This window comes from Bacillus sp. CCNWLW194, from assembly GCF_037120585.1.
GTDB classification, from domain to species: Bacteria; Bacillota; Bacilli; order Bacillales; family Bacillaceae_G; genus Bacillus_A; species Bacillus_A basilensis.
The window spans coordinates 57,672-107,731 of sequence record NZ_JBBBBL010000018.1 but is presented as its reverse complement, the minus strand read 5'-3'; the positions used below and the strand labels follow the sequence as shown (position 1 = coordinate 107,731).

The following is a 50,060-nucleotide window of genomic DNA, read 5'->3' as shown; positions in this document are numbered from 1 at the left end:
ATCTATAAAAGATAATAAAAAACTATATGGAAAGACCGCATTTTGTATAAAAATATACCTTAAGTTGATGGATGTGTGGTAGTACCCTATGCCTATCAAGTTAATAGAACTGAGTTTTCTTAAAATAAAAACCACCGAATTATAGAAGTGGTTTTGAGCGTAAGGAATTTGTAAGAAAGGAGTAAGAAAAAAGAGATTTTCATTGTGTATGATCAAAATGTAGAGAAGAACGAGAGGGTGAATAGATACTATATATTTATATAAAAACAAATTCATTAACAAAACTCTATGGAAGAAAAGAAGAAATTACAGAGTTTAACATACATCTGAAAAAGAGGGATTAATCATTTATTAGGTCAGAAAGTTGTTTGTAGAAATAATTGGTGCATAGATGATTGCAAATTCAGTGTTGACTTTTATCATTGGGAGAGTTGATAGCCGTGTGGTTAGCATATGACATAGCTATCAACATCAATACAATTTAAATAGAGGAGAGGAATGCTTTATGAAAACAAGCAGTAAAATTACATGTGCAAGTCTAACACTTTTAATAGCTGGAAGTTCCCTGTTATACATAACACCAACATCAATTGTAAAAGCAGAACCTACGCAAAATGTATCTAGTTCGTTACAAACAAGCACCCAAAGAGAACGTAATTCCGTCAAAGAGGCAATGCGGGATACATTGCAACTTGGATATCCTGGAATACTTGCTAAAACTTCTCAGGGTGGAAAAACATGGAGTTATGCCGCTGGGTTAGCGGACCTGAGCACCAAGAAACCAATGAAAACAGATTATCGCTTTCGCATTGGTAGTATAACGAAGACGTTCATTGCAACAGTTCTACTTCAATTATCTGGAGAAAACCGTTTGAATCTAGACGACTCCATTGAAAAATGGTTGCCTGGTGTCATTCAAGGAAACGGATATGATGGTAACCAGATTACGATCCGGCAGATATTGAATCATACAAGTGGTATCGCTGACTATGTAAATTCAAAAGACTTTGATATTACGGATATAAAAAAATCGTATACGGCTGAAGAATTCGTAAAGATGGGGATTTCACTTCCCCCAGACTTTGCACCAGGAAAGGGTTGGTCTTATTCAAACACAGGATACGTAATACTAGGAATCCTTATTGAAAAAGTAACTGGCAACAGTTATGCCGAAGAGGTTGAAAATCGGATTATTGAACCGCTTGATTTGTCAAATACATTTCTACCTGGCAATTCAAGCGTGATTCCAGGCACCAAGCATGCACGTGGCTATTTGCAACTAGACGGAGCAAGTGAGCTAAAAGACGTTACTTATATTAACCCAGGTAGCTCGGATGGAGATATGATTTCTACTGCTGACGACTTAAACAAATTCTTCTCTTACTTACTAGGTGGCAAATTACTGAAGGAACAGCAATTAAAACAAATGCTTACTACAGTTCCTACAAATAGAGAGGGAACCGGATATGGTCTTGGAATCTATGAAACTAAGCTTCCGAACGGTGTCTCGGTATGGGGACACAGGGGGGGCGTTCCAGGGTTTACCACTTTTGCTGGTGGCACACTTGGAAGTAAGCATACATTGGCCGTCAATTTGAACAGTTTTAAAGCTGATAGTCCTGATCCATTTAAAAGTATTTTACTTGCTGAATTTAAATAGGACGTTATGTTAACCTTGCATGAATATGATATTCATAACATATTGTTTCTTTTTGTGAGTTACAGGACGACTCGTATGTTAAATGTATCCGGAAAAAGAACGAATGTTTGTATTTACTTGAAGATATTTGTAAACTTAATTTATAAGACTAAGTGGAGGGGAGAAATATAGTTGAACACTATTAATTTATTATTATTAAATCTAAAAGAAGTGAGAAGACGGAGTATAAAGGTATGGGAAGCAATTCCGAGTGATAAATTAGATTGGAAACCAGATGAAAAAGCTATGACTTGTTTAGAGATGATTCGACATGTACTGGAATCAGAGCATTATTATCATCTGGCTATTGAAAATAGGGGAAGTCTGAAAGAATATAATTCTCCATTTGAAAACAGACCTTTTTTATCTGTTGAAGATGAACTGGATTTTGCTGAGATATATCACAAACAATTTTTAGATACTGTTCGTTCTTTTTCTAATGAAGATCTAAATACAATTAAAATTGATCGTTCAAATGTAGGGTATATCCGTTCTTTAGGGGATATGTTAATGCGTATAGCATATCATGAGGGTGTCCATACAGGACAAATGTTAGATTATATGAGAACAATGAAAATTGAACGCCCAAATATATGGGATTAATAATTTCACTATCAATATCGAATTTTACGTCAACTAGCCTCTTTTGTAGAGGCTAGTTTTTTGCATAACGTGGTTTTTATCCGTTTTGCGGTCTGTATCCATGACATTCTAATTCTTTAATTCTCTAATCTTTAAAAGGAGCATTCATCACCCAATCTGAAAACCCCATACGAAGCATAGAAGAACTCAAATTATTTGGCTGTTGCTGTGTATTTTTTAGATTGGAATCATATTTAATAAGTTCAATCATAGATTTTTTGAAACCTAATCGAGGATAAACCTCAATTATAAAATTAAATGATTCCTCCGGAATATCTTCTATACATAAACCAACTACATCCATTCCCGCCCCGAAATGAACTAAAGCAATCTCTGGTTGTTTTTCTTTAGCAATTTCTGAGGTGTGTAGAATAATAGCTTCACGTACCACATCTATTTTATCTTGTGAAAAACCATGGGAATGAAGGAATTTTTCTGCATGATCAGCACCTTCATATTCAAATGAATGTTTACAACATACATGCTCTGTAAGACCAACATCATGTAAAATAGAAGCAAGATAAAATAACTCCTGATCATATTTAAATCCATATTTTTTTCCCAATGCATCACCAAAAGCATATGTCCGTAAACAATGATTATAAAGAAATTCTGGAGAAATCTCGTAAACCAATTGAGTAGCTTCTTTTGCTACTTTACTATCTGGAATAATAATGTTACGCATAATTTCCTCCTTAATTTTAATTATCTTCAATAAATTCATGTCAGATACCAATAGCATGATTAGAATGTTACACGCTAACCAAATACTAACTCTCTCACCATCTCCTTTTAGAAATTCTACTCTCACCCTAAAAGAGACTGAACGGTCTCTTTTAAGATAACTTATTATATGTTAATGTACAACTAAAACATGTTACAATTTTTCAACAATAATGGAGGATATTATGCAAAAAGGTGAACAAACACGAAGAAACATTGTATTAAAATCGGCAGAACTGTTTAATCAAAAAGGCTATGCTGGCTGTTCGATGAATGACATTATGGAGGCTACAGGGCTACAAAAAGGGGGGATTTATCGTAATTTTAAAAGTAAAGATGAGATTGCTTTAGAGGCATTTGAATATGCGATTGATACTGTCTCTCAACATTTTTCTGAGGCGATACGCAATGCTAGCACAACATTAGAAAAGGTTGGTGCTTTTTTTAATGTATATGAAGATGTAATAAATAATCCACCAATAAAAGGGGGATGTCCTTTGCTGAATACTGCTGTAGACAGTGATGATACGAATCTACTGTTAAGGGAAAAGGCACTTGAAGTTTTCTATACATTTCTCAATATGATTGAAGGGATTATAGTAGAAGGGATTCAGAACAAGGAGTTAAAACCGGATATCGATACAAAGGCGGTAGCTTCCTTTATTATCGCAACCCTAGAGGGAAGTATTATGGCCAGCAAGCTAGAAAGGGATACTAAACATGTTACTTATAGTAAGCAACACGTGCTGCGTTATTTGTTTATGCTAAAAATTTAGCTCACTTTATATTTTAAGAAACAACGGGCTTTTCACTTAATGGCGATGAAACTGTATTTGAAATAGAAAGATAATCTAATGAGAATAAAATCTATGCTAAAATCCATTTTTTATATGTATCTCACCTAAATTCCTTAAAAAGCTGATTATCCCTTAGCGTATAGTTTCGTTAAATTTTAGGCGATACCTCATTAGTAAATAAGAAGGATTTTTTAGATAATTTATAGTAAGTATCTATTATAAAATGAGCCATCTAAATAAGATTTCTGTTCAACATATGAATGAAAAAATGACTCGTTTAAACAGTACAAGAAGTAATATGTATGGCATATAAAAAGGAGCGTGCATATGAAACAAGGAAATGATATAGACCAAATGAGAACACTACAAAAAAACATCCCTGGTCCAAAGTCTATATTTGGTTGGCGAATGAATATGATTCGTTTTTATCGTAATCCATTTATATATTCACGTTGGTTGCACAATACATACGGTAAGGTCGTTGCATTGGGACAAGGAGAGAAACCTTCCTATGTATTTGCCTTTGGACCTGAATTAAACGAACGGATTCTCACTAATCCAGATCTTTTTAAAGTCAGTTCTTCACTTGTAAAAATCCCCAAGGACTCACTATTAGGACGAATGTTTTTTAATAACCTAATAATGATGAGTGGTGAGAAACACAAGCAGCATCGTCGGCTAATGCAACCCGCTTTTCATAGGGAGCAAATAAAAACGTATTGTACCGACATGGTTCAACTTACACAACGTTTAAGTAATAGTTGGCAGGAAAACTCTATAATTGAGTTGAATCATGAGATGAAGACATTAACGCAACGGATTGCTGTCAAAACACTTTTTGGGTTATATGATGAAGCAGAATTAGATCAGATGGGTAGATTGATTCATCAAATGACGAAATCGCTATTATTTGTTACACTTGCCCCTATTAATCTTCCAGGAACACCTTATAATCGGGCTTTGCGTAGTGCCGAACAACTCAACAATCACGTTCGGGCAATGATTGCAGAAAAACGCTTAGAGACAAATGCAACGGATGTGCTTGCTTCACTAATTCAAGCACGTGATGAAGATGGTACTCAGCTAAATGATGATGAATTAGTTGGTCACACCTTTACTTTATATGTTGCAGGGCATGAGACAACAGCAAATGCTCTAACATGGGCTATTTTTCTACTTAGTCAACATCCTGATATTCTGTATAGACTCTTAGAAGAATTAGATGGAACTCTGAGAGGCTGTGATCCAACAATTGAAAAGCTAGGTTCTTTGTCATTACTTGATGGTGTCATAAAAGAAACCTTACGTTTATTACCACCTGCAGGTATTGGCGTACGAATCACATCTGATTCTTGTAAACTGGGAGAGTTTACGATTCCCAAAGATACGAATGTTTTTTTTAATCAAATGATTACACATCGATTACCTGAACTTTATGATGAACCAGATTGCTTTAAACCAGAAAGGTGGCACATCATTAAGCGCTCACCTTATGAATACTTACCATTTAGTGCGGGCCAACATATGTGTATTGGATGGAACTTTGCTCTACAAGAAATGAAAGTCATACTTGCTGTACTCCTCCAACGTTTTCAGTTCTCTGTTGTTCATAATGCTAAGATTTCCCCTAATATGATGATGCGACCTAAATATGGAATGCCTATGTATATTCTGAAACCAAACAGACAGTTAAAACAAACTTCCGTTCGTGGAACAATTAATCAATTAATCACTTTTTGATTTTATTAATAAAGAACAGTAATGAATAAACTGAATAAAGAAAGCTTATATATAAGTGTTTTTTGTCATTTCTGATAGCACGGATTATGTTAGTGAAAAATTTACCCCCATTTACAAAAAGGTCGGTAATTCCGTTGTTAAATAAGGAATTACCGACCTTTTTGTAAACTAATATTTTCTTTTTAACCTTTATCGTAAATCTATCCAATCAAGATTTTCTCTTCTGCATAACGTACCTTACTGTTCTTATTTCCAGACATAGCAAGAGCAAATGCCATGGTTAAAGGACCTAATCTACCTATAAACATCATCAATGTAATCAAAATACGTCCTGTAGGAGTAAGATCACCTGTAAATCCTGCACTCAGTCCTACTGTACCAAACGCAGAAACAGTTTCAAACAGAATTTTTGAGAGTTCAGCACCTTTTTCCGTAATCGTCAGTAAAAAGGATATGATGAAGATAAAAAGAATGGCTGCAGTAGCGATTGACAATGCTCTATTAACTTGGCCTTGAGGAATTCTTTTCTTAAATACGTTAATGTCTTCCTTATTTTTTATTACTGCCCAAAGTGAAAGGAGAAGAAGTATAGCTGTAGTAACTTTAATCCCCCCACCAGTTGAGCCTGGAGATGCTCCTATGAACATTAAACCTATGATATAGACTTGAGAACTTATCGTCATTTGACCAATGTCAATTGTATTAAACCCAGCAGTTCTAGGTACGGTTCCTTGAAAATACGCTGCCCATAGCTTATCCCCTAATGGTAAAGAACCTAGTGTAGAAGGATTATGATATTCTAAACCTAAAATCACGAATAGACTAATCGTATTAAGAAAAAGTGTACCACCTAAAACGAGTTTGGTATGTAGTGAAAGCTTCCTCAAGTTTTTTTTCTCAAATATATCTAGAATAACCGTAAACCCTATACCACCTGTCATGAATAAAACCGTAATCATGATGTTGACGATAGGATCACCTACCCACTTACTGAGGCTATCAGGCTCTAATCCAAACCCGGCATTATTAAATGCGGAAATGGAGTGAAATATACCATAATATGTTGCTTTTTGCCAAGGCATCTCATATGACCAGCGAATGGCTAAAACTAGGGCTCCTAGCAACTCAGTAGCAAGTGTAATGACAATGATTCTCTGAACTAATTTTATAATTCCTTGCAAAGACAAGGAATTAATGGATTCTTGAAGCAAAAGTCTCTTTCTCAATCCAATTTTTTTCCCTAATATAAGAAACATCAAAATCCCACTAGTCATAAACCCCCAACCACCAAGTTGGATAAGTATAAGTAAAACAATTTGTCCAAATAAAGTAAATGTGGTCCCAGTGTCAACTACTGCGAGCCCTGTTACACATACAGCAGATGTTGATTCAAAAAGGGCATCTATAAATGATAAATGATGACGATCTTGGGTTGATATAGGTAACATGAGTAAAAAAGTTCCAATTAAAATTAAGCCTAAAAAACCTAATACTAAAATATGTGCTGGATTTAGTTTGAAGAATAGGTTTTGTCTTTTGAAAATTTTATGAACCAAAATAATAACTCCCCTCAAATGGTAAATGTATATGGATGATTAGTTATTCAATAAAAACAATATCATATAAAGAGAAACAGTGTGATATAAATTAAAAATCTCTTTTCGCTTGCCAGCCAAAAAGCAGACTTTTCAAAGATAGGAATCCTGCCAACCAAGTGACATAAAACCCACCCTAAGATATTTTATGGAAGTTAAAAAACTAAACTTTCCCTCGCTAAGCAAATTTCAAACATAAAAAAGTCAATTTCCAGTACGTTAAGGAAATTGACTTTTTTGTTATTGTAAAACTATTAAGAATAATAAGGATAAACGTTTAAATGATACGAAATCGTTTCTTTGTAAAGCTTTTGTAAATTATTTTATAAGCAATTGAAAAGGGTATACATCAATGGTACATTAATAACGAATTTCGATATTGTCTTTCGATATTGTCTTTCGATATTAATGATAAAGGAGGAGGGAAACTTGGAGGATAAATTATTAAGAAAGTTGTTTTTAGGATTTATCCAAATCCACATTTTACATCATGCTAAGGAACATCCTATTTTTGGCGCATGGATGTTAGAAGAATTGAGGGAACACGGCTATACTATAAGCCCAGGTACCTTATACCCTATTCTTCATTCAATGGAAAACGATGGGCTCTTGAATAAAGAGGATCGTAATGTAGCTGGGAAAATTAGAAAATATTATATAGCTACTGAAAAAGGGCAAGATGTTCTAGTGGAGGCACGAAATAAAGCATATGAACTTTTTAAAGAAATTAAAGATTAATAAGAAAGGACGTGTAGAATGAATCATACAACACAACAAAGCAAGTTTAAGATTTTATTAGAAATACTGCTTGTTTCTACTCGACTTGGACTTACATCTTTCGGGGGACCGATAGCACATCTCGGTTACTTTCACGAAGAGTATGTTCGCAAAAGAAAATGGATGGATGAAAAAAGTTATGCTGATTTAGTTGCATTATGTCAGTTCTTGCCTGGCCCTGCGAGTAGTCAAGTTGGTATTGGCATTGGTTTAATGCGTGCAGGTGTACTCGGAGGAATTCTTGCTTTTATAGGCTTCACTTTTCCTTCTGTTATAGCATTAATCATATTCGCATTAGTTTTACAAGTTTTAAACATTGGAGATGCTAGCTGGATTCATGGACTAAAAATCGTAGCGGTAGTAGTAGTAGCGCATGCGATTTTAGGAATGGCTCAAAAATTGACACCAGATTTACAACGTAAATCAATCGCATTATTTGCTTTAGTTGGAACATTATTATGGCAAACGGCTTTCACACAAGTTGGTGTCATTTTATTAGCAGGTCTAGTTGGCTATCTTATCTACAAAAACCATGCAGATAATGATGAAGCAAAACTAAGTTTCCCAATCTCCCGAAAGTTAGGAGTAATTTGTTTATCACTATTTTTGGGATTACTTGTTTTCCTTCCAGTTCTAAGAGAGGTTACATCGTTAAATTGGATTGCAATGTTTGATAGTTTTTATCGCTCAGGTTCTTTAGTTTTTGGTGGAGGTCATGTTGTTTTACCGTTACTGGAACGTGAATTTGTACCTACAGGCTGGATGGATGAAGCATCATTTTTAGCCGGTTACGGTGCTACTCAAGCTGTGCCTGGACCGTTATTTACATTTGCAGCGTATATTGGTGCTGTTATTGGTGGATGGCAAGGAGGATTATTGGCAACTGTAGCTATTTTCTTACCAGCATTTCTTCTGATTTTAGGGACATTACCATTTTGGGATCAACTAAGACGAAATCCTAAAATCAAAGGTGCTTTAATGGGAGTAAATGCGGCTGTAGTCGGGATTTTAATCTCAGCTTTCTATCATCCGATTTGGACGAGCGCAATCTTACAACCTGTCGATTTTGCTTTCGCTGCCATATTATTTAGTATGTTAGTGTATTGGGAATTACCACCTTGGGTCATTGTAGTGGCTGGTGCTGTTGGAGGTACACTAATATCACTATTATAAAATAAATAATTGTGTTTTAAACTACCATTTTATTTGGTGGTTTTTGTTTTTCAAGAATAAAAGAAAGTCCCACTGTAACAAAATACTATTAGTAAAATGCCTTATTGTTACACTTAAATTTGATTATAGTAATAAATTACAGTGATAGATCTAAAATTGCATGTATCTCGGCTAAACCCCATTATTAGGAAATGTTATTGTGGACTAGAGCAGGAACCCTGTCACTAGGCCTTCATGTGTATATCTGTGATGATCTATAAAAAAAACTTCATTTAATTACAGAATATTACATATATTCTTGAAAAACATTGACAGTATACGTAACATTTTCTAGTTTGATATATATTTAGATTGCACCAACTAATAACAATTAGGAGGATTAATATGAAATTATTGTCAAAGATAGTGATAGCTGCGTTGACTGTATTAAGTACTTTTGCATTCAACTTAGGTGGACAATTTGATAAGGGTTTTCTTTCTACCTCAAAAGTATATGGGGATGTAATCCAGGCACTTCCACAAAACGCGTCAAATATAGAGTTAGAATATGCTCCTGTATATGACTACGACAAAGACGGGTGTTATGCGACTGCAGCAATTTCTCCAGATGGCACGACTAACCCTGGCTTACCATTGGGCGGGGACGTGAACGGTCACTGTAGAGATCTTCGCCAACTGGAAAATTCAAACACTTATTCTCGGGCCAAATCAAATAATGGTTGGACTGCAATTATGTATGCGAGTTACTTTGAGAAAGATCAAGCATCTTTGGGCCCTGGTTCGGCTGGACATCGACATGACTGGGAACACACAATAGTTTGGGTTAAAGATAGTCAGGTTCAATATGTAACTTATTCAGCACATGGTAATTGGTACACTAAACCTCGCTCAGATGTTAGATTCAGTGGAAACCACCCGAAAATTGTATACCATAAGGACGGCGGCTTGACACATGCTTTTCGCCTGGCTAATAGCAATGACGAGCCACCAGAAAACCATTATCATCAGTGGCTCCAACTACCAATGGTTGGTTGGAATGGCTATCCAAGTCAAGCTATTCGAGAAAAACTAATGACTACGAACTTTGGATCTGCAACAATTGAGATCAAAGATGGAAATTTTGAAAAATCCCTTGCTAGTGCAAAGCCACCCATTAGTTTTGACCCTTACGCAGTGGAACTGGAAAATGGCAATACTTATCAAATAGTTTCCGCATTAAATGATCGTAGTGTGATAGATATGAATCAAGCAGATAACAAGATTATCTTATGGCAAAATAACAACGGTAATAATCAAAAATGGAAACTAGTATACGACTCAAATAAAAATGCATATCAATTTAAAAGTGTAACAAATGAAAATTTAGTATTAGCTTGGAATGATCTTAATGGTTCAAATAATGTAGTTGCTACATCTAATCAAAATAAGGAAGATCAATATTGGCTACTAACAGAAGCAGGGAATGGATACTATTATGTAAGGAATAAGAAGGACCCAAACAAAGTGTTAGATGTAAGTGGTAATGGTACTGCAAATGGAACGAATGTTTTAGTATATAATTACCATGGTAGTAATAATCAAAAGTTTAGATTTTCTAATGTAACAGGAATTTTAACAAGAGAAGTGGAGTCACTCTATAAGGCACAACCTGGTCAAAGCAGTAGATCAAGTAATAATTTTTCACTTGAACATCTTGCGGCAGGTACCAAGGTACGAGTTGTTTTAGAAGGAGAAGGTGCCACATCTTTGTCATTTGGCGTTGCAAAAGATATACGTAACGGTTCAGACCGTGGGATTTGGTCAAATGTTAGGGATGGTTCTATTCTAACAATTCCTTCCGGAGATGATAGAAATAATTTGTATATCGCAGGCCCTCCTAGTGGATATACTTCTAACGGTACATTTAAAGTGAAATTCTACGCTCTTCCAAACTAAAAAATATTATAGCGTTTCTATTCCTTTTATATAATCTAATTAGAAAATGAGTATGCATACTTCAAAAGTTTTTTTCGGCTTGCTCGATTGGATTAACTACTTTAATAGGAAATATAGTGTTCTGTTGCAAAGTTTTGTTAAGAGATAAAAAGGTGAGGTTAAGTACAGCTGAAAAACCGAAGTCTGAACCATGACTTCGGTTTTTTTTATATAGGCCTAGTGATGGGGTAGCTGTTCTGGCCCGCAGCAACATTTCCTAATAATGGGGTTCAGCCGAGTTACGTGTAAAAATGGGTCATAAGCTGTATTTTACTTCCATTATCAGATTTCTGTATAACAAAAAGGTGTTTTACTAGTAATGTTACATGTGTATGGATGAGCCAAAATGTAGCTATGACTTCTTTAACTCAGTTATCTAGCTGTTTAGAAGCATCAACAGAAGTACTCATCAGTCCTGAGGGACTGAATCAACGGTTTAATAAGGCGGCCGTCCAACTTTTACAACACCTACTAGCCGAACTACTAAGCAAAAAATTGGTCACATCTATGCCGATTTCTTCTCCATACACTTCTGTTTTCAAGCGTATTCGTATTTTAGATTCAACTGTATTTCAACTCCCGGATGTATTTTCATCGGTTTATCCAGGTGCAGGAGGATGCAGCCATACAGCTGGGATAAAAATTCAACTTGAGTATGATTTGTTAAGTGGACAGTTCCTACATATTCATACAGGTCCAGGTAAACAACATGATCGCACTTACGGCTCTCTGTGTGCCCCAACTGTGACAGCGAAGGATTTATGTATTCGAGATTTAGGTTATTTTCATTTAAAAGACCTTCAATATATACAAGATAAAGAGGACTACTATATCTCTCGTATCAAATCGAATACACGTATTTATCAAAAAAATCCTAACCCTGATTATTTTCAAGACGGAAGAATTAAGAAAGGTACAGAGTATATACAGATAGATATGGAGACGTTAATGAACTCCCTTCAACCAAGACAAACATGTGAAATAGCTGATGCTTATGTAGGAATGATTGATAAAGTACCAGCTCGTGTAATTGTTCACCGATTAACAAAACAACAGCAACAAGAACGATTACAAGATCAAGCCGTAAGAGAAAAAAAGAAAGGAATGAAGTATTCCCCTCGTAGTAAACGACTCAGTGGTATCAATGTATATATGACAAACACCCCTACAGATATTGTCCCGATGGGACAGGTACATGACTGGTATTCTTTGCGTTGGCAAATCGAAATTTTATTTAGAACGTGGAAGTCACTCTTTCAAATTCATCATTGTAAAAAGATAAAACCAGAACGATTGGAGTGCCATTTATATGGTCAATTGATTACTATTCTACTCTGTTCTTCTATCATGTTTCAAATGCGCCAATTGCTCCTCATGAAGAAAAAAAGAGAGCTTAGTGAGTATAAAGCCATATATATGATTAAAGACTATTTTCTTCTTCTATTCCAAACTATACAAAAAAACACCCAAGAGCTATCAAAGGTTTTACTTCGCCTGTTCAATCACCTACAGCAAAACGGGTGGAAATCTCATCGATATGAGAAAAAAACGGTCTTTGATATATTAGGTGTCGTTTACAATTGTACCATGTCTGATAAGCAAGCAGCTTAATTCAAAAAAGTGAAACCCGTTAGGGTTTATTTCGTATGTAAATCTTTAAAGCATCTACGTATAGACTTTCGAAAAAAGAAACAATCTTGCTTATCATTGACGTTACACGGGCTTAGCTTGATAACGATGTGACAGGCAAAAAAATACTAAAAACTAATACCATTTTTTTAATAAGTGTATAAAAAAGATAAATCGTAATGATTATTATTTATTGCGAATTTCAAAAAGATGTATTATACTAGGTTCGCAAACTAAAACGTAATCATTCCGTTTTACATCAGAACGATATTTTCTTCATAGAATTGGAGGAAATAAACTTGTAAAAAAGAAAAGAGGAGAATTTCATGCAAAAAAAATTAACTATGTTTTCATTCCTACTTATTTTCACTTTAATTTTTGCTGGATGTTCTAATAAAAAAGAAAGTGCAGTAAAAAAAGATGAGAAACTTTCTATTTATACAACTATTTTCCCACTTGCTGATTTCGCAAAAAAAATTGGTGGAGACTATGTAAATGTTGAAGTAATTTACCCTCCTGGTGCAGATTCTCATACATTTGAACCAAGCCAAAAACAAACAGTGAAAGTTGCAAAAGCTGATTTATTCATTTATAACGGTGCAGAATTAGAACCGTTTGCTGAAAAAATGGAAAAAACCTTACAAAAAGAAAATGTTAAAATTGTAAATGCATCAAAAGGAATCGAACTGCGTGCCGCAACCGAAGATGAACATCATGATCATGGAGATGGACATAAAGAAGATGAACATCATCACGATAAAGACCCACACGTGTGGTTAGATCCTATACTAGCGATGAAACAAGCTGAAAAAATCAAAAATGCTCTTGTAGAATTACAGCCTGATCATAAACAAGAATTCGAAAAGAATTTTGCAGCACTTCAAAATAAATTTACAGATTTAGACGATCGATTTAAAGCTGCTGTAGCAAATGCAAAAACGAAAGAAATTTTAGTTTCTCATGCTGCCTATGGCTATTGGGAACAACGCTATGGTTTAAAACAAATTCCTATTTATGGGATTTCAACTTCTGATGAACCATCTCAAAAAAAGCTTGCTGAAATTACAAAAACAGTTAAAGAATACGGTCTAAAATACATTTTATTCGAAACGTTTTCTACTCCAAAAGTAGCATCAGTTATTCAGAAAGAAACTGGTACAAAAATTTTACGCTTAAATCACCTTGCTACTATTTCTGAAGATGATGCGAAGAATAATAAAGATTACTTCACTTTAATGGAAGAAAACGTGAATACTTTAAAAGAAGCAACACAATTCGCATCAGTTGCAGAAAAGCCTTCTGAAAAGCAAGAGCAAACAACTGAAATTCATACACATGAAAATGAACACGATCACAGTCATAATCATAGTCATGCTCATGACAAAGCAACAGAAAGAATTTATGAAGGATATTTTGAAGACAACCAAGTGAAGGATCGACCACTCTCCGATTGGAAAGGAGACTGGCAATCGGTATATCCATATTTACAAGGTGGAACGCTTGATGAGGTATTTGCATACAAAGCGAAACATAAAGGTAAAATGTCAGCCAAAGAATATAAGGAGTATTATAATGAAGGATATCAAACAGATGTGAACCGTATCGTGATTCAAGGTGATACTGTAACATTCTACAAAAACAAAGAAGAATATTCTGGTAAGTATATCTATGATGGATACAAAATTTTGACATATGATGCAGGGAATAGAGGTGTAAGATATATATTTAAACTAGCAGAAAAAACAGAAGGAGTTCCTCAGTATATTCAATTTAGTGATCATGGTATTTATCCGAATAAAGCTGATCACTACCACTTGTATTGGGGTGACAATCGTGAAGCTTTATTGGATGAAGTCAAACACTGGCCTACCTACTACCCATCGGATATGAATGGACATGATATTGCGCACGAGATGATGGCGCATTAAATTAGAAGTCACGATAATTATTTCTTTAAACAATATATAAAATTCAAAGGTTATCAATCTAGAATTATATTGTTTAATACTTAAAAAGTTTATTATAAATAATATTTTTTATAGTAACAAATGATTTAATGAGATTAGGAGTACAAAATAACTAAATATTTAACGATAGTAAGAGCGTGTTTTAATAAAAATTTTTAAAACACGCTTTTTTATTTACTCTGTTATTAAGTTTATTCCAGACGTATCATTTACGCTTGAAATGCTGCAAATTCTTTTTTTATATTCAATCGCTTTAGCAATTGTAGAGTAATTTGAATCTAACTAATAGCATATATCGTAAATGATATAACAGAACATTTTTTTATTTCGAATTCCTATAGAAAGTAACTTTTTGTTTTTCAACAAAAAATTACCTATTAAGAGAGTGATATTTCACGAGGTAATTTTTATCAAATTTTATTACGCAGCTATATATGGCATAAAGCGATACGAAAGATATTTGGAGTTCTTTATTAGGTCTAGATCTTCATGTTTAATTGTAATTATTTCCTGTTGTTAGATTATTCTTAATTTTGATTGACAGGAAGTATCTTAATAACTATTATTAGTTAATGATAATTGTTTTCAATTATATTATTTGTTTTATTAACATTAAGGGGGAAGTATTTACTAGTGCTTAGAGAGAAAAGGAAAATCGGTATATTACTATCAGCAATGATTCTGCTACTGTCTATTGTTTTTGTGGGTTGTACACTACAAAATAATGAGCAGAAAGCTAAAAAAGAAACGAGTAATAAAGAAAAAACCCTAACGTTGCCTTGGCCAAGGGATATAGGAGAGATGAATCCACATGTCTATAATCCTTCCCAATTAATTGCACAAGCAATGATTTACGAACCGCTAGTTAGCTATAAAGAAGGCGGTAAGCTGGAGCCAGCTCTGGCTGAATCATGGACAATATCTGAAGACGGAAAAGAGTATACTTTTAAACTTCGTCAAAATGTGAAATTTTCTGACGGAACCGATTTCAATGCGAATATCGTGAAAAAGAATATTGATACGATTATGAAAAATGTAAAAATGCATAACTGGCTAGGATTAATTAATATGATCGATAAGACTGAGGTAGTAAATGACTCTACCTTTAAAATCATATTAAAGCAGGCTTATTATCCAACATTGCAGGAGTTAGCGGTAGTCCGTCCAGTACGCTTTTTAGGTGATTCAGGATTCCCAGATGATGGAGATACTTCAAAAGGAGTAAAGAAACCCATTGGAACGGGTCCATGGATGCTAGAGGAATATAAGAAGGATAACTATGCGGTGTTTACTCGCAATCCGAATTATTGGGGGGAAATTCCCAAAGTTGAGAAAATCGTAATTAAAATAATTCCTGATGCAGAGACGAGAGTGCTTGCTTTCGAAAAAGGGGAACTTGATTTAATTTATGGAGAGGGTTCTATCAGTTTAGATGCTTTTAAACAATTAGAGGAAGCAGGAAAATATAAAACAAGTATTTCTGAATCTGTTGCAACAAGACAATTGGTTATGAACACGACAAAAGAGCAACTTTCCGACATCAAGGTACGTTTAGCGCTTCAATATGGTTTTAACAAGCAAGCAATGGTAGAAGGAGTGACTTCTGGACTAGAAGAGAAGGCAGATAATATTTTGGCTCCCAATCTCTTATATACCAATATTAAAATAAAACCTATTAAGTATGACGTAGAAAAAGCGAAGAAGTATTTAGAAGAAGCAGGATGGAAGCTCCCATCCGGAAAAAGTGTTCGAGAGAAAGATGATAAAGCATTGGAACTTGAGTTGATGTATGATAAATCAAACCAAATCCAAAAGGCAATGGCAGAAGCTCTTCAAGCTGAGTGGGCGATGATAGGTGTTAAGTTGAATATCGCTGGCGTTGAGCTACCTGTTCAAGTAAAACGCTTTGGCGAAAATGATTTTGATTTGAATTTCTACAGTAACTATGGAGCCCCATATGATCCACATACCTTCCTTAACATTGTTTCAGTGGACGGATTTGGATTCTCAGATGCTTTGTCAAACTTGCCAGTGAAGCAACAGCTTGATCAACAAATAAAAGAAGTATTTGCCTCGATGGATGAGAAAAAACGAAAAGAACTATACAGCTCTATTCTACATACATTGCAGGATCAAGCAGCAATCGTGCCAATTTCTTATATTAAGAAAACAACCGTGTATCAAAAGAGTGTAACTAGCTTTGAATTCCCAGCAAATCGCGATGAACATCCATTTACTGGAATCGGAATTGATAACTAGAAAGCAGCAGGAGGAAAAAATAATGGGGAGCTATATTATCAAACGACTTCTTGCCGTCATTCCTATTTTTCTTTTTGCCACACTTCTTACTTTTTTATTAATTCATCTGTCACCGGTCGACCCTGCTGAAGCATATTTGGCAGCTGCCCATATTCAGCCGACAGCGGAGATGTTAGAACAGAAAAGGCAGGAGTTTGGCCTAGATCAGCCACTGTTTATGCAATATATTCAATCTCTTATTAAGATATGTCAACTTGATTTTGGAATATCTTATCTTTCTAACAAACCAGTTTGGCAGGAGGTTGTGTACCGGATGCCTGCAACGACTCAGCTCGCCTTTAGCAGTATTTTCGTAGCTGTAATCGTTAGTGTTCCTATCGGATTTTTAGCTGCGGTGAAGAAAAATGGTGTCATGGACCAGTTCAGTCGAGTTCTAGCTTTTTTCGGTGCTTCAATTCCGCAGTTTTGGCTCGGTTATTTATTAATTTATTTGTTTTCAGTGAAGTTTAATCTGTTTCCTGTAGAGGGAGCAGGAACATGGATGCACTTGATTCTTCCATCTGTAACACTGGCTTTGCCTCTCATTGCGATTTATACTCGTTTGCTACGCATTGGTATGCTGGAGAATTTGCAGGATTCTTATGTTTTGTATGCTAGAACAAGAGGTATTCATGAGCGTGTCATTATGGTAAAGCATGTATTGAAAATTGCAATTTTACCGATGATTACGGGAATTGGAATGAATTTTGGGAAGCTATTGACTGGAACGATTATTGTTGAGTCCGTTTTTTCATGGCCTGGGTTTGGCCGTTACTTTATTGAGGCGATCTTTAACCGGGATATACCAGTCATCCAATGCTATGTGTTTCTTGCGGCCTGTCTGTTTATTTTATGCAATTTGATTGTAGATATTGTACAAATGTACATGGATCCGCGTATCTCTTGGAAAGGAGGAGCGGACCAATGATTACAAGTATAAGAGGTGTTTTTAAACATCAAACCACCGTCGTAGTCTGCTCATTCACTTTAATCGTTCTTTTTACGCTTATGATTTTGGCTCCGTGGATTTCTCCACATGATCCAATTCAAGTGAATTTAGCATTAAAACTAAAGCCGCCTTCTGTGGAATATCCATTAGGTACTGATTATTTGGGTCGATGTAATTTGTCCCGCCTTTTACATGGTGCTCGTATTTCCTTAGGGATTGCGTCTTTAATTTTTATTTCTTCAGTAGGGATTGGTTTGCTTATCGGCACGTTTGCTGGTTACAAGGGAGGCTGGATTGATCTTGTATTGATGAGATTCTGCGAGGGAGTGATGGCATTCCCGAATCTGGTGCTGATTCTTGGACTCGTAGGAATATTCGGTCCTGGAATAAAACAGGTAATTTTGGCAATGGTACTTGTGCAGTGGGTGTATTATGCTAGAATGTTCCGCGGCTTAGTCCTTAGTTTAAAGGAACAGAATTTTATTACGGCCGCGAGAATAAACGGGTCTTCGCAATGGAAAATTATTAGGCGACATATTATCCCAAATGTCCTACCTCCGATTGTCGTGATGGGGACACTTGAAATGGGATGGGCTATTATGGATATTTCCGCCCTGTCGTTTCTAGGACTTGGTATTCAACCTCCCACACCAGAATGGGGTGCTATGATTCACGAGGGAAAATCATATATACGAAGCAATCCGGAATTAATGATATATCCAGGTGTAATGATTATGATTGTTGTTATCAGTTTCAATGTATTAGGTGAAGCTTTATCAGATCGTTTTGGGGTAAAACGACGTTTTTAAAAAGGAATGAGACAATTGATAGAAAAAAAGTGTAATGTTTTAGAGGTTAGCGACCTGCATATAAAGATGAAAACTTCAACTGAAACAATTTCCTTAGTACAGGGGATCGATTTTGAACTAAAGCCTGGGCGTGTGCTTGGGCTTGTTGGAGAAAGCGGAAGTGGCAAGACCGTAACTTCTTTGTCACTTTTACAACTACTAGACTATAAAACAATGAGTATAGAAGGTAGTATACAATTGCACGGTAGAGAGTTAAATGGACTAAGTATGAGGGAAATGCAGCGTATTCGTGGAAAAGAGATTGCTCTTATTATGCAAAACCCGATGAACGCTTTTACTCCTGTATTTACAATTGGTAACCAATTCATTGAAACGATTCGCACTCATACCACTTTAACAAAAAAGGAAGCATATGAACTGGCTGTTGCCTCTTTGCAAGACGTGAATTTACCAAATCCTTCAGACATTATGCGAAGATATCCATTTCAGCTAAGCGGAGGAATGTTGCAGCGTGTCATGATTGCCATTTCTTTGTGCCTGCGGCCAGCTGTAATTATTGCTGATGAGCCAACAACAGCGCTAGACGTGACAAACCAATTGCAGGTGTTACAACAGTTAGATTTTATTCGTTCGGAATATGGTACGTCTATCCTATTAATTTCTCATGATTTAGGAGTTATTTCAGAGCTGGCTGACGATGTTATTGTGATGCAGTGCGGAAGAATTGTAGAAAAAGCAGACGTTTATCAACTATTTGATCATCCGCAGAATGAGTATACGAAAAAATTACTTCATGCTCGACCGACGCTACAATCTAGCGAAAGAGCGCAGGATTTTCTAACATTATTCGAGTAGCATACTATTATCTAAAAAAAACAGGGAGGAACCTATGAGTTTACTGCAGGTTAAGGACGTAACACATATGTATGGTACCTATAATTTGTTCGGCAGAACGGACCAAAGAAAAATGGTACTTTCCAACGTTTCTATTTCTATAGAGTCAGGAATGTGTCTCGGTCTTCTCGGAACGAGCGGAGCTGGGAAAAGTACGCTTGGAAAAGTAATCCTTGGATTAGAGAAACCACAAAAGGGACAGGTTCTGTTTCAAGGGCATGATTTTTATAACACAGACCGTACCACTCGTAAATGGCTTCGTCGAGATCTTCAAGTTGTGTTTCAAGATTGCTACTCTTCGGTAAATCCGCGAATGACTGCGGAACAAATTATTGGCGAACCATTACAAAACTATGAAAGAATGTCCCATGATGAACAGAAACGGACTGTTGGAGAGTTATTAGAAAGAGTTGGTCTGATTCATGAGGATATGAGGAAGTACCCTCATCAGTTTAGCGGAGGGCAACTGCAAAGAATTAATATTGCGAGAGCGATTTCCTTGAAACCGAAGCTAATCGTATTAGATGAGGCGGTAAGTAGTTTAGATATGGTCAATCAAACAAATATTCTAAATTTGTTGAGTGAGTTGAAGGCAGATTTTGGTCTCTCATACCTTTTTATTACACATGATATAAAAGCTGCTTATTCTATCTCTGATGCTTTGGCCATAATGGAAAAAGGGGAAGTAGTTGAGGTATGCGAAAATAAAGACCAGTTTTTCATCTCGCGACATCCTTCTGTGCAAAGTTTGCTCTCGTCCATTCTTTCCGAGCATCCTCGTTATCGTTCTATTTCTGGAGGGAGGAATTATTTCCATCCTCTGGCATGAGAGGGGATGGGGAAAACTTTGAATCATAGATTCTCTCTTACGTTATTATTAGCCATTTTCTTTATCATTTTAACTATGATACGGCTGTAGATATAGCGGTTGTCGGACAACTGCCTGAGCCTGTTTATATTGGGGCAGTGGCTGAAGGAATCATCATTTTTAATACAATTTCAATCCAATTAAAACCAATAATAGCGTATGTTGTTAATTATGTTAGTCCAGATATATGTAAAAACGGGTCACAAACTGTATTATATTTCCATAATTATTTTTTGAGGTAAAAATAGCTGCCTCACGATAAGTAAAAAGCCAATTTCCGTAACTTACAGGGAATTGGCTTTTTACTTAGTTATTTATTGGGATTATTTCTAGTCAAATGATATACATCCATATCAATATAGAATATTCAAGTCTATAAAAAAACAATAAAAGGAAAAATCAAGAACTTACCTAAAAAAATAAAGAGCGCTTTCCAAGGCGCTCTTTAAGTAAAATTAAAATTGCAAAAGAATACCACATAATAATGTATGTATATCTTGAAGGTATGTGTAGTTTGAAAATGATATTTTGTACTTATTAAGTAGTGATGTTTATTTAAAAAATAAAGCAGCTAGATCAATGAACTAATTGTTTTATTGTCCAACAAAAAGATGCCCACAGCAAGTTGTAACTTAAGGTTGCAACTATAGTGTGAGCAGAAACGACAATGTTATACAAGAAAGTTAAATACTTCATGAAGCACAACAAAGCAGTTAGTGAATAAAACTAACTGCTCGTTGTACAAAAGAAACACTGCGCTTACAGAAATATTTTGTAACTGAAAGTTACAGGAATAGTATGAACAGGGTTGAAAAAATATTCAGAAATAAAAGAAAAATAAACAAAGACTTCATTTTATACAATAATTAGCGATTGAAAGCAGTGAATTCTAACTTAAAGTTTCAATTATAGTATAAAAGAAATTGGAAGAGTTATGTAGGAGTAAGACTTAATAACAACTTTATTCAAAAAGGGGTGCGGTGATAAAAATGTATATTTGCCCAAAGTGTCTAGAATGTTTTGCTGATCAATATGAACTTTTTGAACATTTTACTCTATGTGGAGAGGGAGACAGGAAATTCTGATAAAAAAAGATTATGTGATTTATTACGAGGTAATTAGGTATGTAACGCTAAAAATCAATGTTTTCAGTTAAAGATGTAATATACAGAATGATTTGTCAAGGGCTAGGAACTTTGATTTGTTTTCAGCTATAAACAATGTTCAGCAAATTATATTAACGGACCATTAAATTACCGAATTTAGTGATTAGTTTTTATGTATTCTTGAAAAATTAGCGTACATTCTAGCTGGTATATAAATGGATTAGTGTACTATTGGTGGAATTGTTATATTCTTTTCATTTCGTAAAGAAACATACAATTCAAGGTTGTAATTTACCGTAGCAAAAAAGATATCATTTATATTGTTAACTCCTTGATCTGATAATTGTTGGTTTAGCCAATCCTCGTTTAAATGTAATTTTTCTAAAATATTCAAGCAAACTTTTCCTTCTAAGATAACAGGGAAGGAAATAGCAGACATTTTGTTTTGTATTTTAATATCTTCAAGTGTAATTGTATTTTTTGAAGGCTTTTTTAATACACTTAATGCACCATTTGCTTCAATGATTGCTGTTTCAACATCATTAATATCAAATACGTTTTTTTCTCTTAACATTTGTAGAATGTTATCAATAGAATAACGTATCTTTTTTAGATTCTTATCGAGCAATTTTCCGTCTTGAATAACAATTGTTGGTTCGAAAGTAAGTAATTTATCCAGTTTTCGATTTGATATTTTCCAACTAGTAACAATTTTTTGGAGAATACCTATTGCAATGATAGTTATTACCGTTGGTAAATGCTTAATACTAGGATCCGCTATATCAGCGCCAACAACAGCACCTAATGTAATAATAATGAGAAAGTCGAATATAGGTAATTCACCAATTGCTCGTTTCCCCATAAATAGAGTGACAAATAGTAATAAAGGTAAGATGGTGATTATTCTTACTAGTACTAGTGATATTTCTTTTAAAAAATCAATCATAATTACACCTCGTTAGAAAACTTGTAATTGTGTTTGTGTTACTGTTATAACAGAGCATATATACTTGAAAATAGTGATCTGTAGCTAAATTTTAATAACCTTAATTTTGTGCAATAAAGCAATTAGTAAATGGAACTAACTGCTTTACTACAACTCACAAGCCCACGCTTCCCAATGATTTGTAACCTTCCGTTACATACATAGTATAAATCACATTAGAAATAGCATGCGAACTGAAAGCAGATTTGATGAGTATTTTATATCTTGTATTTCTATAGACAAAATATATTTATCATCAAACCATTTTTTATTTTTTGTATAAATAGGGTGCATCTAATGGAAGTATTAAATATTTAATAAAATTGTATTAGTGATAGGATAATGCTTGTTTCCCTAATGCTTCCCACGATTGAATGAAAATATCTTTGCTTACTTTGTGTGCTTTTTTCACAGTTAATGGATCATTGATATAAATGTATCTGTCCTCCAAACCTACAATAACAACAGCGTGTAGATCCAAAGGAGCTGTAATTTTTTTGTCATCATGTTTCCAAGACTCCCATCTATCTGGAAGGCGATAATCTCCTGTAGTCCATACTACCACAGGTTTACCGAACTTAATTTGGGCTAACACAATATCAAAAGTTTTTCCTGTTAAGTTTATCGTACGATTTGGTAGATAGCGTTCCATTAATTTTTCTAATGGTTGAACGTGGACAGCGTATCCCTTATTTTTCCCGGTTATATCTCCGACAAACCCTTCTTTAGGATCTCCCCATTGAATGATGTCTCCATTTTTATTTGTAGACAGTGGGGTAGGATCTTTTTTTATCTCACTAGCTAAATCCATTTTATTAACCTTAATACCTGCATGCTGTAATACCATTGCTAAGCTTGTAACTTCGCATCCATATTTTAATTCTGGCTTTTGTGATATAAGCGGCACATCTAAAATAATTTTTTTAGTGGCTGAAGTGGGAGATGGTTGTAAAGATTTACTTTTTGGAAATGAATGTGTTGTATTTTGAATCAATTTGTTATCTTTTTGTTTAACTTGTAATTCATTCTTTTTAAGAGAGGGTGTTTTTTCTGAACATCCCGTTAAAATTAAAACTAAGACATACAAAGTTAGAAATCTTTTCATATCATTCACCTTTTTAATAGTACTTACCTTAATACCATAATATTCTATTATCTGATATTTTTAGAGGTAAAGAACGTTTAATAAGCTTCATTTTATGTGGAAAATTCCAAATACCTACATGTAGTAAAAAGGAAGCCCACGCGCACCAATTAATAATTTGTGACTTCAAGTTACAGTTATAGTATAAGCGAGTTGAGGAGAGCTATGCAGGAATAAAAAGTATTAAAAGCTTTATTCCCAAAATGACTAATGAACCAGGTATATATCTGTCTAAAATGTTTCGTTAATCAAAATGAACTTTTTGAACATTTTATGTTTTGTAAAGAGAGAAATGAATATTGAATCCTTTCACAAAATAGGAAGTAAGTATATTTCTTTCTTTTTATACAAATTATTAAGAGTAAAATACTTATAAAATCAGTAGAATTTTATTAAGAGATTATAAATTGTTGGGGTGATTCAATACATGCCAAAGTTAGATGTAGAGGGATGTAGTCTTTACTACATAGTAAAAGGAGAAGGGACTCCTATCATTTTTATACACCCACCTACACTTACCTGTGAAAATTTTGAATATCAGATAGAAGAATTATCTAGAAATTTTAAAGTAATCGCTTTTGATGTCAGAGGACATGGGAACAGTCAGAGTTCAAGTCAGCCAATTACGTATTCACTAATTGCTAAAGATATGAAGAGTTTACTGGACCATTTGGAAATAAAAAAGTCTTTTGTATGTGGGTATTCAACAGGAAGCTCCGTTGCCTTGGAATTTTTATTAACATATCCCGAAAATAGTTTAGGAGGAATTTTAGTAGGTGGAATGTCAGAAGTGCGTAAAGGGTACTTAAAAAACAAGATTTCTCTAGGTGTCCAATTCGCGAAAGCAAGAGCAATTTCATTTTTAGCATTTGCCATTTCGTGGGGAAATTCTAATACAAAAAAATTATTTAAAAGAATGTTTCGAGAAGCTCGGAAAGGTAATGCAAAAAATATCGAACAATATTATCGCTATAGTTTGCACTATAATTGTACCAATCGCCTTAAAGACATTCATTTACCTATGTTATTGGTTTATGGACAAAATGACAAAACTTTTTATAGTCATGCAAATTTACTACATGAAGAATTGCCATGTAATGAATTAAGATTTATTACTGGTGCAAAGCATCAAATACCAACAAAAGCGGCTACAGAGTTAAATCAAATGATTGAGCAGTTTGTTTGTACGCATTCTAAGGTGTCTAAAGAAATTCTTAAATCATAAAGTATTATCTCAAATCTAAAAGGGGTTTAAAATTACTATTTTCAAAAAGGGTAACGGGATAAATTTTGTTTCTAATTTGAAAAATTATGATGAACAGTAGATCAATTAGAAATGAAATCGTGGAAACAGGGGATTTTCAAAAATTGAAGATGAAAAAAGTAACCCATCTACCTAATGGATAATGAAGGTATGAGTTAAAGAAAGATAAATAAAAAATTAACAAGTGTAAATGTTAAAAAGTTAATTCGGATCATCATATCCAAAAAAGAAAATTGTACGTATTAAACCAGATTAGCCGATTTCCTGTAAAACAAGGAACCGGCTATCTGCTTTTTTATGGAGTTGTTGTCTTTTAATAGTAACAGTTATTAGTTTGGATTATTTTGTTTCTTTTGTGTGTTAGGCGTAATTTCATCAGCAAACTCCATATTTGCCAAGTTTACTTTGGATGGAATAAATGTTCTTGTTTTATTTTGAAAACCTTGGAACGTATGTTTTATAGGTCTCATCATACTTGAATTACGTGTTGCTAATACACCAAAAACTGTTCCTAATCCTAGTAAAGAAGCCCAAATCCATCCTTTATTGGTCTTCTTTTTATTTCCGAATAACTCAAACATTTGTTGAGTTATTTTTTTAGAATTGAATAATGACATCAAAAATTTAAGAAAATTCATTTTTTGTCCCCCTTGTAAAATATCGTAAAAAGAAACACTCGTTTCAATTTCACATAATTTATGATGCGATATTTTATAGGGATTTATAATTCCAACTTATACTAATAATTCTTGATTTTTTAAACCAGAACTTCCTAATATTACCCAAGATTTTTTCTGAAATACGAGAAATAATTTTATAAAAATTCAAAATGGAACTAATAAGTTATGTATTATTAGATTGGAATTTTATCAATTCTTTTTCAATAGTCGGTTATGTAATGTCGAAAGGGTGAGTAACGCAAGAATCGAGCCTACTAAGGCAAGTGACATATCCCATTGTGCATCCCATATATCGCCTTGCATACCTAAAAAGTCTTTTGCTACTTTTCCTCCCTTTGCTATTTTAAAAGCTAACCATTCGATGATTTCGTATAATGCAGCAATAGCAAGTGAAATACTTATACTAATCGTAAGTAACCAAGGGCCTTTGGTAAGTTGAGTTTTCCGTAATAAGATTTCTCTTATCACAATGATAAACAAACCTTTTATCAAATGTCCAAATCGATCGTAGTGATTTCGTTTTAAATCAAAAACATCTTGTATCCAATTAAAAAGAGGCACCTCTGAGTATGTGTAATGACCACCGATAAACATTGTGATGGATAGTATTGTGATAATCATATAAGAGAGAGTGGTGAGACGAAACTTATTGTACGTTGCAATAACAATGAATAAACCGAAAATAGCAGGAATAGCTTCTGCTGCCCATGTCGAGTATTTTGCAGGGTTAATAACAGACCATATAAAAACAGCGATAACAACCAATAATAAAAATAGATGTATCACTGTACGTTTGTTTCTTATCACTTTTTTCACTCCTATTGAAAGTATTTTAGCTTAAAGTATTTGAAAAAACACAATTTCGTATACAGAGTAATTATGATTGTTAACTGTATTTTCCATCTTAAGATAGACTTACAGATATTTAAGAATCCTAGTTTTTTGATAATTAGATTTAATTCTAATTGGATGTATAGGAAAAAAATACTGAAAAAACTTTAGCATATTCTTTTTTTTAGTGTAGATGATAATAGCATAAATATTTAACTGAAAGGAGCAATAATCTCGTGAAGAAAAGAAAATATTTACTTGCTTTTATGTCTACTGTTTTATCTGCAGGTTTGTTATGTGGTTGCAATGGCGTTGATGAAGATGAGCCAGATCCGACGGAAGAACCTTCCGAAGAAATTCGCGAAAACAATAATCAATAATAGCCTAATATAGGAGTTATCTAACATACTGTTATCAAACAGCCTAATTGGAGTAGAGCAATATGAAGCGTGATTAAATGGAATAGAACAAGCAAAAAAACACCTCTTACTATCGTATTTAATTAAATACGATAGTAAGAGGTGTTTTTAGTTATAATAGTAGCATTTCAAAACTCGTGCACTTTTTGTTCTTTCTAACAATCATCATTCTACCATGCTATTTCATTATAAGTATCTAGATTATACAACAAAATTTTTAATATAGAACGCCACAACGCTTTTATTATTTAAAGGTGCTTACTTATACGCAATTTTAAGAATTTGTATAATATTCATTGTGGTGTCAATAATGGATATGGAATGAAAGGATGATAAGCATGAAGTGGCTTGTAATTGGGATTGGGATTTTGTTATTGATTATTATGTTTATGTTGTTTTTGAAAATATCTTTGAAAGTTACTTTCTTATATACAGAAATAGAGAAACAATGTTTACTACAAGTTAAAATATGGAAATTTAAATATACGTTTGATGTATTAGAAAGAATAGAAAAGCAGCAAAAAAAGACTGGACAAAAAATTGAAAAAGCAGAAGAAGAGGGCGGTATTGAAAATAAAGTAATGGCACAGATTGATAGTATTGGAGAGATAGTAAAAAAGTTGCAAGAGATTCATTCTGTACTTAAAAAAAATCTAAAAAAAGTTAAAATCAATCAATGGAGATGGCATTCACAAATTGGAACAGGGGACGCAGCTAGTACTGGAATAATTACAGGTTTTGCGTGGTCAATAAAAGGAATGGTTGTCGGAGTTGCTGGAGAATATATGCATATTATTGATATACCAGAGCTTGAAATTACGCCTGTATTTCAAGGGAAAGGTTTTGCATCTAGGTGTGAATTAACAGCGTCATTTCATATTTATCGTTCAATAATAACTGTATTTATGTTACTTATATTCATGAAAAAACAACAATCTGTTAGTACAGAAAAATCTGTTCAAACATAAAGTACTTTGATTATTTTATGTTTCATTTCAAGGAAGTGAAACAAACATTTTATAGAGAGATATAAAATGTTTGTTTTAGGAATTCCTCAGGAGGTAACTTAATTAGTCGGATTGATCTTAATTTTGATGTCTCTACTATTACTCATTGAATTGAAATTTATACAATGCTACTACCTGATTTGGCATTAATTTCAAACGGAGCGTATAGTCTTTTAACGGAAGGCTTTCAAAATAAGACAATGAATCTGTTTGGATTATCTTTATAACACTAGTTGTTACAGAAAAAGTAAAGTTAACTTATAATAACATCGTTTATGGTGTATTAGAGTTAAAAGAAAAATACGTACCAAATAAAGTTGAAGAAGTAAATAAGGCGTTTCAAACAACAGATTCTCAACACCATGGAGTAAAAATAACGTATACCTGGCAAGGTCAGTTCATTAATAAAAATCCCTCCGAAAAATAAAAGCTTTAGGTAATTCTACAAAGCGCTCTCATAAACAAGGGAAGAATTTACAAATGAAAATTGGAATACGATTATAGGATTTCAAACAAGAAACTCAGCTCATATAGCACATAAGTATATTCAAAAAACTGCACTTGAAATAGTTGATGAATCAAATTCAGATGATATTCAGTAGAAATTAGAATGAAAAGCTAAGAGGTTATATAGACTTATTGCAATTGTCCGGAAGCTTTTGCACCATACTTGTAATAGACTCCAAAGATTTACAGATAGGATAATCCATTTATTAATATTGGATTATTTTTCTGTTGATGTTTGCACAAGACATATGTATAATTTAAATCGTAATCATTACGATTTAAATGGAGGTTTTATAATGAAAATTGCATTTACAAAGAAGATAGGTATATTAACAATTAGTTCAATCTTAGTATTAGTAGGCTGTCAGACTTCAGGTTCATCTAAAAAGCAAGAACAAACATCTGAAAGTCATACACACGAAAATGACTACGATCACAGTCATGATCATAGTCATGCTCATGATGAAGCAACAGAAAAAATTTATGAAGGGTATTTCGAAGACAACCAAGTGAAGGATCGATCACTCTCCGATTGGAAAGGAGACTGGCAATCGGTATATCCATATTTACAAGATGGAACGCTTGATGAGGTATTTGCTTACAAAGCGAAACATAAAGGTAAAATGTCAGTCAAAGAATATAAGGAGTATTATAATGAAGGATATCAAACAGATGTGAACCGTATCGTGATTCAAGGAGATACTGTAACATTCTACAAAAACAAAGAAGAATACTCTGGTAAGTATATCTATGATGGGTACAAAATTTTAACATATGATGTAGGGAATAGAGGTGTAAGATACATATTTAAACTAGCAGAAAAAACAGAAGGAGTTCCTCAGTATATTCAATTTAGTGATCATGGTATTTATCCGAATAAAGCTGAGCACTATCACTTGTATTGGGGTGACAATCGTGAAGCTTTATTCGATGAAGTCATACACTGGCCTACCTACTACCCATTGGATATGAATGGACATGATATTGCGCACGAGATGATGGCGCATTAAATTAGGAGTTACCATGATTATTTCTTTGAACAATATATAAAATTCAAAGGTTATCAGTCTAGAATTGCATTGTTTAATACTCAAAAGTTAACTATAAAAATACTCTTTTATAATAACAAGTGATTTATACATGTTTTTGGTAGATATTTTAGTAAATGTACTAAATCAAATAAATTGAGAAAAGTAATCCTACACTTCGGTAAACGGGCTTGTAAAGATACGGTTGCAATAGAATTGTTGGTGGAAGTAGGGTATTCACCTAACGTGAAATCAACTGAACTAATAGCAGAAGAAATTCGTTTAATTACTAATATCAACAAAAAAATGAAACAAGTGGTAAACCATTGATACATATAATGCATTTAATCCCTAAAAATTCATATTTTTGGGGATTTTTCTTTAAATAAATTATATTCTTTCGAATTCATTTATTTGGTTTAACATTAGGTTAAATGGATATTATATAAAATCTCATTAACAATCATTGATAAATAGCCAATATCATAAATTTCATAGGTACTTTCATGTCTCAATAACGGAACAAGAAAGTCTAAACTTTTTGAAAATAGGACAAGAAACTCTAAACTACTTAGCCAGTAATATTACAATATTTGAAAGTAAATCTTTGAATAGAAGTATACTTTCACAGTTTCAATAAAAAAACACAGCAATTACTGTGTTTTTTTATTAATGACCCCAACTATGTTGTAAATGCTCATAGTATTTTATGTTGGATTTAAAAAAAGTGTTAGAATGTAAATATTTTTAATAAATTTTTTATTTTGTGATTTCTTATGTAGAACATAAATGAGTTAAACAAAAACCTAGTAAAAACTAGGTTTTTGTTTAAAAAGATACCATTTTCAACTTAATACATCTCTAATTTCACTCTATTTTATACAAATTTTTATAAAAAGTTCCAAAGTAAAGAAATATATATTAGTTTATAATTTCTTGCTTTAACAAATACGTCAAAGTGAAAGTTTAGACTTTCTTGTCTAAATAGTTTAGAGATTCTTGTTCTTGTACAACAATCAAAAAGGGGAGGTAACTCCCATCTCCTCAAGTGTTCGTTAAATTCACATTTAACGAATACAATAACGATTAGAATTAAAAGTCGATTGTCAGCAGACAATCGACTTTTGGGTTAATCAGCACTTAGTAATATTTATTAATTTAATAGAAGTAACTCAAGGTTAAAAAGAATAAATAGGAAAAACAACCTTATTTTGTTTATGTATTTCAACATTTGAAGTTACATAAACAAATACTTAAACATTTGTTAAAAATATATTTAACATAATCAATAATTATGAGAATTTAGACCTTCATATTTCATCTCGTTTTTCTAACAAGAGAGTTTTTAAATCCTGATTAAATTAGAATTTAAACTATGTATTTTTTACATAATAAAATCAATTTTTATGTGAATTATATATGGCAGTCGAATCGATTTATTAAGGAGAAGGAAAAGAATAAAAGTTCAGCAATTATATATCGCTGAACTTTTATTCTTTGTTTTTTCCAATTCTTCCTAAACTATCTTTAATAGTTGTTTCTCCAAGCTGAGTGTATAACAAAGCTGTATCTTGACTCGTGTGCCCAAGTTGCTGCATCACTTGTAACGAGTCTTTTTCTTCCATGTATAATTTATTTGCCAATGTGTGTCTTAATTTATGAGGAGACATTTTTTTACCATAGGCTTTAGTATATTTTTCTACTATATCCTGGATAGCTCTAACCGAAAGAGGTTGTGCAGTATGTTTATACTTTGATAAAAATACATTTTTTAATTCTTTCCCTGGAGCATATTTGTTATCTCTAATTCCCATATACTTTTCTAAATCATTCAATGCGATTGGGGTAATCCATACAGAATCTTCTTTGTTTCCTTTTCGGATCACATCAATTAGCCTTTCTTTTAAATTTATATCTTCCATACGAAGATCAGCCAATTCACTTACACGAATACCACTACCAAGAAAAAGGGAGAGGATTGCTACATCCCGATCTTTATCTCTCAAGAAATAGAACAACTGATGTTTTGTTAAAGATTTTTCATGCTCATACTTAACGTAATTTAAAAACTCTTGATCGTCATCATTATGAAATATTTTAGATCTCATACGTTTTGCGCGGGCATTTAATGTTTCTTTATCTTTATGTATTTCGATCTTAGCCATTACATTTCTATAAAAATAGCATTCTCCATCTTCATTTTCTGATAGGGAGGTAAGGTACTTAAATAAAGATTTTAAGGCCGAAATTTTTCTGTTAACTGAGGAATTTTGCATGTTTTGTTGCAGTTTTAGAAACCTCATGAAGTTCTCAACATCTTTTTTCTTTAAATTCTCTAAATCGGAGAAGGATATGTCTTTAATGGGCTTTAATTCAATAATTTGTTCGGATAATAGCCAATTAAAAAAGACTCTAAAATCATATACATAATTCAGTAGGGTGGAGGGAGAGGCATCATGCAATTCTTTATGCTCCACAAATTCTTCTATGTAAAAAGGCATTTCATCTAGATTTTCGTATAATTTTTTACGATGTACGGATTTTTGACGTTGCTTGCTGTAGTCCATAAAAATCACCTCATATATAATATAACAGAAAACAGAAGCGAACACAAGTTCGCGTTAAATTCAATTTTTACACAGACTTATTTACATAATTAAATTATGGAATGCTAAAATATACTCGAAATTAAATAAGGATAGTGTAGTCATTCTAATAAAATTATAGATAAGCACGTGATAAATCTGTATTAAGCTATAAAAATTAGTACAAAAATCACATTTACAGTTGTGCAAAATAAAACAGTTTTCATGTATAAATTCATACAAAATGAATACATGAAAATTTTTAAAAAGTTGTTATAAAATACGGATTGGTTAATTTAATCATGATTATAAGGAGTTAAATAGATCAACATAAGAAAAACCTTTATAAATTTAAATGTAATTTACTATAAAAATTTTCAATGAGTAATTCAAAAATTAATAATTTCTATATAAAATATGAATTATATAGACACATACTAATATACGGAGATATATGCAATTGAGCTAGAAATCCCTAAGTACTGTATTTGATTTTTATTTACACATCTTATTGTTCGTAAAATTGGTATTTCGTGCGAACTTGTTATTTATTTTTTTAGATTAAATAATCACACCCTTCTATTTACAAACTTCACTGTATTCATTTTGTAAAAATTTAAACACTCCATAATGTTCTATTATTAACTAATGGCTTGGAGTGTTTACTATATCAGTACATTTTTATAACTTAAGCTTATCACTTAACCTTTCCTAGTATTATTCGTACGTTAATTTTGAAAAGCTCATTATTTGCACAAAAAGTTTATTTCAGAAACAACCAACTTTTTGTTTTTAAAAAAAGAATGTAGATAATTGGAATCTTTATTGATTCCAATTATTCTCTCTTTATATTAAAAATACCCTATAGAATAGATTATTCTATAGGGTATTTTTAATATGAATTCTCTTATCTCATATTGATTCTGCCTTATACGAAAGAAAAAACATTTATATAGTATAAATTCTTTTTTATTAAGATATTTTATTAAAGATCGCCATTAGTTCTAACTAGTTTGTCTTCAGCGATTCTAACCATTGAACCATTTGCAACTTCATTTCTTATGTGACTACTATATTGATTAATGCTCCATGAATAATTGTTATAAGCAATCATTCTACCAACTTCATTATTATACAGGTCCATTTCCTTATCAACGCCACTAGAATATTGCTCATGGGCATCTGTCCAAACTTTTGCTCTTGCAACACCCACATCACGACCTTTAATAGCACCTAATTCTTTAGAAAGGACTGCATTCCAAAAAGAGTGCCTAAAAGCATCACCATTTCCTTGATAAAGTGTTGAGTTGCTGTAGTATTTCTCTGAAGTTGTTTTCGCTAAAACGGAGCAAGCCCCATAAGTTACAAATTCGAATGGATTTTTCTTGGCCAAATCAACTTCAGCATCAGTTAATGTTCCAAATCCAGGTATTTGAAATGAATATGCGGAGCGAAGTGATACTGATTGATTATTTTTAATCTTTTCAGCTACAATTCGATTTAGTTCGTCTTCGGATTTGCTGACAGTAATGTTTTTCACTTCTTGATATATAGCATTTAAAGTAGATAGATTAATTGATTTAACTTCCTTATCAGTCAGAAATTCATTACTTTCTTTGGCATCAATATAATTCAATACTCGTCCTTCTGTAGGTTTGTTAGACGAAATTGATTGTACTTGAGTAATATCCCCTTCATCTGCATAAGAATTACTTGGTAGAATCCCTGCACCTAATAATCCCATAGTTAATGCCGTAACTCCTAAACGTTTTAAGCTTTGATTTTTTCTCATATTATCCCCAAAACCTTCCTTACATTCAGATTCATATAAATTCTAATAATGACCTGAAAATATTAATATTTTTATGTAAAACTTTATTTAAAAAGTTACACATTTAAGCAAGAAAAAAATAAAAGAATTATACATTTCGAGGAATCCTTTCATTCTTATATCTTATTTTAACATTTATACAACTTGTTTCCAAATATAATTTTGTAATTTTTAAAATATTGAAGATAAATAGGATTTCTATAACAACTTTTAGAACTTTTCTTTATTTTTGATGTGCATATGCTATAGAAAACAATTTCAAATGGAATTTCCCAGTTTCCTAGTCTTATTGTTGTTTCACAATTCTATTCAAAGTGTTAAATCGTGCAACGATTAATAAAAAACCCCTAATTATCCCACCCAAACATCTTTAACAAAATAATGCTCTTCTTCTAATCTTTGTAGCCATGCACGTGCTTCTGACTCACTCACATTGTAAATATCAGAGTAACTTTTTATAAGCGTATTTTCTACATCAGGCGCCATCTTTCGTCCATCACCGCATATATAGATGTGAGCACCTTGATTAAGTAAATTAATCACCTTTTCAGCAGCTTGTTTTATTAAGTGTTGAACGTATATTTTCTGCTGATTGTTCATTCGAGAAAAAGCTGTGTGCAGAACCACGATTCCTTCTTTCTATGTTTGCTCAAGTTCTTCTTAATATAGGTAATCTTCTTTAGGTGAACGACACCCAAAACAGGGATGCGCTTCACCTAATGATTCACCATTAATTTTCATTGACTTTCGAGCTTGCAGAAAATCTCTAAACAGGGCAATTTCTGTTCCTGGCCCCACCATAATAATCGGGGTTTTTGGATTTTTCGGAAGTTTGAAGCCAGCCTGTGAATTTGAAATTAAACATGTAATCGAATCACCTTCTTTAAGCTGGGCTAAATAGGTAGAAGCAATACCTTTGTACGTTCCTTTCCCACTCCATGCATTGTCTGCAACAACACTAACTGTAATACTTACTTTTTTATCCTTAAATCTCGACGAAGAAGAAATCGAATAATAACATGGACGCAATGCAGGAAGTAATTCTATAAAATTACTAAATTCCATTTCACATAGATGTTCATATAATTCTTCAACGACTAATTAATCATTAAGGAGACTATCTCTATGCACAAGCAAGAAGATAGTCTTTTTTGAGAAAATTAAGTAACTGAGAAATAATGAAAAAGCAAACTGTCACTGCAATTGGGATTATTTCCTCTCGTGCAGATTTTACCTCTGATACGCTAAGCTAATTTAAAAGTACCCGGCATTTACGGTCCAGCATAAGAGAAATGAACTACTTTAGGTATGAAAGCACCAAAGTACAATTTCAATTATGATTTAGATTTAAATAATGAGCTCTGAGACACTACTCTTCTTCTAAAATAGCGTAATAATATTCATCCCACCATTCTTTTCCATGCGGTATACACTTCCTGAAATAGCCCTCTCTTCTCACTCCAATTTTCTCCATCAATCGATATTAAGGAGTATTTCGTGGCTGACATGTATCTATAATTCTATGTAATCTCATTTCCTTAAACCCATATTTCAATGTAGCTTGTGCTGCTTCAGAAGCATATCCTTTATTGAAATATTTAGGATTGAATACCCAACCAATCTCATAAGTATGTTCACCAAAATATTTATGAAAAACAATATGACCAATGAGGATATTTTCATCTATTAGTATCACAGGAAAGTTCTTAGCATTTTCACCTATATTTTTATTTACAAAGTTTCTTGTATCTTCTTCAGTAAAAATCCCTTCAGGTATGTATTTCATAACATTGCTATCTGATGTATACTCATGAACAGCTTCCCAATCCTTGAATTCAAATTTTCGTATTAGTAATCTTTTTGCTTCTATAAACATTTACTTCTCTCCCCTCAAAAAATCGTTACTTTATTTCAGAATGTTATTTTTAATTTTATGAAGTGTATTAGGAACTTTAAAGAACCAAGTCAAATAATTATCATCTAAACTATGCATATCAATCTGCACAAATGTTTTCGACTTATTTTTTATTATTATGTCCATGACTTTATCAGAAAGAGCTATACCATTGGTCACCAGTGTTATTTGAGAAAAATCCAAGGTAAATGCATATAACAATATCTCTTTTAGATTGGATGTACTGTTATATCACCGCCCGTAAGTTCAATTAATTTCACTCCTATATGATTTAAGTCATCTAATAATGATTTTATTTGATCTAAGCTCATTACTTTTGGCTTTACTGCCCCAAAATCTCCATAGCAATGACGACATCTTACATTACATCTATTTGTGATTTCAATTGAAGCCACTTTTGGATATATAGTTTGTTCTTCAATTAAATTAACTGGTACATTTATAGGTTCTTCTTGCATACCAATGTTCATATTGTAAACTTTGGATCTTCACTTTATTTTAAAGGTAAGAAAGATACAACTTGTCCATATGTTTTAGTACCATCAATTAATTCAATAATTTCAGTGGCGGTTTTATTTATCGTAAATGTGTTTTCGTTTTTGAGTGTGGGAGCGCTTTCGTTAGGATTTTTATGAACAACCAACATAGATTCATAATTTGATGTGAATTTTCTTATTTCCAGCTTCTCTTTCCAAAATAGATAACCATTCACTTTAATCATCTCCTATAAAATTTTAAGTTGTTTTTAGTTTATGTATTACAAAATCCCATACTCATTTTTGATAAATTTATAGGACTTATTCTTAACATCACTGTTTGTTTATAGAATAAGTCCTAATTTAATTTCACCATAAACACTCTCACATTTTAAAGTTTTAACTTGCAGTACTAGCTCCATTTGCCGCAGTAACTAGATTTAATAACTCCACAGAACATGCCGTACATACTAAGCAACTCCAACAAGTCCAATCCCTTGGTTGTACTACTGGTGTTTCCATTTGACCTACCTCCTTTTCTGTATTGTGTGGTGCGACTAAAGTATAACTCCCCATGTTTTCTAAACACATACAAAAAATTTTAAACATTTTTTGTTTGTTTATTTAACATCTCGTTACATATATTTACAAAACTTTCTTTTTGATTTATTTAAAATAGCAAATATCTTTATTAACTGATAACAAAAATTTTATTTATGAATAATTTATTCAAGTTAACTTTCAAACAATTTAATCGCATTATATATTGTTAATCTATTTTTTATAATTTATAATATTAACTGTGTATGGTGTGTATGGTGTGTATGTCGTACCATAACACTTATCGATAGAGAGGTTGTTTAATGAAAATAGTATTAAGTAATGTATCAAGTATGCCTTTATATCAACAGATAAAGGAGCAAATTAAAGAATCTATATTTAACAATGAATTAAAAGAGGGTGAACAATTACCATCAATCCGCTCACTTGCTAACGACTTACATGTAAGTGTACTTACTACAAAAAGAGTTTATGCAGAATTAGAAACAGAAGGCTTTATAATAACAAAGGTTGGAAAAGGGACCTATGTAGCTCCTACAAATTTAGAGTTGTTAATGGAGTCCAAACGCCGGATGGTAGAAGTTAAACTTACTGAAGTTTGTCAAATGGCTCGTAGTATAGGTATTCATGCAGATGATCTCCATTCAATTTTAGATTTAATTTTAGAGGAGGAGAATGAAAAATGAATGTTGTGTTAGAAGTAAATAATTTAAATAAATCTTACGGGAATTTTTCGTTAAAAGATGTTACCTTTTCACTTAACACAGACTGTATAACAGGATTTATCGGTACAAATGGTTCTGGAAAGACCACTACAATTAAAGCGATTTTGGGCCTCATTTTAAAAGATTCTGGGAAAATTAATTTTCTAGGAAAAGATATGGATAAGCATGAAAGAAAGTCTAAAAACAAAATTGGTATCGTGCTAGATGAGGGCTATTTTTATGATGAATTAACAGTAAAGGAAATGAAAAATGTTATTGCTCCATCCTACACTGAATGGGATGAACCAGTTTTCCAAAATTACATTAAAAAGTTTAACTTAAATCTAGAACAAAAAATCTCCACCCTATCCAAAGGAATGCGAATGAAATTTGCAGTTGCATTAGCCCTATCCCATCATGCAGATCTATTAATAATGGATGAACCAACAAGTGGCTTAGATCCATTAGTACGAAGTGAATTAATGGATATTCTCCTTGATTTCATGAAAGAGCCGGGGAAAAGCGTATTTTTTTCCACTCATATTACATCAGATTTAGATAAAATTGCTGATATGATTATTTTAATTGATAATGGAAAAGTTTTAGTTAATGATGAAAAAGATGTTTTAATAGACACACATGCATTGGTAAAGGGCGACAACCGCTTAATTAATGAACAAACAAGGCCTCTTTTTTTAAATTTACATCAAACTCACTATGGATTTGAAGGGATTACTAATAAAAAAGATGATGTACGTCGACTCATGCCTGATGTATTAATAGAAAGACCAACTATTGAGGATATTATGCTTTCATATATTGGGGGGAACATCCATGTTAATTAACCTAGTGATGAAAGACTTTTTGTTAGTCAAAAAATATTTTCTAATCTTACTCGTTTTTGCTGCTATAGCTCCTATTTATCTTTCTTCACAATTACAATTAAACGATGGCGGTCTTGTTAGCTTTCTTTTAACCGTTATTTTGATGGAATATATTTTGTTCGGAACAGTATCCAAATTTGAGGATCAGTACAAGGGAGCGGCTTTACTTTGTGCTACCCCGTACACTCGAAGCGCATTTGTAAAAGCGAAGTACCTTTTTCTTTTTGTAATTTTTATTTGTGCAGCTATTATTCGTATAATCATTTCAGTTGTCGCCCCATTGAGTATAGAAAGCCTTAGCGCTAGTGCTCTTGGAATAACGTTTTTAACTCTAAGTATTTTATTTGGTGTACTACTTCCTGTTCAGTTTAAATTTGGTTATGACAAAACAAAAATCATATCACTTTTAACTGCTTTTTTAATACCTTTTGTTGCTCCTACTCTTATAAGGGGACTACAATCAAGCAATATTGATTTCAAAAGTATTTTTCCATTCTCACCAACTGTCCTAACATGGATGCCTTGTTTCATCTCAATTATTATTGGTTTTATATCAATGATAATATCTCTAAAAGTATATACAAAGAAAGATTTATAATTTAAATTTAAAATCATAAGAATGAGTAATTAAATACTTTATATATTTAATTACTCATTCCCTTTTATTTAACGTATTCCCCGAAAGAATTCTCCTTCCTCAAGCGTGTGAAGGGCGTAGCCCTACGATAGGTGGGAGATGACTTTCGGTTTGGCATAGCCAAAAACTTTTGATAAACTTGCTATATGAAGTTCTTTGATAACTTGATATAGAAGGTTGCAGGAAGAAAATAGAGTGCGAAAACCAAGCCATTCGGTTCCTGCGTAAAATATCAACCGTACCAAAAGAGCATCCATGCATTGGACATCTAGGGTGGAACACCCCGAAGTAACGCTCAGGGAGACGAAAGGTTACTTTCGTCGCGGAACTGAGAAGCTCCCACTTCAAGCTTTGCTAAGTGGCGAGTAGTTCACACTAAGATTATTTTCTTTCAGATAATTTATTGCATCTTTGTTCACCGATCGTAAATCTATACCTTGTTTTTCTGCTGCAAATGAACATCCACAATAACACTGACGGAACACGTCATATTCATTACACATTTCAATTGAGCGTTGATATCCGTTACTTTTTTTGAAATCACTTGGTAAATAACGTGAATCATAATTTTGTTGCACACCGATTCCAAGTTCATTTATTAATTGACTATTTTTATTTTTAGAAAGAGTAATCGCACTACCGAAGTAATCAAATCCCCTTTCTTGTGCTACCTTAGCTGAACGATCCAATCTCATATCAAAACAAGCTGAACAACGAATCCCACCTTCTGGCTCTTCTGCCAAACCTTCCTCTTTTACCATTTTAAAAAATACATTTGAACGATAGTCATCTTCAATAAATCCTACTGTGTGCCCTGTACGATTATTAAACTTGTCTACAAAAATCTTTTGTTCATTAGAGCGTCGCATATATTCACTTTTCGGATGGATATTTGAATTTGAGAAGAAGATTGTAACATCTGCATGTTCTGCAAGAAATTCCAATGAAGAAGTACTACAAGGAGCACAACACGAATGAAGTAACACTTTTGGTCTTTCATTTCCTACTTCCCAATCTTTTATCATTTTTCTTAATACTTTGTCATAATTTATTTTCTGATTCTTCATTTTTTGTAAATACGTTTCAACATCTATCACTTCTTTCACAACTAAACCTCCTATTTATTTTTATTTATTTTATCATTTACATCTATAAATACAAATATAGTTATACTCATCTATTTATCAGTCTTAAAACGGTTCTCATGGATTTTTAATGACGGTCTAAATAATGTACGTAGTCTATTACCTTTATGGCTAAAATATATTTTTAATCATTCTTTTTCATCAAAAAATCTTTTGGGTTACCTTTTAACTGATAATACTTCACATTAAGACGAATAACTACTACGATGATTACCAAAAATCCTATTAAATATAACATTGTTCCTTTTTCCGTTTCTTATAGTTTAGCGAACTTATTCTGTAAATACTTCACATCTTTCTTCTCAATGTCCTTATTGGTAATGTTAGCTCGCAAAATAGTTTGATAGATATGCTTAACCTCGTCTTTTGTTAGTTTCAAACCAATATAGGATTCGATACATGTTTTCAGATCGTTATAATATAAGATATGTTTATTTTTCGAATGAACATTTACCCTTTTTAGACTGCATTTTGGATGAAACGCTGCAATCGAGATACACGGCAGCTGTTTTTCCATCAACCACTCAATTGCCTTAATATGTTTATAGTTTTGTCGAAATGGGTTTTGAAAAGAGGATTTCTTTCTAAAAATACCCTGTGTCCACCTTGCTGATTTCTCACTTCCATAGATCCAGCCCTCATAGTTCTTCGTCTCTATAACAAATACACCTGTTTCCGCAATAACAATATGGTCAATTTGCGTTGTATCACCATACTCAGTATGAACCGTCACATCATGTAATACATAATAACTTGTGGGATCCAATTTGCCCAATATACGTTTCACTAGTTTTTCCCCGGCTTTCCCTTTCCATTTCGGTACATGTTTTTTTAAAACGATGTTCAAAGGAATCAGAATCATAATGAGAATCAATTCGAATATCAATACTTTCATAATAGAAGCCTCCTTTTCACACTCTTGCATTTCTGCGCATCAAACGATATACATACGTTTCTAATCCTAAAATAAAATATGAGATACATAAGCCTTTTATCACCATTTCTACGAATCCAAACGCTAAAGATACAAGGAGTCCACCCCGAAACTGAAAGGGTCTAGTTACCCTTCTATTTACTGGCTTTTCAATGGTACAAAAGTTAGCCCATGTAGATAAACGTTTTTCTACATTCTTTATTGTGCCCATTAATCCGTATTTTAGGGACAGAATGAAACAACCGATTAATAAATACGTAATGGAAGAAAAATAGACAGATAGGCCCATAACAATAATTGTGAGCAGCCAACCAATTAAAATGGAATTTCGCAAAACAATATATTCTCGATTTCTTTTCAAAACAAACAGTCTTTTCAAATGTACCAAAAGAACAATCATACGAAGGACATCTAGGGTGAAACACCCCTAAGTAACGATCAGGGAGCCGAAAGCTTACTTTCGCCATGGAACTGAGAATCCCCCACTTCAAACTTTCCTAAGTGGCGTGTAGTTCACAACAAATCTAATAATGAGAATATGGATACTAAATTTACTCTCAAAAACAGAAGCCTAACTGCATACCTTCTGAAAGTAAACATAAGAAAAACGTTCTACTCCATATGAGTAGAACGTCTTCTCACTTTAATTCATATATTTTTTTGGACTTATTTATTTTGTGTCGTATTTAAAAAATTAATAAATTCATCTTCATTTACAGGCTTACTGTAGTAATAACCTTGAATTAGATAACATGCATTACGTTGTAACACTGTTAATTGTTCCTTCGTTTCTACCCCTTCTGCTACCACTTTCATGTTTAAAGTGTGAGCAAGTGAAATAATGGTTTGTATAATTTCATCTCCGTCAGTAGAAATTCCAATCCTATTAACAAATTCTCTTGGAATTTTCAAAGTATCAATTGGATAAAGAGGCAGATACGCTAATGAAGAATAACCTGTACCAAAATCGTCTATTGATAAATGTACACCATATGATTTTAATGCTTTTAACTTCGCTAAGGTTTCTTTTTCATCTACCATTGCTATTCGCTCTGTTAATTCCAAATCAATCGAATTAGCAGGTACTCCTATTTCTCCTATGGTAGATATAATTATTTGAACAAAATCTTTCTGTTCAAACTCTATAGCTGATAAATTTATCCCCATCTTTAGATTTGAAAAGCCCGCAGAATGCCATTCTTTCAGTTGTCGACACGCTTTCTGTAACGTCCACTTCCCAATTGAAATAATCTGCGACGTTTCTTCTGCTATAGGTATAAACTCAAAAGGAGAAATCAGCCCAAGCTCTGGATGTTGCCAACGTATTAAAGCCTCTGCACCAATAACCTTACCTGCCTTACTATCAATTTGTGGTTGATACAATAAAAACAATTCATTATTTTCAATTGCATTTGGTAAATCCTGTTCTAATCGTAATCGACGAGTTACTTTTTGAGATAATGTCTCGTCATACATACAAACAGCATTGTTACCTTTTTCCTTTGCACTATACATAGCGATATCAGCGTGTTGTAAAAGTGTAGTAGTATTTATTCCTCCAAATGGATACACTGCTATTCCTATACTAAGAGATAAGTAAAAACTATGCTGATTTACTACAAATGGTTCTTCAGTTATACGAAATAGAGTTTCACATAAATCCAATAGCTGTTTCTCTGTGCGGTTATGGACTATGATTGCAAACTCATCACCACCTATTCTTGCTAGAGGAAGAGGCGGTGACAGACATGTCCTAAAACGTTTGGCAACTTCTTTTAAAACCCTGTCACCAATCGAATGACCCAGTGTATCATTAATAGTCTTAAAACGGTTTAAATCTATATACAAGAGGCCAAACTTATCCTTTGTTTTTTGTGCACGCTTAATGGATCTATCTAATTCTTGTTGAAAGAATATACGATTTCCAATCTCCGTCACCGTATCATGGAATGCAAGATAATTTATCTCTTCCTGTTGTTGTTTCATCTTCGTTATGTCTTTTACCATTACATAGCTCCCAAAGGCTTGTCCTTCTATCATAATAGGAACTATAGTGACATACCAAAAAAGTATATCCTTCTCATTGTTATTTTTCACACGTAACTGTAACGAAGATGAACTACATCGTTTCCCTTTCTTTATAGCCGATTCCAATTCAGATTTATCTTCATCTAAAAAAATAGAGAAGCACTCTTCCCCTATTAATGCAGCACTTTCTTTTCCTAATAACATACTTCCAGCCTGATTTATATTTAATACGATACCATTTGAATCAATCGTTAAAATAGGATCTGGATGATACTCATATAAAGACTTAAATCTCTCTTGATTTTTTATCAAATCATTAGATTTGTTTATTAAATCCCTTGTTCTTTGAGATACTGTTTGTTCTAATTGATTATTAAACACTTTTAAGGTCTCGGTTAAATCTTTGTTTTGCATTCGTACAATTGTATGACGAATCAGTACAAATACAAAAGCAATACAATTGCCCGTAATCAGTGTAGATGAAGCAGTTTGCTCTTTCAAAGTAAAACCAATTAAGATTGCAACTGCAAGATACGGAAATATGACAAGAAGTTTCTTTCCAAATGTCGGATTAATAATAAAATAATTTCTTCTAGAAGATGCACTCCTTGGGATAGTAGCGGCAATGGCAATAAATAATAGAAAAACTCTATACAAACACCTTAATAATATGAGTGAACGATGTGATAAATCATCTTGTAAATAGAAATATAAATAATCCGTAATAGACAATCCAGTTAATACTAAGATGAAAATAAATAATTTACTTTTCGCATTAAAAATTGCTGGTCGAAAGATAAGGCTAACTCCTAGTAAAAGAAGCAATAGATCTATAATCGGGAAAATAAATGAAAGAAAAACATCTCCAATTGATAAGAATAAAATATTTGCAGATGGTTTATTAAATAGATACCACTCTAATGTAAAAATAGCAGTAACAACAATGCATAGATCACAAAGTAAATATGCTTTCTCCCACTTGTTACATTCCATCATGATTTTATAAAAGAACGCAAAGAGAAAGAAGAATAAGAAAAACAACAAAAACACATCTGAGATATTAAAATTTTGTATTGGTAATTCTACATTAAGTACTTGAAAAGCAGATATAAAATTCCCTATCAAGAAACACCCTATTGCAATAGTAATACAAGCCCAAAATAGTCCTAACTTAACTTTTCTGGATACTATAGAATAAAGTAATGAAATAAGTACAATAGTTTCAACAACTAAAGATGAGAGTCGTATATTAAAATCTGATACAAAATACTGATTCGGAAAAACAAATAAAAATATAAAGCAAAAGCTTAAATAAGCTATTAGAGCCAATATCAATACATAAAATTGCACATGTGAATGTTTACGCAATATATTCACCTTCTTAAGTTTTTCATCATTTTTTATTAAATTTGTTTCTAATTTTTATTTCTATTATGACCATTTCAAAAGATTTCTTTCAAAATAAAGCAACCTCAAATTACACCTGTTAATGTTCAACAATTATAGAACAGGAATTATAAAAATGTTTCTAACCGTATGAAACGAAAGGAATCTTCTGTCGGAAAATGATAAATTACCATATTTCTCTGCATCCTTTTTCTCATAAAAAGCCACAAATATTTCTAGTACTCTAGCATGCTTTCAAATGGATTGTACAATGCTAACATCATGATTCCAAAATTAATAGATTACAGAAAAGCTTATACTGATTAGATGCATTAAATATTTATCTCTATAAAAAAATTTCACGAAATTAAGTGTATGTATAGACTTTCCCTTCAAAAGAATATAAACAGGACAATCATTATATAAACATGTATCTCTGAGAAATTATATAAATGTAACATATACCCAATTGATGGAGCAATTATAATTACTTATATGAATGAGTGTCCACGACAGAAATATGACATTTTTGCAAGCAGCTAATAAAAATGAAACAGAAGATAATGTTTTAAAGTAACTAATTCAAAAAAGCCTTGTAACATATTACAAGACTTTTTGAATTGGTATATACATTATAGATGGATAATCTTATTTTATTAAAATCAAGACCAAACCCATTGCTCTTTATTTGTATTCTGTTTAATTTTATCGTTAATTTTCTGGATATGGTCATACGTTGTTTTATCCATTCCATGGAAATTAGATCCATCATGAAAATCTACTCGAACCATATCACCTATATTAAATTGTTGACCTTGTGTTAAATCCACATAAACAACATCATTTTTCCCACTTTTAGAAGGGTACTTGACAGCTACATAATCGGTATAATCTTTGTCTATTTTTGTAATTTCTCCGATTACAAAATTAGGTTGACCATCTTCTTTTTCATACATTCCTAGTTTCAATGTTGTACCTTCTTTTTCTAAAGACTCAGTACTAGTACTATAATCATTAATTTGCGTTTTAACTTTTTCTACTTTTGCATTTACAGCTATAGGTGGTATGGATCTCGCCCAAAAATCACTTTCTACTTTCACTAAGTCATTAACCTTAAAGTTATGAGTGTTTTTTAGAGGTACACGAAGATCCTCTGGATTTCCGTTATTATCTATATATATAACTAATAACTCATTAGAAGAAACTTCACTTACATGCCCTACTGTATATTGTTCGTAGTTTCCAGGAGCTAATTCAAAATGCTCAACAGAATTAGCCGTTAAGCTTGTAGTAAATGCGTTTTGAAGTAATGGACCATTACTATTTACTTTTACATATTCACCTGGTTTTGCATTTGCTTGAAAATCAGTATAAATAGTTACACTTTCATTTAATTCTTTACTTTCAATGATAAAATACTTTGACTGTACTTCTATTACTTTCCCCTCAACTGTAGTGTTGAACTCTTGTACAGCTGCACTTGCTGTTAGTGAATCTAATCCTGGTATATTGCTTCCTGTAAATGCTGCAATTCCTAATGCACCAGCTAAAATGACTTTTTTCATATACTAAAACATCTCCAATCATATCTATTCACCAACTGATTTCCATTATCAATTAGCATGTAACTATTATAGTTACACCTTTTAAAGAACGTCAACAAAAAGATTATTACACTTTTGTAAGGTAATAAGGTTAATAATATAGCAAGTAACTTTTTCACGAAGTAAATTTTTTTATCTAGAGAGCCCTCTCATTACATAGGATTAAAAACAAATTTATTATCTTCAATAATTAATTGATAACGACCAACATAGATATAATTAAACCTGTTGCACCATTTGGTAAGAGGCCACCGTGACTGTTTAAATTAAAAAACCTCGCAGTATGATGACCAAATAATACAAATAATAATAGAAGTCCAACGAAAATAAAAACCACAATAAATAACTGGTAAATAACGCTAAACATCCCTCTTTATTTAATCCATCCTTATAGTTATTATAATGAGTAATTATTCACCTTATATAATAATTACTTACTATATTATTAACATGGTTATCTTACAAAAATGTAATTCTTTTTTAATTGACACTCGTATATATAAGTAACTATACTGGTTACACAAGCTTGGTAAATATATCAAATAGTCCCTTACTACAAGTGTATGTCTGTGAATTCTTTTCGAAATAATAGTTTTAATCAACCATATATTATTTACCTGTAATATAGTGATAACATCAACCCAATCTATTAAACTAGGTCATATTACTTATGAGTTTAACTATAAATGATAGATTTACCAAGCTGTAATAATTTTTAGGAGTGTTACATTTTGAAATACAAATTAATTGCTACAGGAATTCTTGCTGGAAGTCTACTATCCTACTCATCTAGTGCATTTGCAAATACCCATAAATTTCCAGATGTCCCAAATTGGGCAAGCCCTTCTGTAAATTACCTAGTTGAAAAAGGCGCATTACATGGAAAACCCGATGGTACTTTTGCTCCTGCTGAAACAATTGACCGCGGTTCAGCTGCCAAAATAATGGCTATAATGCTTGGATTAGAAATTAATAAGAATGCTAAACCATCTTTCCGAGATGCTCAAAACCACTGGGCAGCACCTTACATTGCAGCTGTTGAAAAAGCAGGTGTTATTAAAGGAGATGGAAATGGTAACTTCCTTCCAACAGGTTTGATTAATCGTGCATCCATGGCTTCAATGGTGGCAAATGCTTATAAATTAGAAAATAAAGTTACTAAAAATAGTGTAACTACATTTGAGGATTTAAAAGGGCATTGGGGAGAAAGATATGCAAATATTTTAATACAAACAGAAATTTCTAAGGGCACTGAAGATGGAGAAAACTGGTCCCCTAATAGACCAATTACCCGTGCAGAGGCTGCACAATTTATTGCAAAGTCTGATCAAATCGACCACCAAACAAAGAAAGAAGAAAATGCTGTAGTTGGTGTAATAAATGATGCAGATTCTTATTATGTGACTGTTGCATATAAAGATGCTAATGGAAATAATCAAGAAGTTACTATAGACTTCCCGAATGGTAGTAACTCTAATTTTAAAAACGGAGACAAAGTTAAAGTTGCTAACAAAGATCAATGGAAACATCAAAAAATCTATGGACAAACTGTATTTTACACTGATGTAAGTTCTATTTCTAAAATAAACGAAGAATCTAACAAACAACAAGAAAACCATGTAATGAGTAAAGATAAAGAACAAAAACTCTTAGCACAACTAAAAAAACGTTCTGGTACAGTGACAAAAAAATCCGAAGATAGCTTAGAAATTTCAAGTGAAAATCAAACCATTCTTGCCCATGTTAATCCAAAAGTATTACCAAACATTCAGATAGGCGATACAGTAAATGTTTATGCTCAAGCATTTGAAATGGCCCCTATTCTTCTAATGGACTTACCTTTCGATGCAAGAAACGCGATTATTCAAAAAGGAAATGAACAAAATATTTTAGAGAATCAATACAAAAAAATCAAAGGAAATGTTACAGGGAAATCTGATAATTCAATCTTAGTTTCAAGTAACAACATAACTTATGAAGTTGAAACTTCAACCGAAGTATTACAAGATATTATAATCGGTGATACGGTGAACGTTTATGCTGCATCTTTTGAGTTTAGCCCTATTTTACTTGCTGGTGTTCCTGCGAAGGCTATTTCTCCTATTGTTGAAAAAACAAACTAATGTTCAACATTCTATAAATTTGTTGACTTCATCCGAAAAGAACTCCTAAGTAACATAGGAGTTCTTTTTATGAAGTTATATATTTTTTATCGTGCTCGTAAGACTTAGTATATTAATCGTAATTTACTATCTGTCCAACAGTAACTACCTTATTTTTATTTCTATAAGTTTTTATCAAGAGACAGGGCTTTATTTCCCCATCTTTCTTTGAACTCCCCCACTCTCACTTCTAAATAAAGTGAACGTGTGTAATTCAACTGTTTTAAAAAAATCAAATTTTATTGCTCAAGGCACCTTCGAACTTTAGAAGGAACAAAAAAAGAAGAGAGATTTCCTCCCTCTTCACCAATAAAATCAAACATATTTACAATTAAGGAAGGGTATACATTCATCAGGGGATGAATGTAATAATAATATTTCACCTAGTGAATTATAACACAAATCCACTTCCATTAATAGATAATTTTAACATTTATGGATTGTATGTGACAGAACTGTTAAACATCTTAATATTAAAAGGTTTTATATGATAGAACTAGAAAATTGCTAGTGTAGGGATAAAATATAAGGGGGATATGTATTATGTTTACAAAAAAACAAAAATTAGTAACAACCGTAACAGCTTTAACATTAGGATGTGGATTTACTTTCGGATTAACACCGGCATTTGCAGATTCTAATAAGGCGTCTGTAAGCACTGCACCTATTTATTCTATTCATAAACAAGAACAAGATCCTTTTACTGGATATGTCATTTCAGTAGAAAACAATTATTTAGTGGTTGCTTCAACATCTACAAAAGATGAAGCACTCGCTTACCAAAATGATTGGTGGGAGTTAGTAAATCAAAATAAGATTTTAAGGGTTCCTATTTCAGATGGTGAAAATTACACTATAGGTGAACAGTTAAATGTTTATGCTGCTGCATGGACCAAATCTTTACCACCAATTGCTGTAATGCCTAAAATTGAAAAAGTAATTCAATAGATTATGCTAAAAATAACAGGGCATTATTCTAATTAGAATGATGCCCTGTTATTTAGTAAAAAACCGAATACGTAATCTTTATATTCTTTTTCGTTGCTTTCTGCTTTCCATCATATATTAACCTAATACTTATTATTCTGAACCTGACGCAAGATCCTACATCTCACATTACTGTAAAGATATTACTCGCCATCTTTCATCTCTAAAATAGTAGTATCGTTTACAATCCCATGGCATATCCTTTAAGAGCATTAAGAAATACCTTGTTTCATACCCCTATCTTTTACACTCTTACTGCTTTCGCTAGCAAATTTAATTCTTTAATTCTATTTTCACAGATTCATATATTCTTCTAAAGTCAGTTTTTTCTTATATATACTTTCAGCAATATCTCCTACATAGCGAATATGCCACGGTTCATAAGCATATCCAGTAATACTCTCTTTACCTTTTGGATAACGAATAATAAAACCTGCACGATGCGCATTTTCTTTCAGCCATCTTCCTTCTTTCGTATTCGCAAAAGTTAGCTCTAGCTCATTATTTGCACTTTTAGAAGAAACATCCATCGTTAATCCCGTTTGATGTTCACTATGTCCAGGCTTTGCCGAGAAGCGATCCGTATGCTCTTGTCCTTTTCTTTTCACATTGTTTGCATACAGTTTTTTTTGATAATCATAGGAGCGAAACCCTGAAACAGCATTTAACTGGATTCCTTCTTTCTTTGCTAAATCAAATAAACTTTCTAGTGCTTC

At 32.7% G+C, this 50,060-nt stretch carries 41 protein-coding genes and 5 pseudogenes (1 of these 46 only partly in view); 26 read left to right on the top strand and 20 right to left on the bottom strand.

All coding sequences use genetic code 11. The features are described 5' to 3' along the window. Positions 1-505: 505 nt before the first annotated feature. Together V7S50_RS28660 and V7S50_RS28655 are read left to right on the top strand one after the other, a co-directional pair. Positions 506-1,660, top strand: coding sequence for a serine hydrolase domain-containing protein (locus tag V7S50_RS28660; protein WP_336376674.1), 1,155 nt, complete (start codon positions 506-508; stop codon positions 1,658-1,660). A gap of 171 nt (positions 1,661-1,831) precedes the next feature. Continuing rightward, positions 1,832-2,302, top strand: a complete 471-nt coding sequence (locus V7S50_RS28655) for a DinB family protein (RefSeq protein WP_336376675.1) — start codon at positions 1,832-1,834, stop codon at positions 2,300-2,302. A gap of 124 nt (positions 2,303-2,426) precedes the next feature. Here the strand turns inward: V7S50_RS28655 and V7S50_RS28650 are convergent, their stop codons facing one another. Continuing rightward, positions 2,427-3,026, bottom strand: coding sequence for an HD domain-containing protein (locus V7S50_RS28650; RefSeq protein ID WP_336376676.1), 600 nt, complete (start codon positions 3,024-3,026; stop codon positions 2,427-2,429). A 223-nt stretch (positions 3,027-3,249) separates the two neighbouring features. Between V7S50_RS28650 and V7S50_RS28645 the strand changes: the two genes are divergently transcribed. Then, positions 3,250-3,840 carry a TetR/AcrR family transcriptional regulator gene (locus V7S50_RS28645; RefSeq protein ID WP_336376677.1) on the top strand — a complete coding sequence of 197 codons (591 nt, stop codon included), beginning with the start codon at positions 3,250-3,252 and terminating at the stop codon, positions 3,838-3,840. Between the two features lie 348 nt (positions 3,841-4,188). Then, positions 4,189-5,601, top strand: a complete 1,413-nt coding sequence (locus V7S50_RS28640) for a cytochrome P450 (protein ID WP_336376678.1) — start codon at positions 4,189-4,191, stop codon at positions 5,599-5,601. 200 nt (positions 5,602-5,801) lie between these two features. Here V7S50_RS28640 and V7S50_RS28635 read toward each other — a convergent pair whose 3' ends face one another. Continuing rightward, positions 5,802-7,157 (bottom strand): TrkH family potassium uptake protein, encoded by a 1,356-nt coding sequence (locus V7S50_RS28635; protein ID WP_336376679.1) that lies wholly within the window; start codon positions 7,155-7,157, stop codon positions 5,802-5,804. 468 nt (positions 7,158-7,625) lie between these two features. Between V7S50_RS28635 and V7S50_RS28630 the strand changes: the two genes are divergently transcribed. The 11 genes and pseudogenes from V7S50_RS28630 (at position 7,626) to nikE (ending at position 20,495) form a co-directional block, all read left to right on the top strand. Further along, positions 7,626-7,934 (top strand): PadR family transcriptional regulator, encoded by a 309-nt coding sequence (locus V7S50_RS28630; RefSeq protein ID WP_336376680.1) that lies wholly within the window; start codon positions 7,626-7,628, stop codon positions 7,932-7,934. 18 nt (positions 7,935-7,952) lie between these two features. Further along, a complete protein-coding gene (locus V7S50_RS28625; protein ID WP_336376681.1) occupies positions 7,953-9,146 on the top strand; it encodes a chromate transporter in 1,194 nt (397 codons plus the stop codon). A gap of 384 nt (positions 9,147-9,530) precedes the next feature. Continuing rightward, entirely contained in the window at positions 9,531-11,081 is a 1,551-nt protein-coding gene (locus V7S50_RS28620; RefSeq protein ID WP_336376682.1) for an NPP1 family protein, read from the top strand. A gap of 366 nt (positions 11,082-11,447) precedes the next feature. Further along, positions 11,448-12,731, top strand: a pseudogene (locus V7S50_RS28615) (IS4 family transposase); the annotation flags it as partial. 344 nt (positions 12,732-13,075) lie between these two features. Next, positions 13,076-14,020, top strand: a pseudogene (locus V7S50_RS28610) (metal ABC transporter substrate-binding protein); the annotation flags it as partial. A gap of 27 nt (positions 14,021-14,047) precedes the next feature. After that, a pseudogene (locus V7S50_RS28605) lies at positions 14,048-14,677 on the top strand (ZinT family metal-binding protein); the annotation flags it as partial. Positions 14,678-15,391: 714 nt separating this feature from the next. After that, the gene (gene nikA, locus V7S50_RS28600) at positions 15,392-16,975 is read left to right on the top strand and encodes a nickel ABC transporter substrate-binding protein (RefSeq protein ID WP_336376708.1); all 1,584 of its coding nucleotides are present in this window, start codon (positions 15,392-15,394) and stop codon (positions 16,973-16,975) included. Positions 16,976-16,997: 22 nt separating this feature from the next. Beyond that, positions 16,998-17,942 carry a nickel ABC transporter permease subunit NikB gene (gene nikB, locus V7S50_RS28595; protein ID WP_336376683.1) on the top strand — a complete coding sequence of 315 codons (945 nt, stop codon included), beginning with the start codon at positions 16,998-17,000 and terminating at the stop codon, positions 17,940-17,942. Further along, positions 17,939-18,772 (top strand): nickel ABC transporter permease subunit NikC, encoded by an 834-nt coding sequence (gene nikC, locus V7S50_RS28590; RefSeq protein WP_098638452.1) that lies wholly within the window; start codon positions 17,939-17,941, stop codon positions 18,770-18,772. Before nikB ends, nikC begins: the two co-directional genes overlap by 4 nt. Positions 18,773-18,787: 15 nt before the next feature. Continuing rightward, on the top strand, positions 18,788-19,627 hold the full coding sequence (gene nikD / locus V7S50_RS28585) for a nickel import ATP-binding protein NikD (RefSeq protein ID WP_442896558.1): 840 nt from the start codon (positions 18,788-18,790) through the stop codon (positions 19,625-19,627). 34 nt (positions 19,628-19,661) lie between these two features. Further along, the gene (nikE, locus tag V7S50_RS28580; RefSeq protein ID WP_336376685.1) at positions 19,662-20,495 is read left to right on the top strand and encodes a nickel import ATP-binding protein NikE; all 834 of its coding nucleotides are present in this window, start codon (positions 19,662-19,664) and stop codon (positions 20,493-20,495) included. A 1,365-nt stretch (positions 20,496-21,860) separates the two neighbouring features. On the opposite strand, the gene V7S50_RS28575 is transcribed toward nikE, so the two are convergent. Together V7S50_RS28575 and V7S50_RS28570 are read right to left on the bottom strand one after the other, a co-directional pair. Continuing rightward, positions 21,861-22,586 (bottom strand): DUF421 domain-containing protein, encoded by a 726-nt coding sequence (locus V7S50_RS28575; RefSeq protein WP_336376686.1) that lies wholly within the window; start codon positions 22,584-22,586, stop codon positions 21,861-21,863. Between the two features lie 367 nt (positions 22,587-22,953). Next, entirely contained in the window at positions 22,954-23,730 is a 777-nt protein-coding gene (locus tag V7S50_RS28570; protein WP_336376687.1) for a C39 family peptidase, read from the bottom strand. Positions 23,731-24,196: 466 nt separating this feature from the next. Between V7S50_RS28570 and V7S50_RS28565 the strand changes: the two genes are divergently transcribed. Next, positions 24,197-24,994 carry an alpha/beta fold hydrolase gene (locus V7S50_RS28565; protein ID WP_336376688.1) on the top strand — a complete coding sequence of 266 codons (798 nt, stop codon included), beginning with the start codon at positions 24,197-24,199 and terminating at the stop codon, positions 24,992-24,994. A 368-nt stretch (positions 24,995-25,362) separates the two neighbouring features. Here the strand turns inward: V7S50_RS28565 and V7S50_RS28560 are convergent, their stop codons facing one another. Together V7S50_RS28560 and V7S50_RS28555 are read right to left on the bottom strand one after the other, a co-directional pair. Beyond that, entirely contained in the window at positions 25,363-25,671 is a 309-nt protein-coding gene (locus V7S50_RS28560) for a hypothetical protein (RefSeq protein WP_336376689.1), read from the bottom strand. A 231-nt stretch (positions 25,672-25,902) separates the two neighbouring features. After that, positions 25,903-26,520, bottom strand: coding sequence for a DUF2238 domain-containing protein (locus V7S50_RS28555; protein ID WP_336376690.1), 618 nt, complete (start codon positions 26,518-26,520; stop codon positions 25,903-25,905). 260 nt (positions 26,521-26,780) lie between these two features. Here V7S50_RS28555 and V7S50_RS28550 point away from each other — a divergent pair, with 260 nt between their 5' ends. The 5 genes and pseudogenes from V7S50_RS28550 to V7S50_RS28540 all read left to right on the top strand — a co-directional run bounded on the left by V7S50_RS28550 (position 26,781) and on the right by V7S50_RS28540 (position 29,487). Further along, positions 26,781-26,924 carry a hypothetical protein gene (locus tag V7S50_RS28550; protein WP_336376691.1) on the top strand — a complete coding sequence of 48 codons (144 nt, stop codon included), beginning with the start codon at positions 26,781-26,783 and terminating at the stop codon, positions 26,922-26,924. 368 nt (positions 26,925-27,292) lie between these two features. Beyond that, complete coding sequence (locus V7S50_RS28545) at positions 27,293-27,931, top strand: DUF2953 domain-containing protein (protein WP_336376692.1); 639 nt, start codon at positions 27,293-27,295, stop codon at positions 27,929-27,931. Between the two features lie 253 nt (positions 27,932-28,184). Continuing rightward, the gene (locus tag V7S50_RS34170; protein WP_442896559.1) at positions 28,185-28,397 is read left to right on the top strand and encodes a hypothetical protein; all 213 of its coding nucleotides are present in this window, start codon (positions 28,185-28,187) and stop codon (positions 28,395-28,397) included. Between the two features lie 46 nt (positions 28,398-28,443). Next, positions 28,444-28,572, top strand: a pseudogene (gene sat, locus V7S50_RS34165) (sulfate adenylyltransferase); the annotation flags it as partial. Between the two features lie 201 nt (positions 28,573-28,773). Beyond that, a complete protein-coding gene (locus V7S50_RS28540) occupies positions 28,774-29,487 on the top strand; it encodes a metal-binding protein ZinT (RefSeq protein WP_336376693.1) in 714 nt (237 codons plus the stop codon). Between the two features lie 1,508 nt (positions 29,488-30,995). On the opposite strand, the gene xerS is transcribed toward V7S50_RS28540, so the two are convergent. The 8 genes and pseudogenes from xerS to tucA all read right to left on the bottom strand — a co-directional run bounded on the left by xerS (position 30,996) and on the right by tucA (position 36,834). Continuing rightward, on the bottom strand, positions 30,996-32,072 hold the full coding sequence (gene xerS, locus V7S50_RS28535) for a tyrosine recombinase XerS (RefSeq protein ID WP_336376695.1): 1,077 nt from the start codon (positions 32,070-32,072) through the stop codon (positions 30,996-30,998). Between the two features lie 1,003 nt (positions 32,073-33,075). After that, positions 33,076-33,882, bottom strand: coding sequence for a DUF6973 domain-containing protein (locus V7S50_RS28530; protein WP_242256028.1), 807 nt, complete (start codon positions 33,880-33,882; stop codon positions 33,076-33,078). A gap of 390 nt (positions 33,883-34,272) precedes the next feature. After that, on the bottom strand, positions 34,273-34,548 hold the full coding sequence (locus tag V7S50_RS28525) for a hypothetical protein (protein WP_309260461.1): 276 nt from the start codon (positions 34,546-34,548) through the stop codon (positions 34,273-34,275). A gap of 33 nt (positions 34,549-34,581) precedes the next feature. After that, positions 34,582-34,986, bottom strand: a complete 405-nt coding sequence (locus tag V7S50_RS28520) for a hypothetical protein (RefSeq protein WP_252209354.1) — start codon at positions 34,984-34,986, stop codon at positions 34,582-34,584. Positions 34,987-35,290: 304 nt separating this feature from the next. After that, positions 35,291-35,797: pseudogene (locus tag V7S50_RS28515) on the bottom strand (GNAT family N-acetyltransferase). Between the two features lie 248 nt (positions 35,798-36,045). Continuing rightward, on the bottom strand, positions 36,046-36,306 hold the full coding sequence (locus V7S50_RS28510) for a radical SAM protein (protein ID WP_003266863.1): 261 nt from the start codon (positions 36,304-36,306) through the stop codon (positions 36,046-36,048). Between the two features lie 23 nt (positions 36,307-36,329). After that, positions 36,330-36,548, bottom strand: coding sequence for a hypothetical protein (locus tag V7S50_RS28505; protein ID WP_001014812.1), 219 nt, complete (start codon positions 36,546-36,548; stop codon positions 36,330-36,332). Positions 36,549-36,711: 163 nt separating this feature from the next. Next, positions 36,712-36,834 (bottom strand): subclass IId bacteriocin thuricin17, encoded by a 123-nt coding sequence (gene tucA, locus V7S50_RS28500; protein WP_255448881.1) that lies wholly within the window; start codon positions 36,832-36,834, stop codon positions 36,712-36,714. A gap of 341 nt (positions 36,835-37,175) precedes the next feature. Here tucA and V7S50_RS28495 point away from each other — a divergent pair, with 341 nt between their 5' ends. The 3 genes from V7S50_RS28495 to V7S50_RS28485 are packed head-to-tail and all read left to right on the top strand — an operon-like array spanning position 37,176 to position 39,059. Next, positions 37,176-37,559 carry a GntR family transcriptional regulator gene (locus tag V7S50_RS28495; RefSeq protein WP_000706801.1) on the top strand — a complete coding sequence of 128 codons (384 nt, stop codon included), beginning with the start codon at positions 37,176-37,178 and terminating at the stop codon, positions 37,557-37,559. After that, on the top strand, positions 37,556-38,422 hold the full coding sequence (locus V7S50_RS28490) for an ABC transporter ATP-binding protein (RefSeq protein ID WP_071729119.1): 867 nt from the start codon (positions 37,556-37,558) through the stop codon (positions 38,420-38,422). Before V7S50_RS28495 ends, V7S50_RS28490 begins: the two co-directional genes overlap by 4 nt. Beyond that, positions 38,412-39,059 (top strand): ABC-2 transporter permease, encoded by a 648-nt coding sequence (locus V7S50_RS28485; protein ID WP_242256034.1) that lies wholly within the window; start codon positions 38,412-38,414, stop codon positions 39,057-39,059. The genes V7S50_RS28490 and V7S50_RS28485 overlap by 11 nt, the downstream gene beginning before the upstream one ends. A 383-nt stretch (positions 39,060-39,442) precedes the next feature. Here V7S50_RS28485 and V7S50_RS28480 read toward each other — a convergent pair whose 3' ends face one another. The 5 genes from V7S50_RS28480 to V7S50_RS28460 all read right to left on the bottom strand — a co-directional run bounded on the left by V7S50_RS28480 (position 39,443) and on the right by V7S50_RS28460 (position 46,156). Further along, complete coding sequence (locus V7S50_RS28480; protein WP_442896553.1) at positions 39,443-40,195, bottom strand: epoxyqueuosine reductase QueH; 753 nt, start codon at positions 40,193-40,195, stop codon at positions 39,443-39,445. Between the two features lie 304 nt (positions 40,196-40,499). After that, entirely contained in the window at positions 40,500-41,138 is a 639-nt protein-coding gene (locus tag V7S50_RS28475; protein ID WP_061402276.1) for a nuclease-related domain-containing protein, read from the bottom strand. 16 nt (positions 41,139-41,154) lie between these two features. Further along, complete coding sequence (locus V7S50_RS28470; RefSeq protein ID WP_242256075.1) at positions 41,155-41,538, bottom strand: hypothetical protein; 384 nt, start codon at positions 41,536-41,538, stop codon at positions 41,155-41,157. Positions 41,539-41,843: 305 nt separating this feature from the next. Then, the gene (locus V7S50_RS28465) at positions 41,844-44,573 is read right to left on the bottom strand and encodes a sensor domain-containing protein (protein ID WP_336376696.1); all 2,730 of its coding nucleotides are present in this window, start codon (positions 44,571-44,573) and stop codon (positions 41,844-41,846) included. A gap of 680 nt (positions 44,574-45,253) precedes the next feature. Next, on the bottom strand, positions 45,254-46,156 hold the full coding sequence (locus tag V7S50_RS28460) for a hypothetical protein (protein ID WP_336376697.1): 903 nt from the start codon (positions 46,154-46,156) through the stop codon (positions 45,254-45,256). 770 nt (positions 46,157-46,926) lie between these two features. Between V7S50_RS28460 and V7S50_RS28450 the strand changes: the two genes are divergently transcribed. After that, positions 46,927-48,318, top strand: a complete 1,392-nt coding sequence (locus V7S50_RS28450) for an S-layer homology domain-containing protein (RefSeq protein WP_336376698.1) — start codon at positions 46,927-46,929, stop codon at positions 48,316-48,318. A 582-nt stretch (positions 48,319-48,900) separates the two neighbouring features. After that, positions 48,901-49,305 (top strand): DUF3221 domain-containing protein, encoded by a 405-nt coding sequence (locus V7S50_RS28445; protein WP_048554432.1) that lies wholly within the window; start codon positions 48,901-48,903, stop codon positions 49,303-49,305. Positions 49,306-49,637: 332 nt separating this feature from the next. Here V7S50_RS28445 and V7S50_RS28440 read toward each other — a convergent pair whose 3' ends face one another. After that, positions 49,638-50,060, bottom strand: partial view of a M15 family metallopeptidase gene (locus tag V7S50_RS28440; RefSeq protein ID WP_242256042.1) — the 3' portion only. It continues 309 nt past the right edge of the window; the window shows 423 of its 732 coding nt (coding positions 310-732); the start codon falls outside the window, past its right edge; it ends in the stop codon at positions 49,638-49,640.

What these genes read in the sequence shown, in the direction of transcription:
- V7S50_RS28660 (WP_336376674.1), top strand. Translation starts at nt 506, where the DNA reads ATGAAAACAAGCAGTAAAATTACATGTGCAAGTCTAACACTTTTAATA.
- V7S50_RS28650 (WP_336376676.1), bottom strand. Translation starts at nt 3,026, where the DNA reads ATGCGTAACATTATTATTCCAGATAGTAAAGTAGCAAAAGAAGCTACT.
- V7S50_RS28645 (WP_336376677.1), top strand. Translation starts at nt 3,250, where the DNA reads ATGCAAAAAGGTGAACAAACACGAAGAAACATTGTATTAAAATCGGCA.
- V7S50_RS28640 (WP_336376678.1), top strand. Translation starts at nt 4,189, where the DNA reads ATGAAACAAGGAAATGATATAGACCAAATGAGAACACTACAAAAAAAC.
- V7S50_RS28625 (WP_336376681.1), top strand. Translation starts at nt 7,953, where the DNA reads ATGAATCATACAACACAACAAAGCAAGTTTAAGATTTTATTAGAAATA.
- V7S50_RS28620 (WP_336376682.1), top strand. Translation starts at nt 9,531, where the DNA reads ATGAAATTATTGTCAAAGATAGTGATAGCTGCGTTGACTGTATTAAGT.
- nikA (WP_336376708.1), top strand. Translation starts at nt 15,392, where the DNA reads ATGATTCTGCTACTGTCTATTGTTTTTGTGGGTTGTACACTACAAAAT.
- nikB (WP_336376683.1), top strand. Translation starts at nt 16,998, where the DNA reads ATGGGGAGCTATATTATCAAACGACTTCTTGCCGTCATTCCTATTTTT.
- nikC (WP_098638452.1), top strand. Translation starts at nt 17,939, where the DNA reads ATGATTACAAGTATAAGAGGTGTTTTTAAACATCAAACCACCGTCGTA.
- nikE (WP_336376685.1), top strand. Translation starts at nt 19,662, where the DNA reads ATGAGTTTACTGCAGGTTAAGGACGTAACACATATGTATGGTACCTAT.
- V7S50_RS28575 (WP_336376686.1), bottom strand. Translation starts at nt 22,586, where the DNA reads ATGATTGATTTTTTAAAAGAAATATCACTAGTACTAGTAAGAATAATC.
- V7S50_RS28570 (WP_336376687.1), bottom strand. Translation starts at nt 23,730, where the DNA reads ATGAAAAGATTTCTAACTTTGTATGTCTTAGTTTTAATTTTAACGGGA.
- V7S50_RS28565 (WP_336376688.1), top strand. Translation starts at nt 24,197, where the DNA reads ATGCCAAAGTTAGATGTAGAGGGATGTAGTCTTTACTACATAGTAAAA.
- V7S50_RS28560 (WP_336376689.1), bottom strand. Translation starts at nt 25,671, where the DNA reads ATGAATTTTCTTAAATTTTTGATGTCATTATTCAATTCTAAAAAAATA.
- V7S50_RS28545 (WP_336376692.1), top strand. Translation starts at nt 27,293, where the DNA reads ATGATAAGCATGAAGTGGCTTGTAATTGGGATTGGGATTTTGTTATTG.
- V7S50_RS28540 (WP_336376693.1), top strand. Translation starts at nt 28,774, where the DNA reads ATGAAAATTGCATTTACAAAGAAGATAGGTATATTAACAATTAGTTCA.
- xerS (WP_336376695.1), bottom strand. Translation starts at nt 32,072, where the DNA reads ATGGACTACAGCAAGCAACGTCAAAAATCCGTACATCGTAAAAAATTA.
- V7S50_RS28530 (WP_242256028.1), bottom strand. Translation starts at nt 33,882, where the DNA reads ATGAGAAAAAATCAAAGCTTAAAACGTTTAGGAGTTACGGCATTAACT.
- V7S50_RS28520 (WP_252209354.1), bottom strand. Translation starts at nt 34,986, where the DNA reads ATGGAATTTAGTAATTTTATAGAATTACTTCCTGCATTGCGTCCATGT.
- V7S50_RS28510 (WP_003266863.1), bottom strand. Translation starts at nt 36,306, where the DNA reads ATGAACATTGGTATGCAAGAAGAACCTATAAATGTACCAGTTAATTTA.
- tucA (WP_255448881.1), bottom strand. Translation starts at nt 36,834, where the DNA reads ATGGAAACACCAGTAGTACAACCAAGGGATTGGACTTGTTGGAGTTGC.
- V7S50_RS28495 (WP_000706801.1), top strand. Translation starts at nt 37,176, where the DNA reads ATGAAAATAGTATTAAGTAATGTATCAAGTATGCCTTTATATCAACAG.
- V7S50_RS28490 (WP_071729119.1), top strand. Translation starts at nt 37,556, where the DNA reads ATGAATGTTGTGTTAGAAGTAAATAATTTAAATAAATCTTACGGGAAT.
- V7S50_RS28485 (WP_242256034.1), top strand. Translation starts at nt 38,412, where the DNA reads ATGTTAATTAACCTAGTGATGAAAGACTTTTTGTTAGTCAAAAAATAT.
- V7S50_RS28475 (WP_061402276.1), bottom strand. Translation starts at nt 41,138, where the DNA reads ATGAAAGTATTGATATTCGAATTGATTCTCATTATGATTCTGATTCCT.
- V7S50_RS28460 (WP_336376697.1), bottom strand. Translation starts at nt 46,156, where the DNA reads ATGAAAAAAGTCATTTTAGCTGGTGCATTAGGAATTGCAGCATTTACA.
- V7S50_RS28445 (WP_048554432.1), top strand. Translation starts at nt 48,901, where the DNA reads ATGTTTACAAAAAAACAAAAATTAGTAACAACCGTAACAGCTTTAACA.